This is a genomic window from Allobosea sp. LC85, assembly GCF_000735605.1.
Lineage (GTDB): Bacteria > Pseudomonadota > Alphaproteobacteria > Rhizobiales > Beijerinckiaceae > Allobosea.
The window spans coordinates 1-57,671 of the sequence record NZ_JPKG01000024.1 but is presented as its reverse complement, the minus strand read 5'-3'; the positions used below and the strand labels follow the sequence as shown (position 1 = coordinate 57,671).

General features: G+C 64.4%; 51 protein-coding genes and 1 pseudogene. 29 read left to right on the top strand and 23 right to left on the bottom strand.

The annotated features are described in order from the left end of the window. Positions 1-63: 63 nt before the first annotated feature. The gene (locus FG93_RS11760) at positions 64-813 is read right to left on the bottom strand and encodes a helix-turn-helix transcriptional regulator (RefSeq protein WP_052513657.1); all 750 of its coding nucleotides are present in this window, start codon (positions 811-813) and stop codon (positions 64-66) included. Between the two features lie 242 nt (positions 814-1,055). Further along, positions 1,056-2,312: a peptidase T gene (gene pepT, locus FG93_RS11755; RefSeq protein WP_043234644.1), complete on the bottom strand. Its 1,257-nt coding sequence runs from the start codon at positions 2,310-2,312 to the stop codon at positions 1,056-1,058. Positions 2,313-2,598: 286 nt separating this feature from the next. Between pepT and FG93_RS11750 the strand changes: the two genes are divergently transcribed. Together FG93_RS11750 and FG93_RS11745 are read left to right on the top strand one after the other, a co-directional pair. Then, complete coding sequence (locus FG93_RS11750) at positions 2,599-3,642, top strand: transporter substrate-binding domain-containing protein (RefSeq protein ID WP_043234641.1); 1,044 nt, start codon at positions 2,599-2,601, stop codon at positions 3,640-3,642. A gap of 357 nt (positions 3,643-3,999) precedes the next feature. Next, on the top strand, positions 4,000-4,464 hold the full coding sequence (locus FG93_RS11745) for a phosphatase (protein WP_152579405.1): 465 nt from the start codon (positions 4,000-4,002) through the stop codon (positions 4,462-4,464). On the opposite strand, the gene FG93_RS11740 is transcribed toward FG93_RS11745, so the two are convergent. Genes FG93_RS11740 through FG93_RS11730 form a run of 3 tightly spaced genes read right to left on the bottom strand, consistent with a single transcriptional unit; the run spans position 4,440 to position 7,409 of the window. Then, a complete protein-coding gene (locus FG93_RS11740; RefSeq protein WP_052513655.1) occupies positions 4,440-5,126 on the bottom strand; it encodes a GntR family transcriptional regulator in 687 nt (228 codons plus the stop codon). The genes FG93_RS11745 and FG93_RS11740 overlap by 25 nt on opposite strands. A 25-nt stretch (positions 5,127-5,151) precedes the next feature. Further along, entirely contained in the window at positions 5,152-6,249 is a 1,098-nt protein-coding gene (locus FG93_RS11735; protein ID WP_043234640.1) for an amino acid ABC transporter permease, read from the bottom strand. A 2-nt stretch (positions 6,250-6,251) separates the two neighbouring features. Next, positions 6,252-7,409, bottom strand: coding sequence for an amino acid ABC transporter permease (locus FG93_RS11730; RefSeq protein WP_161783811.1), 1,158 nt, complete (start codon positions 7,407-7,409; stop codon positions 6,252-6,254). 244 nt (positions 7,410-7,653) lie between these two features. On the opposite strand from FG93_RS11730, the gene FG93_RS31185 reads away from it, so the two are divergent. Beyond that, positions 7,654-8,106 (top strand): protein-tyrosine phosphatase family protein, encoded by a 453-nt coding sequence (locus FG93_RS31185; RefSeq protein WP_152579404.1) that lies wholly within the window; start codon positions 7,654-7,656, stop codon positions 8,104-8,106. Positions 8,107-8,127: 21 nt separating this feature from the next. On the opposite strand, the gene FG93_RS11720 is transcribed toward FG93_RS31185, so the two are convergent. Next, positions 8,128-8,562, bottom strand: coding sequence for an Lrp/AsnC family transcriptional regulator (locus FG93_RS11720; RefSeq protein ID WP_043234747.1), 435 nt, complete (start codon positions 8,560-8,562; stop codon positions 8,128-8,130). Between the two features lie 140 nt (positions 8,563-8,702). On the opposite strand from FG93_RS11720, the gene FG93_RS11715 reads away from it, so the two are divergent. The 4 genes from FG93_RS11715 (at position 8,703) to FG93_RS11700 (ending at position 14,745) form a co-directional block, all read left to right on the top strand. Further along, positions 8,703-11,750, top strand: a complete 3,048-nt coding sequence (locus tag FG93_RS11715; RefSeq protein ID WP_043234745.1) for an aminotransferase class III-fold pyridoxal phosphate-dependent enzyme — start codon at positions 8,703-8,705, stop codon at positions 11,748-11,750. A 251-nt stretch (positions 11,751-12,001) separates the two neighbouring features. Continuing rightward, entirely contained in the window at positions 12,002-13,117 is a 1,116-nt protein-coding gene (locus FG93_RS11710; RefSeq protein ID WP_043234639.1) for an aminotransferase class I/II-fold pyridoxal phosphate-dependent enzyme, read from the top strand. 25 nt (positions 13,118-13,142) lie between these two features. Continuing rightward, positions 13,143-13,760: a transcriptional regulator gene (locus tag FG93_RS11705; RefSeq protein WP_052513652.1), complete on the top strand. Its 618-nt coding sequence runs from the start codon at positions 13,143-13,145 to the stop codon at positions 13,758-13,760. Further along, positions 13,753-14,745: a hypothetical protein gene (locus FG93_RS11700; RefSeq protein ID WP_052513651.1), complete on the top strand. Its 993-nt coding sequence runs from the start codon at positions 13,753-13,755 to the stop codon at positions 14,743-14,745. Before FG93_RS11705 ends, FG93_RS11700 begins: the two co-directional genes overlap by 8 nt. Positions 14,746-14,773: 28 nt before the next feature. On the opposite strand, the gene FG93_RS11695 is transcribed toward FG93_RS11700, so the two are convergent. The 3 genes from FG93_RS11695 to argH all read right to left on the bottom strand — a co-directional run bounded on the left by FG93_RS11695 (position 14,774) and on the right by argH (position 18,722). Continuing rightward, positions 14,774-16,126 carry a M20/M25/M40 family metallo-hydrolase gene (locus FG93_RS11695; protein WP_043234637.1) on the bottom strand — a complete coding sequence of 451 codons (1,353 nt, stop codon included), beginning with the start codon at positions 16,124-16,126 and terminating at the stop codon, positions 14,774-14,776. Positions 16,127-16,131: 5 nt separating this feature from the next. Further along, complete coding sequence (locus FG93_RS11690; protein WP_043234635.1) at positions 16,132-17,241, bottom strand: aminotransferase class I/II-fold pyridoxal phosphate-dependent enzyme; 1,110 nt, start codon at positions 17,239-17,241, stop codon at positions 16,132-16,134. An 83-nt stretch (positions 17,242-17,324) separates the two neighbouring features. Continuing rightward, positions 17,325-18,722: an argininosuccinate lyase gene (gene argH, locus FG93_RS11685; RefSeq protein WP_043234633.1), complete on the bottom strand. Its 1,398-nt coding sequence runs from the start codon at positions 18,720-18,722 to the stop codon at positions 17,325-17,327. A gap of 586 nt (positions 18,723-19,308) precedes the next feature. On the opposite strand from argH, the gene FG93_RS11680 reads away from it, so the two are divergent. The 8 genes from FG93_RS11680 (at position 19,309) to FG93_RS11645 (ending at position 28,422) form a co-directional block, all read left to right on the top strand. Further along, positions 19,309-20,898, top strand: a complete 1,590-nt coding sequence (locus FG93_RS11680; protein WP_043234632.1) for an ABC transporter substrate-binding protein — start codon at positions 19,309-19,311, stop codon at positions 20,896-20,898. 74 nt (positions 20,899-20,972) lie between these two features. Then, positions 20,973-22,583, top strand: a complete 1,611-nt coding sequence (locus tag FG93_RS11675; RefSeq protein WP_043234630.1) for an ABC transporter substrate-binding protein — start codon at positions 20,973-20,975, stop codon at positions 22,581-22,583. Positions 22,584-22,649: 66 nt separating this feature from the next. After that, positions 22,650-23,474, top strand: a complete 825-nt coding sequence (locus FG93_RS11670; RefSeq protein WP_052513649.1) for a M55 family metallopeptidase — start codon at positions 22,650-22,652, stop codon at positions 23,472-23,474. A gap of 68 nt (positions 23,475-23,542) precedes the next feature. Beyond that, positions 23,543-24,553: an ABC transporter permease subunit gene (locus FG93_RS11665; protein ID WP_043234628.1), complete on the top strand. Its 1,011-nt coding sequence runs from the start codon at positions 23,543-23,545 to the stop codon at positions 24,551-24,553. 48 nt (positions 24,554-24,601) lie between these two features. Beyond that, positions 24,602-25,513: an ABC transporter permease subunit gene (locus FG93_RS11660; RefSeq protein ID WP_043234627.1), complete on the top strand. Its 912-nt coding sequence runs from the start codon at positions 24,602-24,604 to the stop codon at positions 25,511-25,513. A gap of 2 nt (positions 25,514-25,515) precedes the next feature. Beyond that, positions 25,516-26,541: an ABC transporter ATP-binding protein gene (locus tag FG93_RS11655; protein ID WP_043234625.1), complete on the top strand. Its 1,026-nt coding sequence runs from the start codon at positions 25,516-25,518 to the stop codon at positions 26,539-26,541. Then, positions 26,538-27,518 (top strand): peptide ABC transporter ATP-binding protein, encoded by a 981-nt coding sequence (locus FG93_RS11650; RefSeq protein ID WP_043234622.1) that lies wholly within the window; start codon positions 26,538-26,540, stop codon positions 27,516-27,518. Before FG93_RS11655 ends, FG93_RS11650 begins: the two co-directional genes overlap by 4 nt. Before the next feature lie 241 nt (positions 27,519-27,759). After that, on the top strand, positions 27,760-28,422 hold the full coding sequence (locus FG93_RS11645; RefSeq protein ID WP_043234621.1) for a peroxiredoxin: 663 nt from the start codon (positions 27,760-27,762) through the stop codon (positions 28,420-28,422). 292 nt (positions 28,423-28,714) lie between these two features. Here FG93_RS11645 and FG93_RS11640 read toward each other — a convergent pair whose 3' ends face one another. The 9 genes from FG93_RS11640 to FG93_RS11600 all read right to left on the bottom strand — a co-directional run bounded on the left by FG93_RS11640 (position 28,715) and on the right by FG93_RS11600 (position 37,127). Next, complete coding sequence (locus FG93_RS11640; RefSeq protein ID WP_043234742.1) at positions 28,715-29,752, bottom strand: amino acid ABC transporter substrate-binding protein; 1,038 nt, start codon at positions 29,750-29,752, stop codon at positions 28,715-28,717. A 109-nt stretch (positions 29,753-29,861) separates the two neighbouring features. Further along, positions 29,862-30,503 (bottom strand): L,D-transpeptidase, encoded by a 642-nt coding sequence (locus FG93_RS11635; protein WP_081881474.1) that lies wholly within the window; start codon positions 30,501-30,503, stop codon positions 29,862-29,864. A gap of 29 nt (positions 30,504-30,532) precedes the next feature. After that, on the bottom strand, positions 30,533-30,994 hold the full coding sequence (locus tag FG93_RS11630) for a hypothetical protein (RefSeq protein ID WP_052513648.1): 462 nt from the start codon (positions 30,992-30,994) through the stop codon (positions 30,533-30,535). Between the two features lie 251 nt (positions 30,995-31,245). Continuing rightward, the gene (locus FG93_RS11625; RefSeq protein ID WP_043234620.1) at positions 31,246-32,880 is read right to left on the bottom strand and encodes an MFS transporter; all 1,635 of its coding nucleotides are present in this window, start codon (positions 32,878-32,880) and stop codon (positions 31,246-31,248) included. Further along, complete coding sequence (locus FG93_RS11620; RefSeq protein WP_043234619.1) at positions 32,880-33,326, bottom strand: DoxX family protein; 447 nt, start codon at positions 33,324-33,326, stop codon at positions 32,880-32,882. The genes FG93_RS11625 and FG93_RS11620 overlap by 1 nt, the downstream gene beginning before the upstream one ends. A 32-nt stretch (positions 33,327-33,358) precedes the next feature. Then, positions 33,359-35,218, bottom strand: coding sequence for an amidohydrolase (locus FG93_RS11615; protein WP_244448587.1), 1,860 nt, complete (start codon positions 35,216-35,218; stop codon positions 33,359-33,361). 104 nt (positions 35,219-35,322) lie between these two features. After that, positions 35,323-35,607: a XapX domain-containing protein gene (locus tag FG93_RS11610; protein ID WP_043234617.1), complete on the bottom strand. Its 285-nt coding sequence runs from the start codon at positions 35,605-35,607 to the stop codon at positions 35,323-35,325. Between the two features lie 33 nt (positions 35,608-35,640). Continuing rightward, complete coding sequence (locus FG93_RS11605; protein ID WP_043234616.1) at positions 35,641-36,471, bottom strand: alpha/beta fold hydrolase; 831 nt, start codon at positions 36,469-36,471, stop codon at positions 35,641-35,643. Positions 36,472-36,473: 2 nt separating this feature from the next. After that, entirely contained in the window at positions 36,474-37,127 is a 654-nt protein-coding gene (locus tag FG93_RS11600) for a hydrolase (protein WP_043234614.1), read from the bottom strand. Between the two features lie 95 nt (positions 37,128-37,222). Between FG93_RS11600 and FG93_RS11595 the strand changes: the two genes are divergently transcribed. Further along, a complete protein-coding gene (locus FG93_RS11595) occupies positions 37,223-37,585 on the top strand; it encodes a helix-turn-helix domain-containing protein (RefSeq protein ID WP_052513647.1) in 363 nt (120 codons plus the stop codon). An 87-nt stretch (positions 37,586-37,672) separates the two neighbouring features. Here the strand turns inward: FG93_RS11595 and FG93_RS11590 are convergent, their stop codons facing one another. The 3 genes from FG93_RS11590 to FG93_RS31770 form a co-directional block, all read right to left on the bottom strand. Beyond that, positions 37,673-38,791: a helix-turn-helix transcriptional regulator gene (locus FG93_RS11590; RefSeq protein WP_052513646.1), complete on the bottom strand. Its 1,119-nt coding sequence runs from the start codon at positions 38,789-38,791 to the stop codon at positions 37,673-37,675. 257 nt (positions 38,792-39,048) lie between these two features. After that, on the bottom strand, positions 39,049-39,498 hold the full coding sequence (locus FG93_RS11585; RefSeq protein ID WP_052513645.1) for a beta-propeller fold lactonase family protein: 450 nt from the start codon (positions 39,496-39,498) through the stop codon (positions 39,049-39,051). Positions 39,499-39,539: 41 nt separating this feature from the next. Next, positions 39,540-40,088, bottom strand: coding sequence for a cupin domain-containing protein (locus FG93_RS31770; protein WP_081881472.1), 549 nt, complete (start codon positions 40,086-40,088; stop codon positions 39,540-39,542). Between the two features lie 359 nt (positions 40,089-40,447). Here FG93_RS31770 and FG93_RS11580 point away from each other — a divergent pair, with 359 nt between their 5' ends. Then, positions 40,448-41,797: an aspartate aminotransferase family protein gene (locus FG93_RS11580; RefSeq protein WP_043234612.1), complete on the top strand. Its 1,350-nt coding sequence runs from the start codon at positions 40,448-40,450 to the stop codon at positions 41,795-41,797. Positions 41,798-41,861: 64 nt separating this feature from the next. Here FG93_RS11580 and FG93_RS31765 read toward each other — a convergent pair whose 3' ends face one another. After that, entirely contained in the window at positions 41,862-42,611 is a 750-nt protein-coding gene (locus FG93_RS31765) for an AI-2E family transporter (RefSeq protein ID WP_081881471.1), read from the bottom strand. A gap of 175 nt (positions 42,612-42,786) precedes the next feature. On the opposite strand from FG93_RS31765, the pseudogene FG93_RS33300 reads away from it, so the two are divergent. From FG93_RS33300 to FG93_RS11560, 4 genes and pseudogenes are all read left to right on the top strand, one after another. Next, positions 42,787-43,074 (top strand): annotated as a pseudogene (locus tag FG93_RS33300) (potassium channel family protein); the annotation flags it as partial. Positions 43,075-43,206: 132 nt separating this feature from the next. Then, on the top strand, positions 43,207-44,301 hold the full coding sequence (cax, locus tag FG93_RS11570; protein ID WP_043234734.1) for a calcium/proton exchanger: 1,095 nt from the start codon (positions 43,207-43,209) through the stop codon (positions 44,299-44,301). Positions 44,302-44,587: 286 nt separating this feature from the next. Next, the gene (locus FG93_RS11565; protein WP_043234608.1) at positions 44,588-46,081 is read left to right on the top strand and encodes an amidase; all 1,494 of its coding nucleotides are present in this window, start codon (positions 44,588-44,590) and stop codon (positions 46,079-46,081) included. A gap of 41 nt (positions 46,082-46,122) precedes the next feature. Beyond that, a complete protein-coding gene (locus FG93_RS11560; RefSeq protein WP_043234606.1) occupies positions 46,123-47,709 on the top strand; it encodes an ABC transporter substrate-binding protein in 1,587 nt (528 codons plus the stop codon). 20 nt (positions 47,710-47,729) lie between these two features. On the opposite strand, the gene FG93_RS11555 is transcribed toward FG93_RS11560, so the two are convergent. Beyond that, entirely contained in the window at positions 47,730-49,343 is a 1,614-nt protein-coding gene (locus tag FG93_RS11555) for a gamma-glutamyltransferase (protein WP_052513643.1), read from the bottom strand. A 250-nt stretch (positions 49,344-49,593) separates the two neighbouring features. On the opposite strand from FG93_RS11555, the gene FG93_RS11550 reads away from it, so the two are divergent. The 8 genes from FG93_RS11550 to FG93_RS31760 all read left to right on the top strand — a co-directional run bounded on the left by FG93_RS11550 (position 49,594) and on the right by FG93_RS31760 (position 57,654). Further along, on the top strand, positions 49,594-50,154 hold the full coding sequence (locus FG93_RS11550; RefSeq protein WP_043234604.1) for a sigma-70 family RNA polymerase sigma factor: 561 nt from the start codon (positions 49,594-49,596) through the stop codon (positions 50,152-50,154). A gap of 45 nt (positions 50,155-50,199) precedes the next feature. Further along, positions 50,200-50,883, top strand: coding sequence for a hypothetical protein (locus FG93_RS11545; RefSeq protein WP_052513642.1), 684 nt, complete (start codon positions 50,200-50,202; stop codon positions 50,881-50,883). A gap of 58 nt (positions 50,884-50,941) precedes the next feature. After that, positions 50,942-52,684, top strand: a complete 1,743-nt coding sequence (locus tag FG93_RS11540) for a S8 family serine peptidase (protein WP_161783810.1) — start codon at positions 50,942-50,944, stop codon at positions 52,682-52,684. Positions 52,685-52,785: 101 nt separating this feature from the next. Further along, on the top strand, positions 52,786-53,085 hold the full coding sequence (locus tag FG93_RS11535) for a hypothetical protein (protein WP_152579401.1): 300 nt from the start codon (positions 52,786-52,788) through the stop codon (positions 53,083-53,085). A 204-nt stretch (positions 53,086-53,289) separates the two neighbouring features. After that, positions 53,290-54,504, top strand: coding sequence for an MFS transporter (locus FG93_RS11530; protein ID WP_043234600.1), 1,215 nt, complete (start codon positions 53,290-53,292; stop codon positions 54,502-54,504). A gap of 112 nt (positions 54,505-54,616) precedes the next feature. After that, complete coding sequence (locus FG93_RS11525; RefSeq protein WP_043234598.1) at positions 54,617-55,771, top strand: glycosyltransferase; 1,155 nt, start codon at positions 54,617-54,619, stop codon at positions 55,769-55,771. After that, positions 55,768-56,433: a methyltransferase gene (locus FG93_RS11520; protein ID WP_043234597.1), complete on the top strand. Its 666-nt coding sequence runs from the start codon at positions 55,768-55,770 to the stop codon at positions 56,431-56,433. Before FG93_RS11525 ends, FG93_RS11520 begins: the two co-directional genes overlap by 4 nt. A gap of 163 nt (positions 56,434-56,596) precedes the next feature. Continuing rightward, positions 56,597-57,654 (top strand): IS630 family transposase gene (locus FG93_RS31760; protein ID WP_244448579.1). Its coding sequence is split into 2 segments (ribosomal slippage): positions 56,597-57,127 and positions 57,130-57,654, totalling 1,056 coding nucleotides; the frame shifts between segments, so codons are not numbered across the junction. Positions 57,655-57,671: the final 17 nt, after the last annotated feature.

Genomic DNA, 57,671 nt, shown 5'->3' with positions numbered 1-57,671 from the left:
GTATTTCTTTCGAATGAGTTTTGAAGACTTCCAATCGGTTGCCAGCAATTCGGCGGGGTAGCGTCAGCGCAATGAACTGGGCAGAACCCCGAAGCGCTTCCGAAAAATTCCCGAGAAATGCGCGGGGTTGTAGCCGACATGATAGGCGGCTTCGGCGACGCTCTTCTCACCGCTGCGGATCAGCTCGTAAGCCTGCTGCAGGCGGTACGCCTGGAGATAGTCGAAGACGCTCGCCCCATAGAGCTGGCGAAATCCGGCTGTCAGCTTGGTGACATTGAGGCCCGTGTTCCTGGCGAGTTCTCCCAGCGTCGGGGGATTGCACGCCGCCTGGAGTAGCAGAGCATGCGCCGCGCGAATTTGCTCGACCGTTCGCGGTGACAGGCGCGCAGCCCGCAGCGGGCGCTCGTTGACGATCCGATCCACAACCGTGGCCGCGAGTTCGAGCGCTTTCCCGGCCATGTAGAGACTGCGCATCGAGCCCTCGATCCGGCATTCGGCCATCTGCAGCGCAATCCCGCGCAGATCGGCGCCGGCGGCGCGGGCCCACAGTCCCGGCCCGACTCCGTCGCCCTGCATCTGTCCCAGCAGACCGGAGAAGCTGGCGCCGAGTTCGTTCTGCGCGAAGTCGGCATCAAGCTGTACGATCGCACAGCGCACGCCCTCGCCCGACAGGCAGGTCCGCTTCTGGACATGATCGCCGTCATTGGCGGCGACCAGCAGCATCGGGCCGTTGATGGTCAGGGGCGGCCTGTCGTCGAGCTCGTAGGACTGGTGTCCCTGCAGCATGACGGCGACCTTGAGCCCTCGCTTCATCGGCCCAATTACCTGCTCGCCCCGCCCATGCTGAAACGTCCCGGCGGAAACCCTTAGCCGCTTCGAGAATAGCTGCATCGAAGCCGGCGACCGATCCTGATCCAGCCTATCGTCCATTCCTGCCCCATGGCGTCGGTACCCTGGGGTTGTCATAGACGAAAAAGATAAATCTCTGCAATATCAATATTTTATAAGAATTCTAATGATCTTTTTGCGCCCGACGGTGCTCAGGGCGGTCCCCTTCAATCCGGGCGGATCATCTTGAGTGGGCCGTTTGGCTGAGTTGCCAAGGTGCAGATCATGCGCGCGACCTCCCATGATTTCTCGAAGGCAGGCACAGGCAGGAACTCGAAGCGCGAGTGGAAATTATATGCGCCGGTGAAGAAGTTCGGGGTCGGCAACCCCTTGGCCGAAAGCGCCGCGCCGTCCGTTCCGCCCCGCATCGGGATCAGCTTCGGCTCGATCCGCAGCGCCTCCAGGGCGGCGAAGAGCAGGTCAACCGAGCGGCGGTCATCGCCCAGGCTGTCATGGATGTTGCGATAGGTATCGGTCACCTGGCAGTCGACGCGGCCCTTGGGATATTGCGCGGCGATCAGGTCGGCAACCTCGCCGATACGTCGTTTGCGCTGCTCGAATTGCTCCCTGTCGAAGTCGCGGATCAAGACACGAAGGCGCGCCTCGCTGGCATTGGCGACGATATCGTTGAACCAGAAATAGCCGTCGCGGCCATCCGTTCGCTCGGGCGTTTCCGCGCGGCCGAACTGGCTGACGAAGTCGAACGCCATCAGGAGCGGGTTCACCATGACGTCCTTCGCCGACATCGGGTGGGCGGTGACGCCCGTGAAGACGATGTCGCCTGAAGCGGCGTTGAAGTTCTCGATCACGACCTCGCCAAGTTCGCAGCAATCGATCGTATAGGCGAAATCGCAGTCGAAACGGGCGAGGTCGAGCGCCTTCGCACCGCGCAAGCCAATCTCCTCGTCAGGGACGAAGGCGATCAGGATGTCGCCGTGCCGGCTCTCGGCGCCGAGCTCTTCGAGCAGCGTCATGATAACCGCAATCGCCGCCTTGTTGTCGGCTCCGAGCACACTCGTACCGTCGCCGACGATGATGTCCTGGCCGATCCAGGGGCGGATCTCGGGATGCTCCGCCACGCGAAGCCAGATGTCCTTTTCCGGGTTCAGGCAGAGATCCTCGCCCTCGAAGCGCAGGATGCGCGGGCGGATCGTCGGCGAGAGGCCGGTGTCGATCGTGTCGAGATGCGCGATGAAACCGATCCTCGGTGCGCCCGGGCTGGTGCCCGGCTTCATCGCGGTGACGGTGGCGTGATCGTCCAGCACAACCTTTTCAAGTCCGAGTGCGCGCAGTTCGTCTGCAAGCAATGCGGCGAGCCGCTGCTGGCCCGGTGTGGTCGGAAGCGTCGTCGCTGTGGCGTCACTTTGGCTCTCGACCGCCAGATAGCGGAAGAGCCGCTCGACCAGTTGCTCGCGAATGCTCATTCCTGCTCCATTTCCCCATCGAGGCTCCCACGCCGTGTCAGGCGACCTATCGGCGTTTCCGTTCCCCGAACGGCCGCAACGGGCCAGTTCGCGGCTCATGCTGTCGAACCTAACGCAATGGCGGCTGCAGGACAGTGCCGGCGCGGCTGGCCTCACCCTCACGGGCCGCAATCCGGACCGTGCCAGGGCGGCGGGTGGTGAGCGACTCCGCAGGTTTGACGGGTTGCTGCGTTGCTGTATACAGGTAGATAGCTACAAGCTTCCAAAGGGGAAGAGGGGGATTGATATGGCGTTTCACGTGCTCCGCATGGCCTTGTCCGCGGCTGTTCTGCTTGCCGCTGCGCCGGGCGCGCAGGCCGGTCCCGTCCTCGACAAGATCAAGCAGGACGGAAAGATAGTCTGCCTGGTCAACCCGAATTCACCCGGCTTCTCCGTCCCGGACAGCCAAGGTGCATTCCGCGGCTTCAATGTCGACTTCTGCCGCATGGCGGCGGCTGCGGTCTTCGGCGATGGCGCCAAGGCCGAGCTGCGCGGCATCGGGTTCTCCGACAGCTTGAAAGCCATCATCAGCGGCAGCGCGCACATTGCCTCGCGCGGCATCACCGCGACCGGTACCCGCGATGCCGATCCCGGCGTGTCCTTCGTGACGACGACCTTCTATGACGGGCAGGGCTTCATGGTGCCGAAATCCCTTGGCATGACGAAGCTCGCCGACCTGTCCGGCGCGACCGTCTGTGCCGAAGAGGGCTCGACGACGCTGCTCTATCTCGCCGATTGGTTCGGCACGGCGAAGCTGCCCTACAAGGTTGAGAACATCGCGGACAAGACTGCACGTCTGCAGGCCTTCTTCTCCGGAAAATGCGATGCGGTGGCGAGCTCGGTATCGGCCCTGGCCGCCGATCGCCTGCTGGCCCCTAAGCCCGACGACTACGTGATCGTTCCCCAACGTTCGGCCACCGAGCCGCTCGCCCTCGTGTCGCGTCCGGATACGGAGCTGGAGAAGACCCTCTTCTGGGGTGTCCAGGTCATGATTGCTGCGGAGGAATTCGGTATCACCTCGCAGAATATCGAGGCCAAACTCGCCTCGCTCAAGGATCTGCCCGTCGATGAGCAGCGGCTGATCTCCCCGACCGGGCCGACTGCGGACATGGCGAAGAAGCTTGGCCTGCGTCCCGATTGGAGCGCGCAGATCATCAAGCAGGTCGGCAATTACGGCGAGGTCTTCGAAAAGCATATCGGCAAGGGCTCGCCCCTCGCCATGGACCGTTCCGCGTCGCCGAACCGCCTCGCTAGGGATGGCGGCTTGATCTTCGCGTTTCCGGTTCGCTAACGGCTGCTGTTCAGCCGCAACCCTGCTGCGCATCTCTCCACCGGCTCGCTGATCGCTCGGCGAACCGGAACATGTTTTCGCCCTGCCTTCGCATGTCCGTGTGGGTCATCGGACCGGATGTCATGTCCGATCCGATGAACCAACCTTCTGCGCTTGCATCGGCTTTCCCAGTCGCAACCCCACTTTCCCGGCCGGTGCGCCAGGACTGCCGATGCCATTGTTCTGGACAGTGCCGCCTGATCCGCCTCTAGTCGGCCGCGATCGGAACACTGGATCCGGCAAGGTTTTGCAGGGGGGGCGGGCATGGAGGAGGAGCCGGCATGGGTTACGGTCCGCGGGCATGCCGGAGCCGTGGGCATGCTGCCGCTGCCGGGGCTCGTCATCCTCCGGCGTGGCGAACGGACCATCGACGCGGATCAGCAGGAGCAGGTTCTCGACATTCTGAAGGCGAGCGGAACGACGCTCCTGATCAGTCTCCTGGACCAGGCCGAATGCGATGCCGATGACTGCGAACATCTGGAGCGCGCTGCGGAGCTGCGCGGGATCCGCTTGCTTTGCGCGCCTGTCGCGGACTTCTTCGCGCCGGACGAGACATTGGACTGGCCGCGTTTGGCCCAGGCGATCCTTGGCGAGCTGCGCCTCGGCCGGGGTGTCGCCTTCTGTTGTCTCGCCGGATATGGCCGCAGCGGCATGATGGCCGCGCGCGTGCTGATCGAGACCGGAATGCCGCCGGAGGACGCCATTGCTGCGGTGCGTGCTGCTCGGCCGGGCGCAATCGAAAGCGAGGCCCAGGTCTCCTACCTGCTGTTGTCCTCGCCATAGCGAGCGAGCAGCAATTCGAGATGCGCCGCATGCAGGCGAAACAGCTCCGATGCCGGCAGGCTTTCGGTCTTCTCGGCGGTCGCCGCGATTTCCTGAACCAGCAAGGCACGAACGAGCCCCGGATCGCGCTTCAGCCAGCTGACCCAGCTTCGCGCGATGCGGAAGAAGATCATGTCGTCCATCTGGCGCAGCGCCTCGTCGCCGATCAAGGCGTTGCGTGCCTCGTGGTGGGCGCGCCAGACGCCCCAGACATCCTTGACCGGGGATGTGTCACGCAGTCCTTCGGCCAATGAACGCAAGCGAGCATAGTCGGATCTGAGCGAAGCGGGGACCTGCAGCGGCACGAGATCGGCGATCAGGCCCGTCAGACCGATGCGGAAGCGCAGCATGTCGACGGCGTGGTGATCGACATAAGAAACGATGGTGCCGACGCCGTTTCGCGTCTCCGCGAGCTGTTCGTAGACAAGTCGCTGCAGGACCTGTCGGATCGGTGTCCGGCTGACGTGGAACTCCGCGGCGAGTGCCGCTTCGTGAATGACATGCCCTTCGTCATATTCACGCAGGCAGATGCGGTCGCGCACGATCTCGAAGATCACGTCGTTGCGCGAGCGGACCATCTGGCGAAGCTGCTGCGCCTCGGGGCTGGTGAGTTCGATCGTCATGGCTCTCCCTGTCGCAAGGCCGGGCTCAGCCGAGCTTGCCGGCGCCGTGCCCGAGTCGCCGTGCCCGTTCGGAGATCATCCAGCAGCAGAGGAAATAGAACAGCCCGATCGCAATGTTCGCCTCCAAAGCATAGGCCTGCCAGAGAGGATCGGCATATGCCATGCGGGCTGTCGAAAGCAAATCATGCATGCCGACGATGGCGACGAGCGAAGTATCCTTGAAGCTGCCGATGATCGTGTTCGTCATGCCGGGGACGGCCGTACGCAAGGCCTGGGGCAGCACGATCAGGCGGATGCGTTGCGCGGCGGTGAGGCCGAGGCTGGCCCCCGCCTCGACCTGTCCTTTTGGCAGCGCCTGCAAGCCGCCGCGAATGTCCTCCGCGAAATAGGCCGCATAGAAGAGGGTCAGCACGATCAGGATCGCGGCGACGGGTTCTATGGTCGCGCCTCGCGTCAGCAGCAGCGGCAAGACGAAAATGCCGGCGAACAAGACTGCGACCATCGGAATGGCGCGCACCGTCTCGATATAGGCGACGGCAGCAAGGTTCAGCGCGCGATGCTGCGACCAGCGAGCCAGCGCCAGCAGGATGCCGAGCGGAAACGCCGCGGCCATCGTGAAGGCAGACAGGAACAGCATCAGGGGCAAGCCGTTCCAGCGGTGGGATTCGACGAAGGGCAGGCCTGCGAAGCCGCCGCGCAGAAGCAGGTAGGAGAGCACTGCGGTGCCCGCCACCATCGCTGCCCGGATCGCAAGCCTCATCGGAACCAGCGCGAAGACGAGGATTGTTATGGTGATCAGGCCGGAGGCGAGATGCGCGCGCCAGCGCTCGGTGGCCGGGTAGGTCCCGGTCAGGACGAGATTGGCCTTCTCGCTGAGAAATGCCCAGCAGGCTCCCGAGGCATTCAGGCAGTCGCCCCGGTTGCCGGAGAACGGGACCGCTTCGAGCACTATCCAAGTCAGCGCGCCCCAGGCGAGCAGGACCAGAAGGGCGAGCGTGACGACGGTCAGGGCTGCGTTCCACCAGCCCGAGAACAGATTCTGGCGCAGCCAGCCCAGAATGGGCGCTAACCCTTGCCGGGAAGGGGCATGCGAGCGGGCGGCCATCTCGACTGTCAGCGTCATTCTCAGCGCGCCTTCAGCCGGAAGGCATGGTTGCACCAGTTCACCAAGGCCGAGATCAGCAAGTTCGCGATCAGGAAGAAGGCGGCCACGAGCGCCATGAGTTCGATCGGGCGGAATGTCTGATTCACCGATGTGCTCACCACGCTCAGCAAATCGGAGTATCCGATCGCCAGCGCGATCGAGGTGTTCTTCAGCAGGTTGGAGTATTGATTGCCGAGCGGCGGCGTGATGACGCGCAGTGCCTGGGGCAGCACGATGAGCCGCATCGTCTTCAACCAGTCGAGACCCAGGGCTTGCGCGGCCTCGCGCTGTCCACGCGAGGTGGCGATGATCCCGCCACGCACGATCGCGCCGATCTGCCCCCCGTGATAGACCGACAGGGCCACCACAAGGGCGGTGAACTGCAAGGACAGGCTCACGCCCCCGGAGACGTTGAAGCCTGTCAGCTTCGGCACCGACCAGGTGATATGCAGTGTATCTGTCAGGTCGAGCGCGGCGTAGAGGCTTGCCGCCGCAGCGACCACGGGCAGGAAGACCGGGCGGAGCTCACCTGTGCGGTCCTGATGTAGCCGGGCGGCGCGGATCCACAGGAGCGCTCCGACGAGCCAGAGGCAGGCTGCGATCGCAAGCGCCTGGCCGCCCTGGTCGATGATCGGCCAGGGCAGCACGAGACCGCGATTGCTCAGCATCGCGCCGAAGGGGCTGGTCCAGGCCGAGCGAATATGGGGCAGACTGCGCACCATCGCGACATAGAGCGCGATCACGATCAGCAGCTTCGGCAGGTTGCGCAACAACTCGACATAGGTGCGCGCCAAGGTGCGCACGAGCCAGTTGGAGCTGGTCATGGCGATGCCGACGAACAGCCCGATACCGCTTGCCAGAACGAGGATGAGGGCTGCAGCCGCGAGGGTGTTCAAGATGCCGACGAGCAGCACGCGGGCATAGGTGTCGCGGGGCGAATAGCCGATCAGGCTTTCGCTGACATCGAAACCCGCTTCCTGCCAGAGGAACGAGAAGTCGATCTCCAGTCCCGCAGCCGCGAGGTTCGCGGAGACATTGCGAGCAGCGAGGAGACCGAGAAGTACGATGCCGAGCACTGTCGCCGCCGGCCAGAGCACCGCCGCGAGTTGCTCTCGCAATATCCGTGGCGGAGGCGACATGGAACTGACTGCTTTGGGCCGAGGGGCTGACATGGACTCCATAGTGATATAGCTGTACACAGCTATATCACCGAGTCAATCAATGGGCATTGCGGGCCTTGCGCTCAGCCTCGGAGAGTGCCGTTTGGACAAGTCAGCCGCGAGGCCAGCATCGATCATCGCGCTGCCCGGAATCGCCGGAACGCTGGTGCTGGCCCCCTGTCCGGGACTGTGGCGAGGGCGCCTCTTGCCAGGCGCCGATTCCATGCTGTCACTCGCCCAGGATCTGGATCATCTCGCCAGGCTCGGAGCCGGCGGGCTTCTCAGCCTCGTCGAGGCGCATGAACTGCCCTGCGAGAAAGAGCTGTTCTCAATGGCTGTCCGGGATGCCGGATTGGAGTGGGCCCATGCGGCCATTCCGGACTACAGCGCGCCGACTGCGGCCTTCGCCGAGGACTGGCAGAGGCTTGCGCTGTTGCGTCGTCTCGTGGCGGGGGAGAACTGGGCCATCCATTGCAAGGCGGGGCTTGGGCGCACCGGAACGGTCGCGGCACTGCTTCTCATTGAAAGTGGCCTCGAAGCGGATGCCGCGATCGCAAAAATCCGGCATGAGCACGCAGCCGGCGCGATCGAGACCCCGGCGCAGGTCGAATACCTGATCGCTCATGCTCGGTCCTGTGATGCGGGCTGTCGAGGCTCGGGCGTGACGAAGGCCTGAGCGCCGGCTTCTGTCGACCGCTCAGGCTGGCTTCTCGTCTGCGAGCACGATCGCGGTCGTCAGGTCGGCGACATGCGGCATCGATGCGATCTCGTCACGCACCGAATTCAACGCACGGGTCGTCTCCGCTTCGATCTCGGCGATGACGTCGATCTCGCCGCCGATAGAGTAGCACCGTCTGACCGCTGGGAGCACGGCTATGCGATCCACTGTGTCGCGTGCCGGCGTCTTGGCGAGGCGGATGATCAGGAAGGCGCGGAACGCGTCGGCACCTGAACTGCCTTCCATGACGGTTGCCTTGTACCCGCGGATGGTGCCGTCCGTCTCCATCCTGGCGATGCGCTCGCGCACGGAGCTGCGAGCAAGCCCGACGCTTCCGGCAATCGTCTTGATCGGCAGCCGCGCATTGTCCTGGAGCAGCCGCAGAATCTTCGCGTTCTTTTCGTCCATCGCCATCAAGGGCTCGCAGATATCGGTGTGGCGGCGATAGCAGGTTGCTACCGCCACAATGGCGGCAAAACCGCCAATTGGAGCAGCGCGGCCGCCACAGCATCAATGTCAGATTGATGGTGGAGCGACAATTCGGAAAGCCTGCGATGACCTTCGTCAATCACCCACGCCCGACATTCTCCCTCGAGGAAGCTGCGGAGGTCTTGCGGAAGCGCTTCGGCGTCGTCGGCCGCCTCGATGGCCTGCCCAGCGAACGCGACCAGAATTTTGACGTTCGCGGGGACGATGGGCAGCGGTTCATCCTCAAGATCGTCAATGCGGCAGAGCCTCCGACCGCGATCGAGTTCCAGACCGCGCTGCTGCGGCATGTCGAAATCAACGATCCGACCTTGCCGACGCCGCGAGTGGTGCCGACGTGCGATGGGCTGGAATTCGGGCTTTTGACCGGCCGCGGCGGCGAGCGTCATTGCGTCCGTCTCGTCACCTATCTCCCTGGCACGCCGCTGGCCGAGGTTGCCAAGACGCCGGAAACGCTGCGCGATATCGGCCGTGTCCTCGGGCAGCTCGATCGGGTGCTCGGCAGCTTCGGCCATCCCGGCGCGCATGTCGCCTTTGATTGGGAGATCCGCGAGACGCCGCGTGCGCGCCAGCGCCTGTCTCATGTGGCCGATGCGGCGCAGCGGCGCTGCCTGGAGAGCGTGCTCGACGCCTATGATTCCCGGGTCGCGCCGACGCTCAGGCGACTGCGCCATGGTGTCATCCACAATGACGCCAATGACTGGAACCTGTTGGTCGCTGATCCGGCTGAGGGCGCGATCGCAGGCCTTATCGATTTTGGTGACGCGGCCCATTCGCCGCTTATCGCCGAGCTCGCCGTTGCCTGCACTTACGCGATGCTCGGCGAGAAGAGCCCGATCGAAACCGCCGCCACGGTCGCCGCAGGCTACCACGCGGAACTGCCGCTGCAGGACGCGGAATTCGACATCCTGATCGATCTGATCGCCGCACGGCTGGCGGTGAGCGTGTCGATTTCGGCGACGCGCCACGCCGAAGCGGTTGAGAATCCCTATCTCCTCGTCAGCGAAAGGCCGGCCTGGATTCTCCTGGAGCGGCTCGGCAAGGTCGATCGCCGTATCGCCACGGCGATCCTGCGCAATGCCTGTGGCCTCGAAGCGACGCCCGGCGCGGGGCGCCTGCGGGGCTGGCTGGCCGCAAACCGCAGGAAGCTGGCGCCGCTCATGCAGCCGCATCCGGCGCGCCAGCAGAAGCATGTGGTCGATCTCGGCAATCCCGAGGCGCCACTGGCACGGGCGAGCGCGGCGCAGGATCATGCGACCGCCGATCGGGCCTATGCCGATCTGCAGAGAGAACACGGCTTTACGCTCGGCCTCGGGCCGCATGGCGAACTGCGCACCGTCTATACGGCGCCCTTCTTCGACTCGACCCTGATCGATGGCGTGCGCCGCAACATCCATCTTGGCCTCGATATCTTTGCGCCTGCGGGTACGCCGCTCTTCACCCCGCTGCCGGCAAGGGTCGTGGCCGCAACGATCAATCCTGCGCCGCAAGATTATGGCGGGCTCTTGCTGCTCGAGCATGAGCCGGAACCCGGACTGCGCTTCCGGAGCCTCTGGGGGCACCTGGACCATGCTTCGGTTCGCGACCGGCATGTGGGCGAAGAACTGCCGGCCGGCGCCAGTGTCGCGCGGCTTGGTGACTACGCAGAGAATGGCGGCTGGATACCGCATCTCCATCTGCAACTCGTCGCCTCGGATTATGACGACGTCAGCGTCATTCCGGGCGTTGGCGAGGCGGCATTCCGCGGCGTCTGGGACGACCTCTTTCCTTCGCCCTATGATTTCGCGGGCCTGCCGCCGGAGACCTTCGACAGGTCTGGGCAGGAAAAGGATGCGCTGCAGGCGGCGCGCAAGAAGCGACTCGGCCCCAATCTTTCGCTCTCCTACCGCAGGCCGCTCAAGATGGTTCGCGGCGAAGATGTCTGGCTGATCGACGAGACCGGCCGCGCCCATCTCGATTGCTATAACAACGTCGCCCATATCGGGCATTGCCACCCGCGTGTGGTGGACGCGATCACGCGGCAGGCCCAGCGCCTGAACACCAACACGCGCTATCTCCACGACAACATCATCGACTACACGGAACGCTTGGCGAAGACGCTGCCGCGCGAGCTTGATACGTTCTTCGTGGTGTGCACGGGGAGCGAGGCGAACGAACTCGCCCTGCGCGCGGCGCGAGCCCATACGCGCCGAAGCGACATGATCGTCCTGGACTGGGCCTATCACGGCCACACGCAGGGTCTGATCGACATCAGCCCCTACAAGTTCAAGCGCAAGGGAGGCAGCGGGCGGCCGGAGCATACGCATGTGCTGCCCGTCGCTGATCCCTATCGCGCACCGGCGGATTGGCCGGAAGGCGAGATCGGCAAGCGCTATGGCGAGTATGCTTGCGGGATCATCGACCGGCTTGTGAAGGACGGGCATGCGCCCGCCGCCTTCATCGCCGAAACGATCCCAAGCGTCGCCGGGCAGGTCTTCCTGCCGCCGGGATATCTTGGTGCGATCTATGACGCCGTCCGTCGCGCCGGTGGCCTGTGCATCGCGGATGAGGTTCAGGTGGGCTTTGGCCGCGTCGGTCAAACGATGTGGGCCTTCGAGGAACACGGTGTCGTGCCGGACATCGTCTCCATGGGCAAGCCGATCGGCAACGGCCATCCCCTTGCCGTTGTCGCGATGCGCCGCGAGATCGCGGAGCGCTTCGCCAACGGCATGGAGTATTTCAATACGTTCGGCGGCAATCCGGTGTCCTGCGCGGCGGGGCTCGCCGTCCTCGACGTGCTCGAAGAAGAGCGTCTCCTGCCGAACGCCGTGGAGCAGGGTGACTATCTCCTCGCCGGCATGCGCAAGCTGATGGATCGTCATTCGATCATTGGCGACGTGCGCGGGCGGGGCCTGTTCCTTGGTCTTGAGCTCGTGCGGGACCGCTCAACCAAGGAGCATGCCGGTGAACCCGCTTCGGCCATCGTCAATCGGGCCGGGGAGCTCGGCGTGCTGATGGGGACGGACGGCCCCTTCGACAACGTCATCAAGCTCCGCCCCCCCATGACCTTCCGGCGCGAGCATGCCGACATCCTGCTCGAGACCCTGGATGAGGCCATGCGCGACACGTTGGGCTGAAGCCGCTGATCGACGCACCGATCAGGACGAGGCGTGTAGCTCGCTGATACAGGCCCGGCGGTGGGCAACCTCCGCCGGGGCACCGCAATCTTGGGTGCGCCTGCGCAATCCTGCTGCGATGGTGATCCGCGTACTCCCCTGCCCTGACGCCGAAGACAGCTTATCACGCGAATTAGACGATACTTCTAATTTAGACTTTTTTGTCTTCTTTGCTTGTGCTAGAAGCTCGTACCCGCGTTTGGACGAGCGTCATGAAGATCGAAGAATTCAGCCTGGAGCGGATCCAGTCGCTTTACGAGAACACTGTCGAGTTCAATCTCTCGGATAGCGGCGTTCATCCCTACAGCTTGAACGGACTGCTCGACGACGGCCAGCGCAATGCGTTGCTCGATGTCGAACTGGGCTATGGCTGGACGAACGGGGCCGTCGAGTTGCGCGAAGCGGTGGCACGGCTCTATCGCGGTCGGACCTCCGACGAGGTCATCGTCACCAATGGCTCGGCCGAGGCCAATTTCCTGATGGTGATGTCGCTGCTCGAGCCTGGCGACGAGATCGTCGTCTTCGTGCCCAACTATCTGCAGATCTGGGGCTGGGCCCGGGCGATCGGGGTCACGGTGAAGGAAGTCGCGCTGCGCGAGGAGCTGGGCTGGACCCCGGATCTCGACGACGTCCGCAAGGCCGTTTCGCCTCGCACCAAATTGATGACGATCTGCCACCCGAACAACCCGACCGGCAGCCTGCTTTCGCGCGAGACGATGGACGGGCTCGTCGCGATTGCCCGCCAGCACGGCACCTATCTGCATGCCGACGAGGTCTACAAGGGCGCCGAGCTCGAGGGCGACGAACCGCCCAGCTTCGCCGACCTCTACGAAAAGGCGATCATCACCAGCGGCCTGTCGAAGGCGATGGCATTGCCCGGCCTGCGGATCGGCTGGCTGGTCGGCCCAGCCGCCGATATCTACGCCGCCTGGCAACGCAAGGACTATACCTCGATCACCACGAGCGCGATCAGCGAGTATGTCGCCCGCATCGTCGTCGAACCGGCCAAGCGCGCCGAGATCCTGCAGCGCAGCAAGACCATCCTGCGGCAGAACCTGGCGCTCCTGACCAACTGGGTCGAGCGCAACAGCGAGTTCTTCTCCTTCGTTCCACCCAAGGCCGGCGGCATGGCCTTCGTGAAATATGCGCATTCGATGAACTCGACGGAGCTCGTGCATCGGTTGCGCGAGGAACGCGGCATCATGCTCCTGCCCGGAGATGTCTATGGTCTCGACGGCTATATCCGTATCGGAATCGGGGCTCCGGGCGATCACCTGGAGGCTGGTCTCGAACGCCTGAGCGACTATCTGAAGTCGCAGCCGCGCTAGACCGGGGCTGCCAAGGACCTGGATCATGCCGACTGAACTCATGGCCTATGCGCCGATTTGCGACGCCGTCGCCCTGCTGTTCCGTCCCTATGCCGAGGTCGTGCTGCACGATCTCGGCTTGCAGACCGTGGTCCATATCGCCGGCAACTTCTCGCAGCGCGTGCTGGGCGAGCCGTCGCTCCTGAACGAGATCGGTTTTGACGCGGCCGAGACGACGATCGGTCCCTATGAAAAGATCAACTGGGACGGCCGCCGGATCAAATCGATCAGCGTCATCCTCACCGCCAATGGCGCGGCGATCGGCGTGCTGTGCATCAATGTCGACGTCTCGCACTTCCATGCGGTGATGCAGACGCTCAGCGCACTCGTGGCCGTGCCTGCCGGAGCCGACAAGCCGCCCGTCCTGTTCAAGGAGGATTGGCATGAGCGCATCAACGAATATATCCAGCAATGGACGCAGGAGCGCGGCCTGATCGTCACCGCGCTGAGCCGCGAACAGAAGCGGCAACTGGTGGCCGACCTTGCCGCGAGCGGCGCCTTTGGCGGACGTAAGGCTGCAGCCTATATCTCACGTGTCCTCGGGCTCGCGCGCGCCACCGTCTACAACTACCTGAATCAGGCGAACGGACCGACCGATGCTTGATCTGGCACGGGCCCAGATCGAAGCCGCCATTGATCTCGACCGGGCCATCCTGGCACTGGAGGAGGGGTTCAAGGCTGCCTCGGCAGGGCGGGTGCAGATGCCGCCCGTCGGCTATCTCGGCTTTCCCGCGCATCACGGCGACTGCCATATCAAATTCGGTCACATCACCGGGGACCCGATCTTCGTGGTGAAGATCGCGACCGGTTTTTACGACAATCCGCGGCGTGGCCTGCCGACCAGCAGTGGCATGATGATCGCGCTCTCGGCCGAGACCGGCGCAGTCGTGGCGATCCTGCGTGATGAGGGCTGGCTGACCGATCTGCGCACCGGGCTCGCCGGTGCCATTGCGACCAGGGCCGGAGCCCGCAGCGACGCGCGCCGCATCGGCATTGTCGGTGCCGGCACGCAGGCCCGCTTTCAGATCCGTGCTGCCGCCCATCTCATGCGCGAACGAGCGCTGCAATTCGCGATCTGGGCCCGTTCTGCGGAGCGCGCTGAAGCGGTGCGGGCGGAACTGCTGCGCGAAGGCATCGCTGTTGCCCTCGCGACTTCACCTGAGGCTCTCTGCGCCGAGGCGGACGCCATCATCACGACGACGCCGGCCACGAGCCCTCTGCTCAAGGCGGTATGGATCCGCCCGGGCACGCATATCACGGCGATGGGCGCAGATGCGCCAGGCAAGCAGGAGCTCGAGAGCGGCCTCATTGCGGCTGCCGATATCAGAATCGCCGATTCCCTCGATCAATGCCTCGACCATGGCGAATTCGCCGCCGCGGCGCGCGAGGGACTGATCGAGGGCAGAGCTTGCGTCGAACTTGGTGCGGTCCTTGCCGGAAACGCGATCGGGCGTAACGACGCCCGCGACATCACGATTGCTGATCTGACCGGGCTTGCCGTTCAGGACATCGCGATCGCACGCGTCGTCCTTGAAGGCTGCGGCGCCTCACCGAGGCCGGCCCGAGATCCGGTGCGCAGATCGAAATAAGCCGGCTAATTAATTGCTGCAGGTCGCGCTAGAAGGAGGCCTGGTCCGATTTCGCGCGGCGCGCCAGCATCTGAAAGATGGCGGCTGACGCCGCGACCATCCGTTCGAAATGATCGATCTCGATGTTCTCGTTCGGCGCATGCAGTTGCGCCCCGTGATGGGTGAGGCCGATCCCGAACACGTCGGTGCCGAGATGATCGATGAAGGGGTGGGCGGTGCCCGACGCCGGGGAACTCGGCTGGACGATCGCGGGGCGGCCGAATTCAGTTTCGAGAATCTCCGCGCAGGCGGCGACGAACCAGTGACCGGCGTCGCTGCGCACCGGCCTGACAATGGCGTCGTGAACGATGACCTCGATATCCGCCATGCTGATGCGTTCGAGATGGCTCCGCACGAGCTCGACGACGCGTGTCGGAGTTTGATCGGGCACAAGCCGGAAATCGAGCTTGGCGAAGGCTTCCGCGGGCAGCACCGTCTTGGCTCCCTCTCCATGATATCCGCCGCCAATGCCGTTGACGTTGAGGCAAGGTGCGAAATTCATCGCGGAGAAGAAATTCTGGCCGTCGACGCCGCTCAGCGTACGCTCTCCGCCCGTTGCGGCACTGACGCTGGCAAGCGAGAAGGGCGGTGACAGTGCGGCAGTGCGCTCGGCAGCAGACGGCGCCCGCACATCCTCATAGAAGCCATCGATCGTGATCCGCCCTGCGGCATCGCGCATGGACGCGACGGCAGCGCAGATGCGCCAGAGCGCGTTGTCGTAGACCGCCCCGTAGCTCGAATGCAGGTCGCCTCTCGCGGTGCGGCAGCGCAGCTCGATCGCGGTGATGCCCTTGAAGCCGCACAGGATGACGGGCCGGCCAGAGGCATCGATCTCGCCGAACTCCCACCAGCACAGATCGGCACGTTCACCGGCGAAGCGCTTCGCCAGGAAGCCATCGAGCGACGGGCTTCCGATCTCCTCCTCGCCATCAACGATCCAGATCAGCCGGAACGGAAGCGACCCGCCCTGCTGCGCCCGGAAGCGGCGCCAGCCGGCGAGACGGCTGGCGAACTCGCCCTTGTCGTCGGCAGCGCCGCGGCCAAAAAGGCGACCGTCGCGCTCGGTCAGGGCGAAGGGCGGGCTCAGCCAGAGCGCCTCGTCGCCCTCCGGTTGCACGTCGGAGTGATTGTAGATCACGACGGTCAGTGGTCCCTCGCCAGCCGTACCGACGACGAAGGGACCGACCGAGCCGGGGTGGATCTCGGTGACGAAGCCAGCTTCGTCGAGAAGATCCCGGACCAGCGTCGCCGCCTCGTTCAGGCAGCGCCCCTCGGCACTGACCGAGGGAATGGCGACGAGACGGGCAAGATCGTCCCGCCCACGGCTGACCGCGTCATCCACTGCATTCACCCCGCGTGGTGGACCAGAAACCGGTCGAGGCGCTTCAGCCCCTCGGCGAGCGTTTCGGTTGGCACACCGATGCCGATCCGGATGTGCTGTTCGATCCCGAACCAGCTGCCGGCGACGACGAAGACGCTTTCCTCCTCGCGAAGCAGGCGGGAGAATTCCTCGGACGGCAGGTTGAGCGGATAGCGCAGGAAGGCCATGCCGCCAGCCTCGGGCCGCTTCCACGACCAGCTGGGATGACGCGACATCCAGTCGCCGACGAGATCGGCATTGGTCCGCAGCAGATCGCGCCCGCGCGACAGGAGGCGGCCGCGCGTGTCGGGCTTCATGACGGCTGCCGCAAGGATCTGGCTCAGGATGCCGCTGCCGATCGTCGTATAGTCCTGACGCTCCGCGGCGCCGGCAACCACGTCGACGGGTGCGACGATCCAGCCGAGGCGCAGACCCGGACAGGCGAAGGATTTCGACAGGCTGCTCGTCACCACCAGTCGCGGATAGGTGCCCCAGAGGGTCTGGGTCTCCGGCCCGTCGATCTCGCCACCGCGATAGATCTCGTCCACCAACAGCCAGGCGCCACTCTGCCTTGCCGCAGCGACAAGAGCGTCGCGGCTCTGCTGCGTCAGCACGCTGCCGGTCGGGTTGGCCGGATTGGTGACGGCGATCACCTTGGCCCCCGATGCGGCTGCATCGAGGCAGGCCGGGTCGATCTGCCAGCCATTGTCGCCACTCAGCTCAAGACGCTGGACATCGAAACCGAGTGCGCGGCCAAGGCCGTCCACCTGCATGAAATTGGGTACGGCAAAGACAATGCGCTCGCCCGGCTCGACGAGCGTCATCAGCGCGATCATGGTCGCCTCGGAGGAGCCATTGGTGACCAGAACATTGGATGGCCCGGCTCCCGGATACCAGGAAGCGATATTCGCCCTCAGATCAGGCCGGCCATCGGTCCAGCCATAGCCCAGCGGCAGCTTGAGCAGATCCTGCATCTCGCTTGGCGCGAGGATGTCCTCGATCGCCCAGGGGTGAACGCCGCTTTCGGTGAGATTGATCTCCACCTCGTTCTCGAAGAGCGTCTGGTTCCGCTCCATCTGGAAGATGTCGAATTTCAAGGTTCATTCCTTCCATCGAACGGGAAGGCTGCGGCCCCTTGGAACGGCCGCGCTTCCCTGCAGTTTCGCACAGATGCCGGGCCTCAGAGCCAGCGCGCGTTTGCCCGCACGATCGCCTCGCGCACGACCTCGGGCGAGGTTCCGCCATAGCTGCGGCGGCTGTTCACCGAATGCTCCGGCGCAAGCACCGAATAGACCGTCTCCGTGATCCGCGGATCGACGTCCCGCATGGTCTCGATATCGAGCGCGCTCAAGGTGCAGCCCTTGGCCTCGGCCCTGGCAACGACCTTGGCGGTGATATGGTGGGCGTCGCGGAAGGGGATGCCGCCCTCGCGCACGAGCCAGTCGGCGAGGTCCGTGGCGGTCGGAAAGCCGCGCTCGAGGAAGCTGCGCATCTGGTCCGGGCGGACTGTCAGGTCGCGTATCATGCCGGTCGTCGCCTCGACGCAGAGCTGGACCGTCTCCAATGCGTCGAACATCGGCTCCTTGTCTTCCTGCATGTCCTTCATGAAGGTCATGGGCAGGCCCTTGATGGTCATGAGCAGGGCATTCAGCGAGCCGACCACGCGCCCGGTCTTGCCGCGCACGAGTTCGGCCGCATCGGGATTGCGCTTCTGCGGCATGATCGAGGAGCCGGTGGTGAAGGCGTCCGACAGGGCGATGAAACGGAAGCCGTCGCTGCACCACAAGGTTATCTCCTCGGCGATGCGCGAGAGATGCACGGCCAGCATCGAGCAGCAGAACAGCAGCTCGGCGATATGATCGCGCGAGGCGACCGAATCCATCGAGTTCTCGGTCGGGGCGGAGAAGCCGAGCTGTTCGGCCGTGAAATGCCGGTCGATGGGGAAGGCGGTCCCGGCCAGGGCCGCGGCTCCCAGCGGGCAGATATTGGTGCGCTCGCGAGAACCCGCCAGCCGCTGCCGGTCGCGGCCGAACATCTCGACATAGGCCATGAGGTGGTGGCCGAACGTGACGGGCTGCGCGACCTGCATATGGGTGAAGCCCGGCATCAGCGTCTCGACATGCTCGGCGGCGCGTTCGATCAGGGCGTGCTGCAATTCCTGCACGGCGGCATCGAGCCCGTCGATGGCATCGCGCATCCACAGGCGAACATCGGTAACGGCCTGGTCGTTACGGCTACGGGCGGTATGAAGCCGGCCGGCCGGCTCGCCCACGATCTCCTTCAGCCGCGCCTCGACATTCATGTGAATGTCCTCGAGATCAACGCTGAAGGTAAAGCGGCTCTCCTCGATCTCCTGGAGGATCTGGTCGAGCCCTGCCTGGATTGTCTGGTTGTCCGGCTCGCCGATGATGCCCTGCCGTGCCAGCATCCGGGCATGGACCTTCGAGGCGGCGATGTCCTGCCGGTAGAGGCGGTAGTCGAAGCCGATCGACGGATTGATCTTCCTCATGATCTCCGCCGGCGCCGTCGTGAAGCGTCCGCCCCACATCTTGTTGGCGCCACTCTTCTGCTCCGACATTTCTTCAGCTTCCTGTTATTCCGAACCTGGCGGGCCTGAACCCTGCGTGGATGGTGCAAGCCTCAGGCGCGGGATGGCCGACAGGAGCGGCAGGCGGCCGCCCTTTGCGTGTCGCTTGTTGGGTGTCACTTGGCGCTGCTCGTCCAGGATCTTGGCATAGGTGCGGCCCTCAATCCCCCGATCTTCCCGATCGTTGCGGGAGCCATAACAGGAGGTCAATAGACTGTAAATTCCAAATCAAATATTTTTGTCTAACATGAGATGTGACTGGCGCGGGGTGGTTTCGCCGTTGGCACGCCCGCAGCTCCTATCGGCCGATGCGCTCTCGTTGCGTGGCGCGCATCCGGTGCCGGAGCGGCGCTGAGACTGCCCGGATAATCCCATGACATGGCTGTCCTGGGGGCGGCCAATCGGCGTTCGGAACCTCTCAAAATCAGCTACCCACGCTCTTCGCATTCCAATAGGTTCAGCCTCAATCGGGACCATATTCCGGTCGGGCCGACGATCCTGCCGCGGGCAGGGCGGGTTCAGCGGAACTGGGCGCGGAACAACCCGGCCCGAGGGTCATGAGGTGGGAGAGCTGACCATGAAAAGAATCCTGTTCGCCACGCTGTCGGCGGCTGCCCTGATGACGGCGGCGCCGTTGTCAGCCAAGACGCTGGTCTATTGTTCGGAGGGCAGCCCGGAGAACTTCGCTCCGAGCATCAACACGACGGGTACGTCGTTCGACGCCAACACCCAGATCTATGACACACTCGTCCAGTTCGAGCGCGGCGGTACCAAGGTCCTCCCCGCTCTGGCCGAAAAGTGGACGGTTTCGGATGACGGGCTGGTCTACACGTTCAACCTGCGCAAGGGCGTGAAGTGGCACAATACCCGCGCCTTCAAGCCGACGCGTGACTTCAACGCCGACGACTTCATCTTCATGATCGATCGGCAGTGGAAAGAAGATAATCCCTATTACAAGGTCACCAGCTCGAACCATTCCTACTTCAACGACATGGGCATGCCCAAGCTGTTGAAGTCTGTCGAGAAGGTTGACGATTACACCGTCAAGATCACGCTGAACAATCCCGAGGCGCCGTTCCTGTCAGACCTTGCGATGCAATATGCGAGCATCCAGTCGAAGGAATATGCCGATGCGATGCTGAAGGCCGGCACCCCTGAGAAAATCGATCAGGACCCGATTGGAACCGGGCCGTTCTCCCTGGTGCAGTACCAGAAGGACGCGATCATCCGGTACAAGGCGTTCCCGGACTACTGGGCCGGCAGGGCCAAGATCGACGACCTGATCTTTGCCATCACGCCGGATGCCTCGGTCCGCTGGGCCAAGCTTCAGAAGGGCGAATGCCATGTCATGCCCTATCCGAATCCGGCTGATCTCGACGCGATGAAGAAGGACGCCAATGTCCAGATCCTGGAGCAGCCGGGCCTGAACATCGGCTATCTCGCCTATAACACCACCAAGAAGCCGTTCGACGACGTCAAGGTGCGCCATGCCGTCAACATGGCGATCAACAAGAAGGCGATCATCGATGCCGTCTATCTGAGCAGCGGCGTCGCGGCGACCAATCCGATCCCGCCGTCGATGTGGTCTTACAACGAGACCGTCAAGGACGATCCCTTCGATCCCGAGGCCGCCAAGAAGGCGCTTGCCGAGGCGGGCTATCCGAACGGCTTCGAGATGGATCTCTGGGCCATGCCGGTACAGCGGCCGTACAACCCCAACGCCAAGCGCATCGCCGAACTGATGCAGGCGGATCTCGCAAAGGTCGGCATCAAGGCCGAGATCAAGACCTTCGAGTGGGGCGAATACCGCAAGCGCTTGCAGGCGGGCGAGCATCAGGCCGGCATGTTCGGCTGGACCGGCGACAATGGCGATCCGGACAACTTCCTGCACACGCTGCTCGGTTGCGATGCTTCGAAGAACAATGGCGGCAACGTCGCGAAGTTCTGCCATCAGCCCTTCGAGGAGCTCGTTCAGAAGGCCAAGAAGATCACGGATACGGAGCAGCGCGCCGAGCTTTATCGCCAGGCCCAGGTGATCTTCAAGGAGCAGTCGCCCTGGTTCACGATCGCGCATGCGGTGCAGCTGAAGCCGGTCCGCAAGGAAGTGAAGGACTTCAAGCTGTCCCCGTTCAGCCGGCATACCTTCTATGGCGTTGACATCAATTGAGGCCCTGGCCTGACTGATGCATTGATTGGGGCGCGGCCGAGAGGCTGCGCCCCTTTTTACATCGGGAGAGCGTGATGAATATCCGACATTTCGCAGCGGCCGCTGCCGTTGCCCTGGCTTTGCAGGCTGGCGCGGCCGCGGCTCAAACGCTCGTCGTCTGCTCCGAGGCAAGCCCGGACTTCCTCAATCCGCAGTTCTCCTCGCAGAACACGGCTTATGACGTGGCGGCCCAGATCTATGATCGCCTGGTCGCCACCGAGCGCGGCGGCTCCCAGATCATCCCGAGCCTTGCCGAATCCTGGACCATTTCCGAGGACGGGCTGACCTATACGTTCAAGCTGCGCAGTGGCGTGAAATGGCACGCGAACAAGGCGTTCATGCCGACACGCGGCTTTACCGCCGATGACGTGGTCTTTTCGTTCCAGCGCATGTTCGACGAGAACCACCCCTACCATAAGGTCGGCAGCACCAATTATCAGTTCTTCAACGAGATTGTCCGGCCCAGCCTGAAGGCCGTCGAGAAGGTCGATGACCAGACCGTCCGGCTCATCTTGTCACGGCCTTACGCACCCTTGCTCAGCGCGCTCTCGGTCGAGCCCATGTCGATCCTGTCGGCGGAGTATGGCGATGCGATGCTGAAGGCGAGTACGCCTGAGCTGGCCAATCAGGCGCCGATCGGCACCGGCCCGTTCTCGTTGCTGGCCTACCAGAAGGATGCCACGATCCGCTTCCGCGCGGTGCCTGACCACTGGACCAAGGCGGCAGGCAACCGGGACCGCATGGCACTGGTCAACGACCTGATCTTCGTGATCACGCCGGATGCCTCGGTGCGGTTCGCCAAGGTGAAATCGGGCGAATGTCAGATCGCACGCTATCCGAATCCCGGCGACCTGCCGGCGATGCGGACGGATCCGAATCTGACGATGCTCTCCGGCAGCATCGCCGATCAGAGCTTCCTCGCCTTCAACCAGCAGAAGAAACCCTTCGACGACAAGCGGGTACGCGAGGCGCTGGTCTATGCGACCAACATCCCTGCGATCATCGATGCGGTCTATCAGGGCACCGGCAAGCAGACGGCCGCGATCGTTCCGCCATCGCTCTGGTCGCATCACGAAGGCTTGAAGCCGCGCCCCTATGATCCGGAGAAGGCCAAGGCCCTACTCACGGAGGCGGGCCTGCCGAACGGCTTCAAGACCACGCTCTGGGCCATTCCCGTCGTCCGCGCCTATATGCCGAACGGACGCCGCGCGGCCGAATTGATCCAGGCAGACTGGGCGAAGATCGGCGTCCAGGCTGAGATCCAGAGTTTCGAATGGGGCGAGTATCTCAAGCGCGGCCGCGCCGGCGACCATGAGGTCGGCATGTTCGGCTACACCTGGGACTATCCGGATCCGAGCCAGATCCTGCTGTCGGGCTGGCATTGCGATGGCGTGAAATCCGGGGCCAACCGAGCTCGCTGGTGCAACAAGGAATTCTCCGACCTCCTGACCAAGGCCAATACGATCACGGATCAGGGCGAGCGCACCAAGATGTTCCGACGCATGCAGGAGATTTTCCAGGACGATGTCGGAGGTCTGCTCTTTGCCAACGCGCAGGCCTTCACGCCGGTGCGCAAGGACGTGAAAGACTACAAGATCCACTTCTTCGGCGGTCAGCCCTTTACCGGTGTGTCGCTGGCGAACTGACGTTGACATCCGGGCGTGGAGAGGCGAACCGCGCCCGAATACGACTGGTGGCGGGGGCGCAGTGTCATGCGGATCTATATTTCGGCGGATATCGAGGGCATCGCTGGTGTCGTGACGCGCGAGCACACGCGGCCCGAAGGGTTTGAGTATCAGTCGGCCCGTGTCTGGATGACCGACAGCGTTGCTGCCGCCGCCAACGCCGCCTTCGCGGCCGGGGCGAGCGATGTCGTGATCAGCGACAGCCATGGCAACGCGCAGAACCTGCTGCTGGACCGCCTGCCCAAGGCGGTCCAGGTCGTCCGCTCCTGGCCGCGCCCGCTCTCGATGATGCAGGGCATGGAGGAAGGCACGTATGCCGGCGCGCTTTTCATCGGCTACCACGCGGGCGCCACCAATCCGGACGGCATTCTGGCGCACACCTTTCGCAGCGCCTCGCTGCGCGAGGTTCGCGTCAATGGCGTCTCGGCCCCGGAATCGATGATCAATGCCGCGATCGCCGGACATTTCGGCACGCCCGTGCTGCTGGTCAGCGGCGATGATGTCTGCATCGAGGAGACCAGGGCGCTCCTGCCCGATATCGAGGCCGTCACGGTCAAATGGGCGCATAGCCGCCTCTCGGCGCGCACGCTGATGCCGGAGGCCTCGTACGAGTTGATCGCCGAGGGCGTGCAGCGCGCCATCGCCCGGCGGGCGAGGATCGCGCCCTATCGGTTGCCGGGGCCGATCACGCTGGAACTCAGCTTCCTCTATCGGCAGCCGGTCGAGTTCCTCGTCATGCTCAAGGGCATCGAGCGCCTCGACGCGTTCACGGTGCGCTACATCGCCGACGACATCCTCGATTTGCAGCGTTTCCTGGTATTCGCATTAGGATATAGTTCTAATTTGCAATAGCAGGACGAAACATCCCGTTCGCGGTCCATGCTTCAGGCCGCCGGTACCCCGACAAGACTGGCTCATCCATGCTGCGTTTCATCCTGACCCGGGTCAGCCTGGTGATTCCGACTTTCATCGGGATCACGCTGCTCGCCTTCTTCCTGATCCGGCTGGTCCCGGGTGATCCGATCGAAACCATGGCCGGCGAGCGTGGCATCGATCCGGCCCGCCACGAGTTGCTGCGCAAGGAGTTCGGCTTCGACAAGCCGATTCTGACGCAATACGGCATCTATATCAGCCGCGTCCTGCAGGGCGACCTCGGGAAGTCGATCGTGACGCGCGAAAGCGTCATCTCGGAATTCTCCGCGCTGTTCCCGGCGACGATCGAGCTCGCGCTGTGCGCCATCTTCCTGGCGCTGGCGATCGGCCTGCCGGCCGGCATCCTGGCCGCGGTCAAACGCAATTCGATCTTCGATCACGGTGTCATGGGCCTGTCCCTGACCGGTTATTCCATGCCGATCTTCTGGTGGGGGCTGCTGCTGATCCTGCTGTTCTCCGTTCAACTGGGCATCACCCCGGTCTCCGGCCGCATCGCCGTGCAGTACTATATCGAGCCCGTGACCGGCTTCCTGACGATCGACAGCCTGCTGGCAGGCGATTTCGACGCTTTCAAGTCGGCGCTGTCGCATCTCGTGCTGCCGGCGATCGTTCTGGGCACGGTTCCGCTTGCGGTCATCGCCCGGATGACGCGTTCCGCCATGCTCGAAGTGCTCGGCGAGGACTATATCCGCACGGCGCGCGCCAAGGGCATGGCGCCTCTCAGGGTCATTGGGCTGCACGCGCTACGCAACGCGCTGATACCGGTGGTGACGGTCATCGGCCTGCAGGTCGGCGTGCTGTTTACCGGCGCGATCCTCACCGAGACGATCTTCTCCTGGCCCGGGGTCGGTAAATGGCTCATCGAGGCGATCAGCCGGCGCGACTATCCGGTCCTGCAGGGGGGCACCCTGCTGATCGGCGTCGTCGTCATGAGTGTCAACCTGCTGGTCGATCTGCTTTACGGCCTGATCAATCCACGCATCAGACATGCGCGCTGAAGGACCTGTGATCGTGACATGGCTGATTTCTTCGCGGGATGCTGACAGATGACCGCCGAAACGCTTGAAGCCCCCTCCGCCGTTGTGCCGGCTGGCACGCCGCCTCATCCGTTGCGCGAATTCTGGAGCTATTTCAGCGCCAATCGCGGCGCGGTTGCCGGGCTGGTCGTCATCGTCGCGGTGCTGCTGATGGCGGTGTTCGCCGATATCCTTGCGCCGCACTCGCCCTATCTCACCAACAATGCCGTCTTCCTCAAGCCGCCCTTCTGGCAGGAGGGAGGATCGCTGGCCTATCCGCTCGGCACCGATGCAATCGGCCGTGACATCCTGTCCCGTCTGCTCCACGGCGCCCGTCTCTCGCTGGTGATCGGCATCGTGGTCGTCGCCATCGCCATGGCGGCAGGCATCGTGCTTGGCCTGGTCGCCGGCTTCTTCAAGGGCATCACCGAAATCGTCATCATGCGGCTGATGGACATCGTCCTGACGATGCCGAGCCTGCTGCTCGCCATCGTCATCGTCGCGATCCTCGGGCCGGGCCTGATGAACGCGATGCTGGCGGTCGCCATCGTGGTGCTGCCGCATTATGTCCGCATCACGCGCGCGGCGGTGATCGCCGAGACCTCCAAGGACTATGTCATCGCGGCGCGCGTCAGCGGTGCCGGCACGCTGCGCCTGATGTTCAAGGAAGTGCTGCCGAATTGCGCTGCCCCCTTGATCGTCCAGGCGACGCTCGGCATCTCAACCGCGATCCTCGACGCGGCGGCGCTCGGCTTCCTCGGCCTCGGCGCGCAGCCGCCGACGCCGGAATGGGGCACGATGCTGGCCGATGCGCGCGAATTCGTGCTGCGCGCCTGGTGGGTCGTCACCCTGCCGGGCCTGATGATCCTGATCACCGTGCTGGCGTTCAACCTGCTCGGTGATGGCCTTCGCGATGCCCTCGATCCCAAACTGAAGCGCTGACCATGCCGCTGCTCGAAGTTGAGAATCTGAGTGTCGAGTTCCCGACCTCTTCGGGGGTGATGCGGGCGGTCGACGGTGTCAGCCTGTCGCTCGAGGAAGGAGAGATCCTCGGGGTCGTCGGCGAGTCCGGTTCAGGCAAGAGCGTCACCATGCTGGCGCTGATGGGGCTCGTTGCATATCCCGGCCGAATCAAGGCAGACCGCCTCGCCTTTGCCGGTCGCGACCTGCTCTCGATCTCCGATCGGGAGCGCCGGAAGCTCACCGGCAAGGATGTCGCGATGATCTTCCAGGAGCCGAGCACCAGCCTCAATCCCTGCTTCACCATCGGCTTCCAATTGGCCGAGACGCTGAAGGCGCATGAGGGGATGGACAGCAAGGCGGCGCGCCGACGCAGCATCGAGCTGCTCGAACAGGTCGGGATCCCTGCGCCGGAAAGTCGCCTCAAGGCCTTTCCGCATCAATTGTCCGGCGGCATGAACCAGCGCGTCATGATCGCCATGGCGATCGCCTGCAATCCCCGGCTGCTGATCGCCGACGAGCCGACGACGGCGCTCGACGTCACCATCCAGGCGCAAATTCTCGATCTGCTGATGTCGCTGCAGAAGGAGCGCCGCATGGCGCTCGTCCTGATCACCCACAATATGGGCGTGGTCGCGGAGACTGCGCAGCGCATCATGGTGATGTATGCCGGGCAGGTGATGGAGGAGCGCAATGTGGCGTCTCTCTTCGCCGCACCCCAGCATCCCTATTCCGCCGCGCTTCTTGCCGCTTTGCCGGAGCGCAGCGAAGGCGAACACCGGCTTGCGACGATTCCAGGCATGGTTCCCGGCCCGCATGACCGCCCGCAGGGGTGCCTGTTCAGTCCGCGCTGCGCCTATGCCACCGATCATTCGCGCCTTGTGCGCCCCGATCTCCGGCCCTGGCAGGGTGGGCAGATCCGCTGCCACTATCCGCTCGGCGATCCGGATCGGGAAAAGGCCAGGGCGGCGGGCGGCGTTCACCCCGTGACGGTGGAGACCACATCGTGAGCACTCCCATCGTCGCGGCGCGCGAGCTGACACAGGTCTATTCGGTCAACCGTGGATTCCTCCGCGCCCCGGCCAAGCTGCAGGCGGTCACCGGCGTGTCCTTCTCCGTGGAAGCCGGCAAGACGCTCGCCGTCGTTGGCGAGTCCGGTTGCGGGAAGTCGACGCTCGCCCGCATGGCGACCCTGATCGAGAAGCCGGCTTCGGGCGCGCTGATGCTCGACGGGCTTGACGCCGTCACGCCGCCTCCGGGCGAGGCCAAGCGCCTGCGGCGAACCGTGCAGCTCGTCTTCCAGAATCCCTATGGTTCGCTGAATCCGCGCAAGAAGATCGGCGCGATCCTGGAAGAGCCGCTTCTGATCAATACCTCGCTGACGAAGGCGGAGCGGACCGAGCGGGCGCGCGCGATGATGGCCAAGGTCGGCCTGCGTCCGGAGCACTACAACCGCTATCCGCACCAGTTCTCCGGCGGCCAGCGCCAGCGCATCGCGATCGCGCGCGCGCTCATCCTCTCGCCGAAGCTGCTGGTGGCCGATGAGCCGGTCTCGGCGCTCGACGTCTCGATCCAGGCCCAGGTGCTCAACCTGCTGGCCGACCTTCAGGACGAGCTGAAGCTCGCCTATCTGTTCATTTCGCATGATCTCGGCGTCGTGCGTCACATCGCTCATGACGTGATGGTCATGTATCTCGGCCATGCCATCGAGCATGGCCCGAAGCATGCGATCTTCGCCCGGCCGTTGCATCCCTATACGCAGGCGCTGCTGGCCTCGACGCCAAGCGTGGCGGCAGGCAAGCGCGAACGCATCGTGCTGCGCGGCGAGCTGCCATCGCCACTCGATCCGCCGAAAGGCTGCGTGTTCTCGACACGTTGCCCTTATGTCACCGATCGCTGCCGCTCCGAGCGCCCGGTGGCACGCCAACTGGATGAGCGACTCGTCGCTTGCCACTACGCGGAACGCTTTCTGGCCGAGGCGGCCTGAGCAGCGCGCATGCCGTTTCGGCCGACCATTGATCGACCAGGGCAGTGCTGGGACGTGGCCGTTGCTGAAGATCGCGACAGGCTGCGTCAAGGCTGATTGCCCGCACTCGTCGCGATAGCCGGCGCGATGGCTATATGGATCTGTCTCAGGAGCCGGCGGCCGACAGCGAATGTTCGTCGGCCGAGCGTTCCATGATAGCGTCAGTCTGGTGCGACAAAGGCGTTGCAACAGGAGGCTTGTGATGACTCTCCAGATCGGCAGTACAGCACCGGATTTCGAGGCCGAAACGACGGAAGGGCGCATGCGCTTCCACGACTGGATCGGCGATTCCTGGTGTGTGCTCTTCTCCCACCCAAAGGATTTCACCCCGGTCTGCACGACCGAACTCGGCTATATGGCCAAGATCAAACCCGAGTTCGATCGGCGCAACGTCAAGATCATCGGCTTCAGCGTCGACCCTGTCGGGAACCATGCGCGCTGGGCAGAGGATATCGGGGAAACGCAAGGCCACAAGCCGAACTACCCGATGATCGGCGATCCGGAACTGGAGATCTCAAAGCTTTATGGCATGCTTCCGGCCAGCACGTCCGGTACCTCGGATGGCAGGACGCCGGCCGACAACCAGACCGTGCGCAATGTCTTCGTCATCGGGCCGGACAAGAAGATCAAGCTGATCCTGGTCTATCCGATGACCACCGGGCGCAACTTCGACGAGGTTCTGCGTGTCATCGATTCACTCCAGTTGACGGCGAAGCACCGGGTCGCCACCCCCGTCAACTGGAAGCAGGGCGAAGACGTGATCATCGCCGGTTCGGTGTCCAACGACGAAGCGAAGCAGCTCTATCCGGAAGGCTGGCGGGAGCCCAAGCCCTATATCCGCATCGTGCCGCAGCCTGGGAGCTGAAAGCGGCTTTGCTTCAACCGATGCTCGTTGCCGTGGCGATATGACGACGAGCCGTGCGAGAAGAAGCAGCCCGTCCGTGGCCAGCTCTGCGCTGGAGGGGCGGGCTGTTCTTTGCATCCGCGCCCCGTTTTCTGGCTTCGGTGCTGCTGCTTACCAACTCGCCTTGATACCGACCCCGCCGTCATGGGCGTGCGACATGCCCGATAGGCCGCGACGGCTACGTTGCGCGCAGAAGCCAGGAGGTCGCGGCTGGGCAGCGGAGCTGTCGGGGGCTCCGTTGCGTCCAGCGGGTTCAGCGCAGCGGCGGTGCGTACAGGATTCCGCCCATGCTCCAGAGCTGGTTCAAACCGCGCGGGATGCCGAGGCGGGATTTTACACCAAGGTTGCGCTCATAGAGTTCCGAGTAATTACCGACGGACTTCACCGCTCGAATGGCCCAGGCGTTGTCGAGCCCGAGCAGCTTGCCGAAACCGCCCTCCGCGCCGACGAAGCGACGAACGTCAGGCTTGGCGGAGGCCAGGGCCTCGGCAGTGTTGGCTGAGGTGATGCCGAGCTCCTCGGCGTTCACGAGGGCAAAGTTCACCCATTTGACGAAGGTGAACCAGGCGAAATCGTCGCTGCGAGTGACCGGGCCGAGCGGCTCCTTCGAGATCACGTCGGGCAGGATGACGGCATCGGCCGGGCGAGGAAGTTTAAGGCGTTCGGCATAGAGCGCTGACTGGTCACGCGTCAGCACATTGCATTCGCCAGCCTGGAAGGCAGCCAGGGCGGCGGCAGCGGACGGGAAGGCACGCTCTTCATAGGTGATCGAGTTCGAGCGCAGGAAGTCGGAGAGGTTGAGCTGCGTCGTCGTGCCGGCTTCGACGCAAATCTTGGCGCGGTCGAGTTCGAGTGCCGAGGTGGCCGTCAGCGACTTCATGATCATGAAGCCCTGGCCGTCATGATAAGTTACGCCGGCGAAGGACAGGCCGAGCTCGGCCTCGCGCGCCAGGGTCCAGCTGGAGTTGCGCGAGAGCAGGTCGACCTGCCCGGCACGCAGCGCCTCGAAGCGCTGGCTCGCCGAAAGCGGTACGAAGCTGACCTTGGCTGGATCATCGAAGATCGCTGCCGCGACGGCCCGGCAGAAATCGACGTCGAAACCGGACCAGGCGCCTTGCGCATCCCTTTCTGAGAAGCCGATCAGGCCTTCGCTGACGCCGCATTGCAGGCTGCCGCGCTGCTTGATGGTGTCGAGCGTTCCCGCTGCGGCCGGCTGTGCCGCTCCCCAGAGGGTGATGGCCGCGAAACAGGCAAGCGTGCTGCGAAGGTAGGCTTTGGCCGCGTTCAGCATGACCATCGGTCTCCGGTGGGGACAGATTGCAAAATTGGCAGGGGGCTGGCGCAGGTCCGAGACTTGCTCTGTGTCAGAGACTTGCACCGTGTCAGAGATTTGCACCGTGTCAAAGACTTGCGCCGTGCCGGACGACGACCTTGGTGTTGAGCGGGACGCGCTCATACAGATCGATGATGTCGCCATTGGCGAGGCGGAAGCAGCCGGACGAAATGGATTGGCCGATGGTCTCAGGCTGGTTGGTACCGTGGACCCGGAAAACCGTCGAACCGAGATAGAGCGCTCGTGCGCCCATCGGGTTCCCCGGACCGCCAGCCATGAAGCGCGGCAGATAAGGCTGGCGCGCGATCATCTCCGGCGGCGGTCGCCAGTCCGGCCATTCCGCCTTGCGGCTGACCTTGACGAGGCCCGACCACTGGAAGCCTTCGCGGCCGACACCGATGCCGTAGCGCAGAGCGCGGTTATTGCCCTGGACGACATAGAGGAAGCGTTCCGAGGTATGGATCACCACGGTCCCCGGCGGCTCGCTGGAGCGGAACAGCACCGCCTGACGCGCGTAGGGGCCGTCGGCGACAACGGCTTCCTCGCCTGAGACGCGGCCGGGCTCGTCACCGACGTCGAGCGTCTCCGCCTCGCCGGCTCTGGGAGCCGCGAATGCGCTGCCGGGCAGTGTCGCGACAGCGCCCAGAGCCAGGACTGCGAGGCCGAGGCAGGTTCCAGCGATTGTCCGCTTCCGTCCGCTTACGCGCATACTGCTCACTCCCGGATTGAAATATGCGCTCAGGCTCCGCAGCGCACGAAAATGAAGGTTCCGTAACGGCGATGCGCGTCGGGATCGACGAAGCGCACGACCAGCTCCCTGTCGGTCGCGGACAGGATCTCGCGATCCTGCGGGTCGCCGGCGGCGGCCTCGAAGCCGAGAAAGTTCCGGCCACCCGGTCCGCCCTTGAGCTTGAGCTCATAGAGCTTGGGATCGTCGGCGACATGCATCATGACGCCGTCGGTCGGTCCCTTGGTAATCGAGTACGGCATGTTGCACTGGGCCCTGGCTTGGGCCTCGGTGCGTTTGCGGTCCTTCTCGGCGTGGAAGGAGGCGATGCCCCATTTGCCGATCAGGCGCTCGCGGGGGATGCTGCTCGGTCCGGCAGCAGGGCCGGCGGAGGGACTGCCTGCATCCTCACTGGTTCCGGCGCAGCCCGCTGCGGCCAGCGCGATCGCCGCCGCGGTCAGACGGGTCAGCAATCCAGATCGAAGAGAAATTGTTCTGGGAGGGCTCGCACCATGGGAATGGTGCAGAATTGTCGGGAAAGTCGCTTCGCCTCTGTCGTGTTGCGGTACCACATCACACCCCAGCGTCTTCGGACATAGGTCATCATGGACGAAGCCGCTGACAGAATTCAAGCCATCACTTGTACAAGCGTCGATGTATCTTCAGCTGCGAGATCTATGACCTTCCCGGCACGGCGTTGAACGTGCCTGAACAGGTGCGCTCGTTAGTGGTTATTGGCCCGAAACGGAGCTGGGCGCGGTTGCAATCCCAGGAAATGCCGGATGACCGGCTTGTCCGGGCCTGCATGGAATTTCGTGACCTCCGCCTGGATATCGGCATCGGCCTGCGAGACGCGCTTGTGCTGACGCAGGTGCTCCGCCCAGGATTCGACCATGAACCATTCGAGGATGCAGTCGGGGTCTGCGGCGTCCTCGCTGATGCCCCAGACGAAGGCGCCGTCCCGGCGCCGCTCCGGCGCGAGCCGAGCCACCGCCTCGAGGAAGGCCGCCCGGTTTTCGCGAGCGACGCGGTACTCGATCGTGATGGTGACGGGGCCGCGGTCATGTTCGACCGGATCGGCGATTGCCGGTTCCGGCCAGTGGGCGGAAGGGGTGAGATCGGCCTCGCCCGCCGGTAGCCGCAGGCGCAGGACCGCCATGGCGACCAGCGCGAGCGCGAGGGCTGCGACGAGCAAGGTCGCGTGCAGTCCGATTGCTTCGGCAACAAGCCCCCAGAGCAGGCTTCCGGCCGCCGAGGCGCCGTTGAAGATCGTGAGGTAGATCGCCAGACCGCGCCCGCGCACCCAGTTTGGCAGGATGGCTTGCACCGTGCCGTTCAACGTCGTCGGCGCCGCGATCCAGGCGCCGCCCAGAACGAGCAGCATGAGGATGGCAAGCCATTGCGGTGGCACCGCCGCCAGTGCCGCCGTGACAGCGGCGGTGACGAGCGCGGCGCCGAGCATGATGCCGTCGGTATCGAGATGGGCCCGGATCCGCGGCAGCACGATGGCACCCGCGATTGCACCAGCTCCCACAGCTCCGAGAAGGAGGCCGTAGAAACCGGCGCCGCCGCCGAGCATCTGCCGGGCGACGAGAGGCAGCAGCGCCCAAATGGCGCTGGCGCCTGCGAAGAACAGGACGGCACGCAGAAGAACCCGGTGAAGCTCGCGGCTGGCGCGGGCGTAACGCAGCCCCGCCCTGAAGGCGCCGCCGAAATGCTCGCGCAGTTCGTCGTCGGCGCCGGCAGGGCGTTGCCACCAGAGCAGTGCCGCGACGACGAAGACATAGCTCAGGACGTCGGCGCCATAGGTCACGGCCGCGCCAAAGGCCGCCAGGAGTGTGCCGCCGGCGGCAGGGCCGATCGCACGGGCAATGTTGATGCCGAGCGAGTTCAGCGCGACGGCATTGCGCAGCTCGGCCTTCGGCACGAGCTCGGGCACGATCGATTGCCAGGTCGGCCCCATCAGCGCCGCACCGACACCGCCAACGAAGGTCAGCCCGACCAGGAGTTCGATCGTCAGCCGGTTGGTCAGTGCCAGCATCATCAGGACAGCGCTGGTGAAGCCCAGCAGCAACTGGACGCCGATCAGCAATTTCCAGCGATCGACGATATCGGAGAGCACGCCGGCCGGGATCGCGAGCAGGAAGATCGGCAAGGTCCCGGCGACCTGGATCATGGCGACAGCCGAAGGCGACCCGGAGAGATCGGTGACCAGCCAGCCGCTTGCGACATCGCGCATGAAGGAGCCGATATTGCCAAGGACCGTCGCTGCCCAGAGTACGGCGAAGACGGAGTGCCGCAGCGGCGAGAAGGCCGAAGACGTTGGTCGAGGCGCAGTATCGTGTGGCCCCTGTGCCATCAGGCTTGTGCTCCCCGGCCCAAACGGGCGGAGAGCACCGCCAGGAGCACCAGCCCGCCGACAATCGAGACATGCTCGAAGAAGATGTTCTGATGTAGGAAGCGCTCGCCCGCGGGCTTCAGCCAGAAGGCATGGGCATAGAGCGTCGCGACAGCCGTAAAGCCGGCCAGTGCCGCCGCCCCGATCCAGGCGTAGCGGCCGCCGGCGATCAGCAATGCGGAGCCGCCGAGTTGCGTCAGGATGACGAGCACGGCGAAGTGTGCGGCGGGTTCGAGACCGGTCAGTCCACGCACCTCTCCGACGGCGCCGCCAAAATCGGCGAGCTTGGCGACACCGCTGATCAGGAACGGCGCGGCTACCGCGATCCGGGCGAGCAGCGCCAGCCAGGACTGGCTCAGCAGTCCTTCGACAGCTTGCTGCAAGGTGGTGAAAGACGAGGCCGGCATGTGCACGGGTTCCCTGTGATGAAGCCGCCGCCTCAGAAAGCCCAGCAGGAGCACCCAAGCGCCCCCCAGAATGAGCCCTCATCGCGCACCGGTACGGTTGCGGCCAAGGCCGAAGCGTGAGCGTGGCCATGGACGCCGCAGGCGCTGGCGCAGCCACACGCGGCAGCGAAGGCATACTTGCGGTCATCCATGCCCGCGCGCTTCTGGTAGCCGCCGAAGGTCCTGACCGGCGACCAGTCCGGCATGGCCGGCGGCAGCGGCGGGGCAAGCCCGGCATAGTCACCTGTGCCGTGAACCGGTTTGCCGCCGAGCAGGGTCAATACGCTCTCGATGTCCTGGATCTCGTCCTCCGGCACGTTCATGAAATCGCGATCGAGCACGACGAGATCGGCAAGCTGGCCGGCCTTGATCTGCCCCTTCTTGCCTTCCTCGGTCGAGAACCAGGTATTGGCCTGCGTCCAGAGTCGAAGCGCGCTTTCGCGGTCGAGCAGGTTGCGCTGCGGGTAGAGCCTGAGGCCGCCCAGCGTCTTGCCGGTGACGAGCCAGGCGAGCGAGACCCAAGGGTTATAGCTCGCGACACGCGTGGCGTCTGTGCCGGCACCGACGGGAATGCCAGCCTCGAGCATCCGCGCGATCGGAGGTGTGCGTTCGGCCGCCTTGGCGCCATAGCGTTCGACGAAATCCTCGCCCTGGAACATCATCCGGTGCTGCACGGCGATGCCGCCGCCGAGCGCCGCGATGCGGTCGATGTTGCGGTCGCTGATCGTCTCGCAATGGTCGAAGAACCAGTGCAGCCCCTGCAAGGGCGTGTCGCGGTTGACCTTCTCGAAGACGTCGAGCGCGCGCGTGATGGTTTCGTCATAGGTCGCGTGCAGGCGCCAGGGCCAGCGGTTCTCCGCGAGCAGCCGCACCACGGGTTCGAGATCGCCTTCCATGGTGGAGGGCATGTCCGGCCGCTCGACCCTGAAATCCTCGAAATCGGCGGCCGAATAGACCAGCATCTCTCCGGCGCCGTTATGGCGATAGAGATCATCGCCCTGGCCGGGCTTTACCTGGCTGGCCCAGCCCGCGAAATCCGCGAGTTCTTCCTTCGGCTTCTGCGTGAAGAGATTATAGGCGAGCCGCAGGGTCAGTTCGCCTGCGGCATGCAGCTTTTCGATGATCGCGTAGTCATCAGGATAGTTCTGGAAGCCGCCGCCGGCATCGATGATGCTGGTCACGCCGAGCCGGTTCATCTCGTGCATGAAATGGCGCGTCGAGTTGAGCTGGTACTCGGGCGGGAGCTTGGGCCCCTTCGCCAAGGTGGCATAGAGGATATTGGCGTTGGGCTTGGCAATCAGCAGCCCGGTCGGGTTGCCGTTTGCGTCGCGCTGGATTTCGCCACCTGGCGGATTGGGCGTATCCTTGCCGTAACCGACGGCACGGAGGGCGGCGCCATTGAGCAGGGCGCGGTCATAGAGATGCAGGATGAAGACCGGCGTCTCGGGGGCGATCGCGTTGATCTCGTCGAGCGTCGGCAGGCGCTTCTCGGCAAACTGGTGCTCGGTGAAGCCGCCGACGACGCGCACCCATTGTGGTGGCGGCGTCACCTCGACCTGGCGATTCAGCATCTCCATCGCCTGAGCAAGCGAACGTACACCGTCCCAGCGCAGCTCCATATTGTAGTTCAGCCCGCCGCGGATGATGTGCATGTGGCTGTCGATCAGCCCCGGAATGGCACGCCGGCCACCGAGGTCGACGATCCTGGTCGTCGGGCCCGCCAGGGCGCGCATGTCCTGTTCCGCTCCGACGCCGATGAAACGGCCACCGGCGATGGCGACCGCCTGCGGATCGGGGTTGCTGCGGTCAAGAGTGCTGAAACGTCCGTTCACGAGGAGGAGCTCGGCGGTCATGGTGGCTTGTCCTGTGGGGGAAGTCTGGGCGGCGGGCTGGCCGCCAAGCAGCGCCGAAAGCGCGCCGGCCGCGCCGCCGAGCGTGGTCTGTCTGCGGGTCGGGTTCATGAAGCCTTGCTTCCGACATCGTCGCGTTCGGTCTGCTTCTCGACGGAGCGCGCGGGCAGGGCGCCGAAGAGATGCTCGCCGCATTCGCTCCTGATCCAGCCGAGGCTGAGCCCTTCGCCCGTCAGGACGCGCTTGGCGATCGGTACGATCTGTTCCCCGGCCAGGATGCCGAGGAGTCCGACCAGCGCCACCACCGGCGGCGCCGGCGAGCGAACATTGAGCAGGCTATAGATGACGCCGACCAGCAATCCGGCCGCCAAGGCCAGCAGATAGGGCTTCATATCGACCTCCCTTGGGCTCTGGCGACGCGACAATCAGCCTTTCACGAAGGCGAGCAGATCGGCGTTGACCAACTCTGGATGGGTCGTGCACAGCCCGTGCGGGAGCTTCTCGTAGACCTTGAGCGTGCCGTGCTTCAGCAGCTTGATCGAGATCAGCGCCGCATCGGCGATCGGCACGATCTGGTCGTCATCGCCATGCATCACCAGCGTCGGCACCTCGACCGCCTTCAGGTCCTCGGTGAAATCGGTCTCCGAGAAGGCCTTGATGCCGTCGTAATGCGCCTTGGCGCCCCCCATCATGCCCTGGCGCCACCAATTCTCGATGATGCCCTGCGACGGTTTCGCACCCGGGCGATTGTACCCGTAGAAGGGCCCGCTCGGCACATCGAGGAAGAATTGCGCGCGATTGGCGGCGAGCGCCTGCCGGAAGCCGTCGAAGACCTCGATCGGCAGGCCGCCCGGATTGGCCGCGGTCTTCAGCATCAGTGGCGGCACCGCGCCGATCAGCACCAGCTTGGCGACGCGGCCCTTGCCGTGGCGGACGGTGTAGTGCAGCGCCTCGCCGCCGCCGGTCGAATGGCCGACATGGACGGTGTTTCGCAGGTCGAGATGCTCGACCACTGCCGCGGCGTCGGCGGCGTAATGGTCCATGTCATGGCCGTCTCCGGTCTGGGTCGAACGGCCATGGCCGCGCCGGTCATGGGCAACGACGCGGTAGCCTTTCGCAAGGAAGAACAGCATCTGCGCGTCCCAGTCGTCTGAACTGAGTGGCCAGCCATGGTGGAAGACAATGGGCTGCGCGTCCTTCGGACCCCAGTCCTTGAAGAAGATCTCGAGACCGTCCTTTGTGGTGACCTTGGGCATGATCAATGTCCCTCTTGTGCGCCGAACATGGTCTTGGCGTAGATGATGCCGAGCCCGTAGGCCCCGCCGAACTTCTTCGCGATGCCGGTGGTGAGCTCGTAGGTGTCAGTCCGCGCCCAGTCGCGCTGCAGCTCGAGCAGATATTGCAACGCGGTCATCGGGCGGGCGCCGGCCTGCACCATCCGCTCCACGGCCCGCTCATGCGCCTCTTCGGAGACGTCTCCGCAAGCATCGGTGATGACGTAAACTTCAAAACCCTGGTCGATGGCCGAGAGCGCGGGGCCGACGATGCAAACCGAAGTCCAGAGGCCGGCAAGCACGATGCGACCCTTGCCGATCTCGTTGACGCGCGCGATCACTGCGGCATCCTCCCAGGTGTTCATGGAAGTGCGGTCGAGCAGCTTCTGGCCGTTGAATGCTGTCGTGATCTCGTCGAACATCGGCCCGGAAAAACTTTTCTCGGCGACGGTGGTCAGGATGGTCGAAACGCCGAAACCGGCGGCGGCATGGGAAACCAGAGCGGCGTTGTTGCGCAGCGCGACGGCATCGATCGACTTCGTTGCGAAGGACATTTGCGATTGAAAGTCGATCAGGATCAAGGTGTGATCCTGGGGGGAAAGTAGCAGTTTACCTGGAACCGGAGTTGCGCGAGCCATGAACCAACCTCCATCGCGGCAGTGAACACGGCTGCACGCTAGCGCTGTAATACAGCCTCGACCAGTAGTAACCTTACGGATACCACGAGCTTGTCATGAACAAGATTGAAAGAATTGAAGTCGGCGATGGCAAATGCCGCGTGGAACCTTTGCTTAAATTCCTTGCCCAGGAATGGATGAGCCATATCGTCTGGGTTCTCGGGCAGAATAACGCGCTGCGGTTTGCGGAGCTTCGTCGCGCCCTTCCCGGATCGATCTCTGCACGCGTCCTTTCCGCACGGCTGAAGTCACTTGAGAGCAAGGGCTTCGTCATCCGCTGCGACTTGAGCGAGAATGTCCGCCATGTCGAATATAGCCTGACTGAGGAAGGGCAAGCTCTCGACGCCGAGCTGAGGCGGAGCGAGGCCTTTTCCTCTGCCCGTCATCGTCAGGTCATGGGGAGTTCGGCGGGCGAGTAAACACCCGCCGGAAGGGGCCCGCGCCAAGGTCGGCACCTTGAGCCGCCTGCCGTTCAAATCGAGAGCATCGTTGGGGGAATTCAGACCTTACGGCTGGGTGCGAAGACCTCGTCCACCGAGGCTGGCGCCCTGCAGCAGCCCGACCAGATCGGCTTGGCGTTCGAGGCCCGTTTTCGCGAAGACCCGTTTCAGAGTTGTCCGAACGGTTTCCTCTCCGATGCCGAGGGCGAGTGCGGCATCGCGGGGGCGGCTTCCGGCGGCGATCAAGGCGGCCAGCTTCGCCTCCGCCGGCGTCAGGTCGAACAGACCCTGGATGACCGAAGCGGTCGGAACCTCTCCGGGGACGACCGGCGTCACGACCAGAATGGCATGGGCTTGCGAGAGCACGTCGTGGCCAGCCCCGGTCACCGGCACGAGATGCGCGATGAAGGGCGGATTATCGCGCTCGGCCGCAATCGGAATCGAGCGGACGGCGGCATCGTGCGGCTCTTTGCCCAGGGCCGCGAAAGCCTGGAGGAACAAGCGGTCCGCAGAAGGATTGGCGAGCGCCAGTCGGGATGGGCGGTCCTGCGCGACATCCGGCATCAAGTTGACCAGGAGCGAATTCGCCGCAAGGGCCCTCCCGCGCCATCCGAGCACGGCCGCAGGCAGGCCGATCATCTCAAGCGCGTGCGCAATGGTTCGGGCACGCTCCATGTCGAGCCGCGCAGCCAGAATGCCGGCGCGGGCAAAATGGGAACGCGTGCGGTCGACCTGCGCGACGAGATCGCGTCCGACCGGGCCCGATGCATAGTCGCGTTCGGCATGGACGATGATGGTGTCGCCGCTCGGAACCTCGATCGCGGTCGCGACGCCGAAGCCATAGCCACGCGGGATGAAGAAATCGCGATAGATCGGGTCCTGCGCCATCTCCTGCATGGTGAAGACGTCGGCATCGGTTGCGAAACCGGGGTGTTGCAGCGCCATCAGGCGTTTGGTCCGCTCGTTGGAGGCTCCGGGATAGAGGCTGAGAAAATCGAGCCAGAGCTGTTCAAAGGCGGGCGAGGAGTTGATGAAGCGCATCTCGTCGCCCCGGACGGTGCAAAGCACCGCGTCCTTTGCGCTGCAGATATCGGCGAATTTGGCGAGCACGGAAGGCCAGAGGCTTGGCACAACGGCTGCCTCGTATACGGCATCGATGAGCTGATGCTCTCGTGGATCGCTCATTCCACCCTCCGGTCCTGACCGATCATCGGCTGATACCGCGCTGATTCAGCAATACAACAATAGTCTAGGACGCTTCGACCATCGGCCGGCTCCCCCCATCGATGCCCCCTTCCAATCCACGATCCCCAGGGGTACGTGCCGCCTTCTTGTCGATGACCGGGTCAGCGGAGCCGATCGGAATCGTTCGGCGCAAGAATTTGGAAATCGTTGGCCGCCGGGTTTGACCGGATGGACCCCGCCCTTTCTCCTGGCTGATCTCAAGCCAACTCGACCATCTCTACCCAATCCGGGCTGTTCCCCACCTCGACCCGGTCGGTCACACTGAGCCCGCCGCTTCCGCCATCGATCGCATAAACCGTAGCGTGGTCTGTCAACTGTCCCAATACCACCAGGTAGCGCCCGGTCGGGTCGATGCCGAAGCCGCGAGGCTGGGTCTCGGTCGGGATATGCTGCAGCGGTCGCAATTTGCCGTCTCGCTCGACCGCGAAGCTCGCCAATGACGAGCTGTTCCGCTCGGAGCCATAAAGAAAGCGGCCGTCCGGCGTAATCTGGATATCGGCGCCCCAAGGCTTTCCACCGAAGCCGGCGGGCAGCATGGTGACGACCTGCGTGGCGTTGAGCGCGCCCTGTTCCGGATCGTAGTCGAAGACCGTGACCGAAGCGTCGAGCTCACCCAGCAGGTACAATCTCTTGTCGGCAGGAATCACGAGTGCTGAAGCATCCGGGATTGAGAGCGAACGTCGCTTGGTTAAAACGATGGCGGCGTGCAGGCGCTTACGACTTCACAAGCAACCGGTCCCACGCATCTGAAACGATGCGGCCTTCGGCTATCGAAATAATAGGCATCACCGGGTCCTAGTATTCGGCGCTGATCCTCTACCGTGACCTCCAGGCGGCCAGTCAGAATGATGCCGCCCTCTTCGCCATCATGAGCGAGCAACACCCGACCTGTGTCGGTCCCTGGTTCGTAGCGTTCTTTCAGGATTTGAAGCGCTCGACCGAACAGGCTCTCGCCCACTTGTCGGTACGAAATCCCGCCCTTACCAATCTCAACCAATTCACTGGCTTGGTAGAAGGTCTGTTGCGGCCTGTCAGGCTCAAATGAGAAGAATTCGCTGAGTCCAATTGGAATTCCGTCGAGAATTCGCTTTAAGACTCCAACAGATGGGCTAATGGAATTCGACTCGATCAGTGATATTGAAGAATTGGCTATGCCAACGCGTCTTGCGAGGGTGCGTTGCGATAAATTGTATTTCTGTCGAATAAATCTGAGGCGAGCCCCTACGTCCACGGTCACTGCACTCTCCTCCCAAATGCTGCCAACCCGTACTTCGTCAGAGGCGATCCTCGATACATCTTCATCCCGTGCGTTCGCCTTGAGAAATATGCCCCCCCTGTGTTTGGCGCGAAGGGGACAGCTGATCCGTCAAAGGGGGGCGCCAACTGGCCCGAATGAACCAAATTTCATGTCAGAGAGCACGGACATGGCGCAGCCGCACTCCTGCATCGATGCCGGTCGCTGGCTGTTTCTTCTGTTCAATATCCGCATCAAAGCATCATTGCCTCCTTATAAATCAGTCTTTTATGTTGCGACTGAAACAGACTTGTTGGCAATGACGGAACGTGGCTTGTGGCAGGCAGACAAGGGAGCACGCCATGACCGCCAATACGCCGCCTGCCTCATTGCAGAACGCCCGCTCGCTCGACAGCTACTGGATGCCCTTTACCGCCAACCGGCAGTTCAAAGCTGCGCCGCGGCTGCTCGCCTCGGCGCAGGGCATGCACTACACCACCGATGACGGTCGCAAGGTGATCGACGGCACAGCCGGGCTCTGGTGTGTCAACGCCGGACATGGGCGTCGCCAGATCACGGAAGCGGTCGAGCGCCAGCTTTCGACGCTCGATTACGCGCCGTCCTTCCAGATGGGGCACGCGATCGCCTTCGACTTCGCCGAGCGCCTCGCTGCCCTGGCGCCAGGGCTTGGAGACGCGAAGCTCGACCGCGTCTTCTTCACCGGTTCGGGCTCGGAATCGGTCGACACGGCTCTGAAGATCGCCATCGCCTATCAGCGCGCGATCGGGCAGGGGACGCGCACCCGTCTGATCGGCCGCGAACGCGGCTATCACGGCGTCGGCTTCGGCGGCATTTCGGTTGGTGGTCTGGTCAATAACCGACGCGTTTTCCCGCAGCTTCCGGGCAGCGATCATTTGCGCCATACGCATGATCTTGCCCGCAACGCCTATACGAAGGGGCTCCCCGAGCACGGCGCCGAACTCGCCGACGACTTGGAGCGCCTGGTCGCGCTGCATGGCGCGGAAACGATCGCGGCCGTGATCGTCGAGCCGGTCGCAGGCTCGACCGGCGTTCTGTTGCCGCCGAAGGGCTATCTGCAGCGCCTGCGCGAGATCGCGACACGCCACGGCATCCTGCTGATCTTCGACGAGGTCATCACGGGCTTCGGCCGTCTCGGTACGGCCTTTGCCGCGGACTACTTCGGCGTGGTGCCGGACATCATGACGACGGCCAAGGGCCTGACCAATGGTGCGGTGCCGATGGGGGCCGTCTTCGCCAGCCGCAAGGTGCATGATGCTCTGATGACCGGTCCGGAGGCCGCGATCGAGCTGTTCCATGGCTACACTTATTCCGGCCACCCGATCGCCTGCGCCGCTGGCCTCGCGACGCTCGACATCTATGCCGAGGAGGGCCTCCTGACGCGCGCCGCGGAACTCGCCACAAAATGGCAGGAGGCGATGCACAGCCTCAAGGGCGCTCCCCATGTCATCGATATCCGCACCATCGGCCTCGTCGTCGGCATCGAGCTCGAGTCGCGCGCTGGCGCGGCCGGGGCGCGGGCGTACGATATCTTCGTCGACTGCTTCGAGAAGGGGCTGCTCATCCGCGTCACCGGCGACATCATCGCTCTGTCACCCCCGCTGATCGTCGAGCCCGGACAGATCGACGACATGGTGTCGCTGCTCGGCGAAGCCCTGAAGCGCGCTGCCTAGAGGAAGCGTCGGTGCCTTCCCGGCCGTTGCGCTCGCCGCATGCGAAGATCCGGAAGGGGGCGCTTCATACCGGATGCTGCTGCAGCCATTCCAGCAGCATCACGTAGCTGACGGCCAGAAGCACGGGCCCGACAAACAGGCCGAGGGGCCCGTCGACAATCATGCCGCCGATAACACCCGTCAGAATGACCGGCATCGGGACATTCAGTCCCCTGCGGAGCATCAATGGTCTGTTATTGTCGCCGAGACCGACGACGATATTCCAGATCAGAAAGATGACCGCTGGTTGCGTTGCTTCGTAAAGGAAGACATAGCCGACCACAGGCAGCATCAGCAAAATCTGCGGCACCTGCATGATGCCCAAGATGAGCGCAACAAGCGTCAAGGGACCGGCTGCCTGAATTCCGATGGCGAAGAAGCCCAGGTCCAAAAGCGATGACTGGACCAGAGCCACGCCAACAACGCCGAGCCCCATGCCGCGGATCGTGGCTGCGGTCAGCGTGACCAGTTGCTCCGCGCGCTCGTTGCTTCCTGTGACGCGTGTCAACAGGCATCGAGCGAATATTGCAGCGTCCCTGCCGTAGAGAATAAGTATCGCGGCGATCGCGAAGGACAGTACGAATGAGAGCTCGCCAACGGCAAGGCCGCCAGCGAATGTAGCCAGCCATGCCAAGGGACCGCTGAGCAGGTGGCTCCACTGGCGACGGACAGAAGCCAAGCGCTCTCCAACACGCTCGTCAGCGTGCCGATGGCGACTTCGCGAGATCAGATTAAGCCATCCGGAGCAGCGTGCTTGACCGGCGAATACAATCACTAGACAGTTCCGGCCGTCGCGTCTCGCTCATGGAAGCCTTCGATCTGCTACGTGGCCGGCGCCTTGCTCAAGCGATCAAGATACAGATAGAGGCGCTTTGCCTCGCTATAATGGAAGGCCGCGGCGGTCTGCTTGGTACCGGATATGGTTTCCTAACCTTACGGGGTCTAAGCTGATGGAACCCAAAAAGAAAAGGCGCGCCTTTTTCTTCGCTCTCGCACAACAATTCCGCGTGATTGGGCCCATTCTGTCCGGGGTGCTGGTCGTCATGATCGGGCTTGGATTGGTGATCGGACGCATAGAGGATTGGCGAATAAACGAAGCTCTCTACTTCACGTTCGTCACCGGCCTTACTATCGGTTACGGAGATTTTACGCCGAAACATATCAGTTCGCGCGTGCTCGCCATGTTCATCGGGTTCGCCGGCATCGTCCTGACCGGCCTTGTTGCAGCGGTCAGCGTCCAGGCGCTCCGCGCAACGGAATCGATTCTACCGACGAGAAATAGGGCTCACCTGAGAACGCCTGGAATCACGGCCGGAGCCCAAACGAAGGGCGTCAGTTCCAAGACAAGGAAGGCCTCCCTGATGGCAATGATTGCCCCGCTGCTCCGGGAAATCCGCCACAATGCCATTCTCTGGCTGTTGGTGATGGTACCCGCGGTCTTCATCGCCCAGCGGCTCAAGCCCGAAGCACACACACTCCTGTTCGTGCTTGCCGTACTGGCACTCGTACCCCTGGCGACGTTGCTGAGTCACGCGACGGAGTCCGTCGCCGTCAAGACAGGCGATGCCGTGGGCGGCCTCCTCAACGCCACGCTGGGCAACCTGACCGAGCTGATCATTGCGCTGGCCGCGCTGCGTGCCGGTGAATTCACAATGGTGAAGGCGTCGATCGCCGGAGCGATCGTGACCAATACTCTGTTCATGCTGGGGGCGTCATTTCTGATCGGTGGTCTCAAGTACCATGTGCAGGACTACAATCGGGTCAGTGCCCGCCTCCAAACGAGCCTTCTCTTTCTTGCCGTTGTCGCGATGCTGGCTCCGTCGATCGTCCCCGATGCCGGCTCCGCAACGTCATCGACCTTCGCCCATCAATTGAGCGTGGGCCTGTCGGTGCTGTTGCTCGGGACCTATGCGTTGGGCCTGGTATTCTCGCTTAAGACACATCGGGAGTTCTTCCGCAGCATCGACTCAGCGGAGGCCGGCGAAGAGGCATTGCCGTTGGGCTTGGCTCTCGCGACCCTGGCGGGCGTTACAGTCCTCGTGGCACTGGTCAGCGAAGTCTTCATCGAAACCGTGCAGCAGGCCGCCGTCGCGCTGGGCATGACGCCCGCGTTTGTGGGATTCATCGTCGTGGCGCTGGTCGGCGGCGCTGCCGAAATGGCCTCGGCGTTTTCCGGCGCGAGCAAGAACCGGCTTGACCTGAGCGTGGGCATCGCCCTGGGAAGCGCATCCCAGATCGCGCTCTTCGTCGCTCCGGTGCTCGTCCTGCTCAGCTACGTCATTGGTCCAGCGCCAATGAGCTTGCTGTTCTGGCCGGGCGCGGTCGTCATGGTGCTCATTTCCACGCTGACCGCGTTCCTGACGACCAGCGGTGGTCGCTCGACCTGGTTCGTCGGGGTGCTCCTGCTGATGGTCTATCTGATTTTCGCCATGACGCTTTATCTTCTGCCGCCAAATGCGCTGTAGATGAAGAGGCCACGATCTTGGCCCGTTAAAGCATCGGCCCGAAAAGTGGATTGCGGTTTTCGGGAAAGCCGATGCAAACACAGAAGGTTGGATCATCGGACCGGATACGATATCCGCTCCGATGATCTAGTCGGTCATCGGCCTGCACCGCCCGCCGGCGCATCGGGCCGATGCAATCCTGGGCATTGCGAGGCCCGTCCCCGCGGTGCCAGCTTGGCCTCCTGTCGATCTGGCTGACGAGACGCGGCACTTGCCTGCCGCGTCATGCCAATGGAGGGGCCCTGCCTTGAGCGAACCTTGCGATCTCAGCGCCGTCGAGGCGCGCGCCCTGATCGGGGTGAAGTCCCTCTCCGCCAGCGAATTGCTGGAGAGCTGCATTCGCCGCATCGATGCCGTCGACCCGGCCGTCAATGCCATGGTTGCGCGTGATGACGAACGGGCGCGAGCGACGGCGCGGAAGGCCGATGAGGCGACGATGCGCGGCGATGCGCTCGGCGCCCTGCATGGCCTGCCGGTCGGCATCAAGGATCTCGAGAATGTCGCCGGCCTGCGGACCACCTATGGCAGCCCGTTGTTTCGCGACTTCGTACCGCCCGAGGATCAGCTGATCGTCGCCTCGGTCCGCAAGGCTGGCGCCATCATCGCCGGAAAGACCAACACGCCGGAATGGGGCGCCGGCGCGAACACGCGCAATGCCGTCTATGGCGTTACCGGCAATCCCTTCGATCCCTCGAAATCGGCTGCCGGCTCCTCCGGCGGGTCCGGCGTCGTGCTGGCAACCAACATGGTGCCGATCGCGACCGGCTCGGATACGGGCGGCTCGCTGCGCAATCCGGCGGCCTTCAACGGCGTCGTCGGCTTCCGGCCGACGCCGGGGCTGGTGCCGAGCGACAAGCGGCCCTTCGGCTGGAACCCGCTGAGTGTGCTGGGTCCGATGGCCAGGACCGTGCCCGACCTCTGCCTGCTGCTCTCGACCATGGTCTCGGACGATGCCTGCGATCCGCTGGCAACGACGATCTTCGGCCAGACCGTGCGCAAGCCAGGGGATTTCGCACGGCCGGCCGAGATCGACCTCGCCTCGCTGAAAGTCGCCCTCACGCCCGATTTCGGATTCGCGCCGACCGAGCGGCATATCCGCGAGGTCTTTGCCGAGAAGACCGGGCTGTTCAGTCACCTCTTTGCCGTGGCGGATGAAGCGACGCCCGATTGCCGCGGCACTGACGAAAGCTTCGAGGTGTTGCGCTCGCTCTCCTTCCTGGCCTCGATGCATGAGCGGGTGCGGGATACGCCCGAGCTGGTCGGCCCCAATGTCCGCGCCAATGTCGAGGAAGGGCTGCGCTACAACGCGCTCGACGTCACCCAGGCGCTGAAGCAGCAGACCGTACTCTACAGGAACTGGCAGAGCTTCTTCTCGCGCTTCGACGTCATCCTGTCGCCGGCGGTGACGTTGAGCCCGCGGCCCTGGAGCGAACTCTATCCGGCCGAAATCGACGGCAAGGCGACGCGCACCTATTTCCACTGGCTGGCCCTGGCCTATGCCGCCACCGTGGTCGGCCACCCCGCGATCTCGCTGCCGGTGGGACTGGATCGCAACGGCATGCCGTTCGGTCTGCAGATCGTCGGTCCGCGCGGCGGAGACGCCAAAGTGCTTGCCGTCGCGGCGGCTCTGGAGCGCGTGCTGGCCGGCGATCCGCGTACCGCGCGACCGGTGCCGGACATTGCCGCGCTGGCGAAGGCCCCGCGCCTGAGCGACAGTCCAGGGTTCCTGGGATTCGACTGACGCGCCATCACCGGCAACACGACAACAAGAGGGGATTTCCGTTGAAGCGCCGTACGTTCTTGAAAGGGGCCGTCGCAGCCGGCCTCGCCAGTACCTCGTTGACATCTCTCGCCCGGGCCCAGGCCGGGCGCTCCACCCTGATGAAATTCGTGCCGCAGGCCAATCTGAGCGCGCTCGACCCGATCTGGACCACGGCGACCGTGACCAATAATCACGGCTATTATGTCTTCGACACGCTCTTCGGCGCCGATATGGACTTCAAGCCCCAGCCGCAAATGGCCGAAGGGCACGAGGTGCTGAACGATGGCAAGACCTGGCGCATCAAGCTTCGTGACGGTCTGGTCTTCCATGACGGCGCGCCGGTCAAGGCTGCCGATTGCGTCGCCAGCCTGAAGCGCTGGTGCCAGCGCGACCCCTACGGCCAGTTGCTGGCCAAGGTGGTTGAAAACTGGCAGGTCGTCGATGATCGGGTCTTTGAGATCAAGCTGACGCGCGCCTTCCCGACCATGCTCGAGGCGCTGGCCAAGGTCGATACGCCGCCCTTCATCATGCCCGAGCGGCTGGCCGGGACCGATGCCAGCAAGCAGGTGACGGAAATCATCGGCTCCGGCCCCTACCGTTTCATCCCCGGCGAGTATGTCTCCGGCAGCCGGGTGGTCTACGAGAAATTCGCCGGCTACAAGCCGCGCTCCGAGCCGGCGAGCCGCAATGCCGGCGGCAAGACAGGCCATTTCGAGCGCGTCGAATGGCAGGTCCTACCCGATCCCGCGACTGCGGCTTCGGCCATGATGAAGGGCGAGGTCGACTGGTGGGAGCGCCCGCTGACAGACCTTCAGCCGCTGCTCGCGAGCAATCCCGAGATCAGGCGGGAGGCAACGGACACCTCCGGCCGCATGGCGATCATGCGGCTGAACCACCTGCATCCGCCCTTCAACAATCCCAAGGTGCGCCAGGCCGTTCGCATGGCGGTGAACCAGGAGGATTACATGCAGGCGACGCAGGGCGACGACACCACGCTCTGGCAGACCTGCCGCAGCCTCTGGCCGCGCGGCACGCCCTATTATACCGGCGAGCAGGAAGACCTGATGCCGCAAAGCCTGGACAAGGCCAAGGCAGCACTGGCGGCGTCCGGTTATGCCGGCGAGAAGGTCGTCATCATCAGCCCCACCGACTTCCCGGATATCGGCCCGCTCGGGCAGGTCACCGGTGAGTTGCTGCAACGCCTGGGCATGAATGTGCAGATGGCGGACAGCGACTGGGGCACGGTCGTGCAGCGCCGTGGCAATCGCGAGAGTGTCGAGAAGGGCGGCTGGAGCATCTTTCATACCACCGGCCCGGCGGTGGGCTGGAGCAACCCGGCCCTGTCGCTGCTCGTCCGAGGTCAGGGGGCCAAGGGCTGGTTCGGCTGGTGGGAGAACGAGACCGCCGAGAAGCTGGCCGAGGAATGGCTCTACGCCGCCGATGCGGCTGGCCAGAAGAAGGCTGCCGTCGCCTTGGCGCGGCTGGCACTGGAAGAGGTCGCGACCATTCCGCTCGGCCAGTTCGTCATCCGCACGGCCTATCGCAAGAGCCTGACCGGCATGTTGCAGGGCTCTGCACCCTATCCCTGGGGCCTGCGCCGGGCCTGACCGGCGCAGGCGGCGTCGCGTCAGGCCGCAGGGCCTGCCGCGACCGCAGCCGACCAGGGCGATACGAGATCGCTGCAACCCTCCGCGCCGTCCTTGTCGGCGCGGATCAGGTTCGGGCAGGCGAAGTTGATCGGCAGCACGCCGTGTTCGACGACCGAGACCGGTCCGGCCGCTTCCAGCGCTACGAGAACATCGTGCGGCAGGCGGCAATCGGCGCTGGTCGAATCCGGTCCGGACACGTCGATGCGCGGCGCATGGGCGGCCTCGTCGACATCCATGTCGAAATCGAGCGTCCAGGCCAGGCTCTGGTAGACGCTGGCGAGAATGCGCCGGCCGCCCGAGGCGCCCATGGCAAACCGGGGCCAGGTGCCGTCCTTCGGCGTCACCACGACCGGGCACATGTTGCAGAGCGGCCGTGCGCCGGGGGTAATCGCATTCGCGCTGCCGGGGCGCGGATCGAACCACATCATGCCGTTGTTCATCAGCACGCCGGTCTCGGGCAGGACGACGCGGCTGCCCATCGAGGAGAGCAGCGTGGTGGTGATGGCGACAAGATTGCCTTCGCCATCGACAACGGTCAGATGCGTGGTGCAGGTGTCGGCCGGCTCCGGTGCAGCTTGCGCGGCGCCGAGACCGGCGAGGCGCTCGGCATAGGCCTCGCGCATCACCGTCGAGAGTTTTGCGAACCAGGCGGCGTCCGGGCCACCCGTCGGCGGAGCGACTGTGGCCATGCCCTCGACCACTGCGGCGAGCGTCGGGGCGGCCGTCAACCCGCCGGCAGTGTGCAGCACATGGGTGCCGCGCCAGTCGATCACGGGAGCCTGTCGGACGGCCGCCTGGCAGCCTGCAAGGTCGGTCGCATCGACGACACCGCCTACGGCCGCGATGTCTGCTGCGAGGCGCCTTGCAATTTCGCCTTCGTAGAAGTCGCGCAGGCCGGCCTGGGCCAGGCGCTCCAGCGTCGCTGCAAGATTGCCGAGCTTCATGAAGCCTGGGACACCCTGATAGGGTGGCACGGGCGGCAGGCCATCAGGCAGATAGATGCGGGCGCTTTCCTCATAGAGCCGCAAGACGGAAGCCGAGGAAGCGATCTTCAGCGTCGTGTACCAGTCCTGCGCCAGTCCGCGCCTGGCAAGGGCGATGGCAGGCGCGAGGAGTTCGGAGACCGGCAGCCCGGTGCCGAAATGCTGTTTCAGCGCCGCATAGCCCGCAACCGATGAGGGGATGCAGAAAGAGAGCGGTCCGTGGATGTTGCGGTCATCGACCACCGCCGGCCAGGTGAAGAGGTCCTTCTTCATCGCGCCAGTCAGCGGGTAGTCTGCCGGGTCGGCGCGGCGCGGTGCAACGGGGCCGAAATCGACGACCTGCGCCCGGGTCTCGCCGGCCTTCAGCACAACGGCGAAGCCGATGCCGCCGAGACCGCTGTTCCAGGGTTCGACCGCGGCGAGTGCGAAGCAGGCAGCGACGGCGGCGTCAGCGGCGTTGCCGCCCGCTTCCAGGATCGCCGCGCCGGCCGCGGCGGCCTCGCGGTTCTGCGAGACGACGATGCCGTTCTTTCCGCGCGCCGAGGGCTTGGTCAGATTCCAGTTCTGCGTCCGGTAGACATTCTCACGCGCGCTCTTGGCAACGGCCATGGACCCAACTCCCCCTTGTTCAGTTGCGCCATGCTTCCACGATTCCCGGATGTGGCGGAAGGCTGGCAAAGCAGGCCCGCCCTGCGGCCGGCTCGGGGGCGGTCGCAGCGCCGGGCGCTGGACCTCACGTTCAGGTTGTCGCAGCAAATGGCTGGCGCAATGCGTGCAAGGCATTAATCTCGGGAATGGATTGAACCTCCGCCGCACTTGCAGCGACAAACCTGCGAGCCGGCATGCAGGGCCTCGAGCGATGCATACCGAACCCGACGAAGACCTCGTCAAGCGGATCGCCTCGGGCGACCGGCTCGCCATGAAGGTGCTGTTCTCGCGGCACCAGGTGCATGTCTATCGTTTCGCGCTGCGGCTCGTGCGCGACGAGACGGTTGCGGAGGATGTGATCAGTGACGTCTTCATGGATCTCTGGCGGCAGGCGGACCGGTTCGAGGCGCGCGCCAGCGTCACGACCTGGCTCCTCGCCATCACTCGCAACAAGGCCTATTCGCTGCTGCGCAAGCGGCGCGAGGCTGGCCTCGACGACGAATTTGCGGAAACCATCGAGGACGAGGCCGACGATCCTGAAATCGTGCTGCAGAAGCAGGACAAGGGTCTCGCCATCAGGGCCTGCCTCGGGAAACTCAGCCTCGAACACCGCGAGGTCATCGATCTCGTCTATTATCACGAGACCTCCGTGGAGGAGGTGGCGCGGATCGTTGGCATCCCCGAGAACACCGTCAAGACGCGGCTCTTCCATGCGCGCAAGAAGCTGGGCGAACTGCTCAAGGCGGCCGGCATCGATCGGGGCTGGCCATGAGAGTTTTCGTAGGCCGGTTCGATCCGCCCAATCGGGAGGCGCGCCATGACTGACAGCATCGCGACCGATCCGAGGCGCAGCGAGCTCGAAGAGCTGCTGCCCTTCTACGCCAATGACCGCATCTCGGCTGCCGACAAGGCGCGCGTCGAGGGGGCGCTGGCGACCGATCCCGAACTTGCGGCGCGGCTCGATATCATCCGCGAGGACATGGCGGAGACGATCCTGCTCAACGAGAGCCTGGGCGCCCCTTCGCCACGCGCGCTCGACCGCCTGATGGCTGGCATCGAAGCCGAGCCGCAGCAGGCGCCGCTGCTGGCGCGGGCCCGCGGCGGCTTCCTGAGCTGGCTCGGCCAATGGCTGGCGGCACAGCCGCCGCGTAGGCTTGCCTATGCCAGCGCAGCGGCACTGGCATTGATTGCGATTCAGGGCGTTACGCTGACTGGCCTCGCCTTGCGCGGTGGCGGGGCTGGCTTCCAGACCGCCTCGGCGCCGGGGACGTCGTCCTCGGAGCGCTATGTCCTGCTCAGCTTCGCGCCGGACGCAAAGGCCACCGACATCGCCGCATTCTTCAAGCGCTACGAGGCGTCGGTGGTCGACGGTCCGCGCGCCAATGGCTTCTTCAAGGTGCGCGTCGGCGACGCAAAGCTGACGTCGGCGCAGGTCGACGCCATCGCCGCGCGGATGAAGGCGGAAGCGGCGATCATCAGCTTCGTCGCGCCGGCGCCGTGACGAACGCGTGGAGGGCGCGATCATGGTAGTCTTTCAGCCGGAAAAACGGGGGAGTGTCGTGCCCCGCCACAGCAACGAGCCGCGGCGACATCTCGCTCTATTCGTTGGTGGTGTCGGGCTTGCAATGCTGTTCAGCTTGCCGGTTTCGGCCCAGGAGTTTGGCGGTCGCGGACAGAGCGTCACTCCCGGCTTTCAAAGACAGGCGCCGAGCGTCCAGAGGATACCCGCGACGCGCCCGCCCGTCGGGCGTCCTGATGGCGTTCCGACCCGCCCGCCGCGCTATCCCGGACGCTATCCGGGCGGGGGTGGCTGGGGGCCTGCGGCGGTCGGCGTAGGCGCCGGCATCATTGGTGGCCTGATCCTGGATCAGGCGAGCCGCCGGCCGGTCATCATCGAGGACTTTGAGGACGAGGAGCCGGTGTTGCGCCGGCCGCGGCGCCCGCCGCCGGTCCGAGAGGTTGCGCCGCCCCGGACGCGCCGTGCCGCTCCTCCCGTCGCTCCGCCGCCGATCCGGGCTGCTCGGCCGGCCCCGCGCCAGCCCAATGTGATCGTGCCGCCAGCCACCGAGCGACGGTTGGTCAATGAGGAGATCCTGTTCGAGCTTGCGCCGAGTGCGCAGGCCGACGCGGTGCTTCGCCGCTATCGCGCGACACAGATTGCCAGCCGACGCTTCGAGCTTGCCGGCATCATCATCATCCGTGCGCGTCTCGAGGGCGGCCGCAGCGCCAGAAGCGTGCTGGCCCAGATGGCGGGCGATCCGCGCGTCGCCAGTGCCCAGCCGAACTATCTCTATGCTTTGCAGCAGGATGAGCCGAAGGGCGCCGCCCAACCAGCGAGCGCGGATGTCGCGCCGGCACCGCCAGCAAGCAAGCCTGACGCCGTCGAAATACCGATCATCATCCCCGACCTTCCCCCGATCCCGCCACTTGTCTCGATTGCGCCGAAGCGCGAGCTGCAGCCGCAATATGTGGTCGAGAAGCTGCATCTCGACGATCTGCACAAGATCGCGCGCGGCGCGGCGATCCGCGTGGCCGTGATCGATTCCGGCGCCGATACGACCCATCCGGAGCTGCAGGGTGTCCTTGCCGGCTCATTCGATGCGCTCGGCGGCGACGTTCAACCTGATGCGCACGGCACCGCGATGGCGGCGGCGATCCTGGCACAGGCGCAGTTGCAGGGGGTTGCTCCAGGTGCGCGGCTTCTGGCGGCGCGCGCCTTCTCGGGGTCGGCGACGGCCGGGCCCGCCAATGGCACGACCTTCCATATCCTGGCGGCGCTCGACTGGGCGGCGGGCGAGGGCGCCCGCGTTCTCAATCTGAGTTTTGCCGGCCCGCAGGACCGGCTGCTGTCACGTTCGCTAGCAGGGGCCAAGGCCAAGGGCATGGTCGCGGTCGCGGCTGCGGGGAATGGCGGAGCAAAGGCAGCGCCGCTCTATCCCGGCGCCGATCCGAATGTCATTGCGGTCACCGCGACCGATGCGGACGACAAGCCGTTCTCCGGCGCCAATCGTGGTGATTACATCGCAATCGCCGCACCGGGAGTCGATGTGCTCGCAGCCGAGCCACAGGGGCGCTACGCCTTCTCGTCAGGCACCTCGATCGCAGCGGCACATGTCTCCGGCCTCGTGGCGCTGCTGCTCGAAAAGCGACCGGAGCTCGGCCTCGATGATGTGCGCAGGCTCCTGAGCGAAAGCGCCGTCGATCTCGGGAGCAGGGGCAAGGACCCTGTCTTCGGAGCGGGCCGGGTCGATGGATCGGCGGCCCTGTCGCGCGCCCTGCCGGTGTCGACGGCTCGCCCCTGAAAGAAATTCAGTGCTGCTTTGAACCTTCTGCGCGCCCGCCGCGACTAATGGTCATGGAGGGCGAATGGTTCGCTCCCGTTCGAACGGCAGGAGACAGGACGATGACCAAGTTCACGAAGAGCATGACCGCCACCCTCGCCGCCCTGACGCTTGGCACCGCGATCCTCGCCAGCGCCGGTGGAGCCGAAGCCCGCCCGCGCTATCGCGGCCCGCACTGGGGTGTCGGTGCCGGCATCGTCGGAGCGCTGGCCGTCGGTGGATTGCTCGCCGCGTCAGCTGGTCGTTCCTATGCCGAACCTGTCTACGAGGAGGATGCTCCCGTGCGCCGCTGCGAGCTGGTCGAACGCATCAACCGCTTCGGCGAAGTCGTCGGCCATCGCCGGGTCTGCAGCCTCTACTGAGCCAGCGCGTGGGTTCCTGCAATCCGGCTCTCCGGTGCCTCCGGAGGGCCGGACCCGTTTGTGCGTACAGCAGCAACTGGTCCAGAAGTATCCGCGCTGGGCGACGCGCAGCATCGCTTGCAGAGCATGGCAATGAAATTGTCCGGCCTCTCGGCTTGCTTTAGTGAGCGACTGACTGGTTAGCCGAGACATAAGTCATAGCTCATGAACGTGACTACGCCGGTCGGGGTCGCCCGTCGCGCAACAATGCCGGTGCTGATCGCGCTCAGCGTCACGCACCTGCTCAACGACCTGATTCAGTCGCTGATTCCGGCGATCTATCCGATCATCAAAACCGCCTATGCGCTCGACTTTGGACAGATCGGGCTGATCACCCTGACATTTCAGGTCTCGGCCTCGCTGCTGCAGCCGCTGGTCGGTTTCTACACCGACAAGAAACCGATGCCGTATTCGATGGTCGTCGGCATGGGGTTTTCCCTGTTCGGCCTCGTCGGGCTGGCCTTTGCCAGCAGCTACCCGCTGCTGTTGCTGGGGGCAGCCTGCGTCGGCATCGGTTCTTCGATCTTCCATCCCGAAGCAACGCGGATGGCGCGCAATGCGTCCGGCGGGCAGCATGGGTTGGCACAAGGGATCTTCCAGGTCGGCGGTCAGACCGGCGGGGCGCTTGGGCCCTTGCTGGCAGCCTTCATCATCGTGCCTAACGGCCAGGGCAGCCTGGCATGGTTCTCGGCGGCGGCGCTGATTGCCATGGTGCTGATGATCTGGACCGCAGGGCAGTCCGCACTCGTCGGAATGCGGCAGGTGCACGGCAAAGTCGCGGGTGCCGCCGTCCCGACCGCGATTCCGGCACCGCCTCTGGCGAGCGTTGCTCCGGCCGTCGCAATCCTGATTATCCTGCTGTTCTCGAAGAATGCATACAGCGCGAGCTTCAGCTCGTTCTACACGTTCTACCTGATCGGGAAATTCGGCGTTTCCGTCCAGACCTCCCAGGTCATGCTGTTCCTGTTCCTGGGATCCTCGGCGGCCGGCGCCCTGTTCGGCGGCATGCTCGGCGACAGGATCGGGCGCAACAAGATCATCTGGTTCTCGATCCTGGGAGCGCTGCCCTTCACGCTCGCGCTGCCCTATACCGACCTCTTCTGGACGGGCGTCCTGACCGTCATCATCAACCTGATCATGTCGAGCGCCTTTGCCGCCATCCTGATCTATGCGATGGAGCTGTTGCCAGGCCGCATCGGCCTGGTCGGGGGCTTCTTCTACGGGCTGTCCTTCGGACTCGGTGGCATTGCGGCGGCCCTGCTCGGCGAATTCGCCGACCAACTCGGAATCGAGACGATTTATCGGATCTGCTCGTTCCTGCCGGCAATAGGCCTGCTCGCCTGGTTCCTGCCAACCCTGAGGGAACCGGGACATAGCTGAGCTATGGAGGGTTCGGCCTTGCATGGCTCGTGGCCGGACAAGTCTGCGGCACGGCCCCTGACAGGCTGACGGCTTGACCTTCTCGCTCGCTTCAGCCTCATGTCCGGCCACCATGCACCGCCCCAAACTCCTCTTCGTCGTCACGGAAGACTGGTTCTTCGCCTCCCATTTCCTGCCGATGGCGCGGGCTGCGCGCGAGCTTGATCTGGATGTCGTCGTGATTGCGCGCGAGCGCCAGCATCGCCGCGTCATCGAGGCGACGGGCGCCCGGCTGATTGCGCTCGAAGCGGAACGGGGCAGCCTCTCGCCGCTGGCGCTGTTGCGCCAGGTCCAGACGCTTAAGCGTCTGATCACGGCCGAACGGCCCGATATCCTGCACTGCATCGCGCTGAAGCCGATCGCGCTGGCAGGCCTCGCCGGCAGGCTCGCCGGGATCGAGCGACGCGTCTATGCGCTGACCGGGCTCGGTTTTCTCGGGGCAAGACAGGGACAGCTCGCTGCCCTGGCGCGGCTGGCGGCCCGGACCTGGCTGCGCGAGGCGATAGACGGACCCGGCGTCCGCTTCCTGTTCGAGAATCCTGACGACCCGGTGATGCTGGGGCTCGATCCGCAGAACAAGGGCAAGGTCGCGATCGTCGGCGGCGCGGGGGTCGATCCGCTCGTGCTGATGCCGGAGCCGATGCCGCCGGCGCCGCCGCTCAAGGTCGCGCTGGTCGCCCGCATGCTCTGGTCGAAGGGCGTCGACCTCGCCGTCGAGGCCGTGAAGCTCGCCAGGGCGCAGGGCGCGCGCGTCGAACTCACCATCCATGGTGCGCCCGACTCGTCCAATCCGAAGGCGATCCCCGAGACGACTCTCAAGGAATGGGCTGCGCGCCCTGGCATCCACTGGGCCGGCCCGACGCGCGATATCGAAGGGGTCTGGCGGGCGCATCATCTCTGCTGCCTGCCATCGCGCGGCGGCGAGGGGCTGCCGCGAACGATCCTCGAGGCGGCGGCCTGCGGGCGCGCCATCCTGACGACCGATGTGTCGGGCTGCCGCAGCTTTGTGCGCGATGGGCAGGACGGCATGGTGGTGCCGCCGGACGATGCGGCTGCGCTCGCCAGGGCGCTGATGGTGCTCGCAGGCGCACCAGGGCTGGTCGAGCGGATGGGTGCGAGCGCGCGCAACCGCCTGCTCGATGGCCACACCGAACGCGACGTCATGGATGCGGTGAAGGCGCTCTATCGCGGCTTGCTGGCCCGGCCCCAGACGGATGTCGCGGCGTGAGCGCGCCTCTCGCCACGCTTGACCGGCGCGGCTTCATCCTCGCGCAGACGCGGCTGCTGCCGGTGCCCCATGCGTCCGAGATCAGCCTGCATGTCGCGGAAGAGGCGACCGAGCTCTGGCAGAAGACCGAGGACGAGCTTGCGGTCATTGGGCTGCCGCCGCCGTTCTGGGCCTTCGCCTGGGCGGGAGGGCAGGCGCTGGCGCGGCATCTTCTCGATCATCCCGGGATCGTGCGAGGCAAGCGCGTGCTCGATTTTGCCAGCGGCTCCGGTCTCGTCGCGATCGCGGCGGCAAAAGCAGGAGCCGCACATGTCCAGGCTTGCGACATCGATGCCTTCGCTGCCGAGGCGATCGTGCTGAACGCGGAGGCGAACGGTGTCTCCGTTACTGCGACGCTGCAAGACCTGATCGGGCGCGACGACGGCTGGGAGCTGATCTGCGCCGGCGACGTCTGCTACGAACGAGCCATGGCCGAGAGCGTGGTCGGCTGGCTCTCCGGGCTGGTTGCCCGCGGCGCGGAGGTGCTGATCGGCGATCCGGGACGCAGCTATCTGCCGCGGGAGCGCCTGCAGGAACTGGCGACCTATAAGGTCCCCGTGACGCGCTCGCTGGAAGACGCCGAGATCAAGAAGAGCACGGTCTGGCGACTGGGGATCGCCTGACCCGATGATCTAGCTAACCTTCTGTGTTTGCATCGGCTTTCTCGAAAACCGCAATCCACTTTTCGGGCCGATGCCTTATACCGAGTCCCGGAGATCGTGACTCGGGCCGGCTTCTCAAATCAGCCCCGGCCTGATTCAACATGGCGAACGAGGGAGGTTCGCCATGGCTATTCCGCTTCGGGCTGATTTCGATGGGCAGATGACGAGGGCTGCGGCCAAGCGGTCCAAGGACGGGTCGCAGGCGCGCCGCCTTTTGGCTTTGGCGGCGATCTATGACGGGGCGACGCGGACGGAGGCGGCCAGGATTGGCGGCGTGACGCTGCAGATCGTGCGCGACTGGGTGATGAAGTTCAACGCGCTGGGGCCAGATGGTCTCATCGACCGCAAGGCGCCGGGACAGTCGCCCCGGCTCAACGGCGCATGCCGGGCGGCCCTGGCTGCGATGATCGAAAGCGGGCCAACGCCGGCGATCCACGGCGTCGTCCGTTGGCGGATCATCGATCTCTGCCAGTGGTTGTACGAGGAGTTCAAGGTCACCGTCGCCAAGCAGACCCTGAGCCGGGAACTTCGGGCCATGGGCTATCGCAAGCTCACCGCCCGTCCTCGCCACCATGCGCAGGCCGATGGCGCGATCGAGGATTTTAAAAAACATTTCCCGCCCGCGTGGCGCAGATCGCCGAAGACAAGGCCATCGCACAGAGCGACATAGAAATCTGGTTCGCCGACGAGGCGCGGATCGGCCAGAAGAACAAGATCACGCGGCGCTGGGCCCGACGCGGCACGCGCCCATCGGCGCCGCACGACCAACGCACCGCATCGACCTATATATTCGGCGCGATTTGTCCGATGGAAGGCAAAGGTGCGGCGCTCGTCCTGCCGACGTGCAACACCGAGGCGATGAACCTCCACCTCGCCGAAATTGCAACAGAGATCGCTCCGGGCAAGCACGCCATCCTGTTGCTCGATCAGGCCGGCTGGCATCTGTCGAGCCGCTTGGTCGTTCCACCCAACATCACGCTCGTGCCATTGCCGTCGAAATGCCCGGAGTTGAACCCGCAGGAGAACGTCTGGCAGTTCATGCGCGACAACTGGCTCTCAAACCGCGTGTTCAAATCTTACGAGGATATCGTCGATCACTGCTGCTACGCCTGGAACAAGCTCATCGACCAGCCATGGCGCATTATGTCCATCGGCATCCGTGACTGGGCCTATCGGTTCTGATCAACGAGACTTGGTAT

What these genes read in the sequence shown, in the direction of transcription:
- FG93_RS11760 (WP_052513657.1), bottom strand. Translation starts at nt 813, where the DNA reads ATGAAGCGAGGGCTCAAGGTCGCCGTCATGCTGCAGGGACACCAGTCC.
- pepT (WP_043234644.1), bottom strand. Translation starts at nt 2,312, where the DNA reads ATGAGCATTCGCGAGCAACTGGTCGAGCGGCTCTTCCGCTATCTGGCG.
- FG93_RS11750 (WP_043234641.1), top strand. Translation starts at nt 2,599, where the DNA reads ATGGCGTTTCACGTGCTCCGCATGGCCTTGTCCGCGGCTGTTCTGCTT.
- FG93_RS11745 (WP_152579405.1), top strand. Translation starts at nt 4,000, where the DNA reads ATGCTGCCGCTGCCGGGGCTCGTCATCCTCCGGCGTGGCGAACGGACC.
- FG93_RS11740 (WP_052513655.1), bottom strand. Translation starts at nt 5,126, where the DNA reads ATGACGATCGAACTCACCAGCCCCGAGGCGCAGCAGCTTCGCCAGATG.
- FG93_RS11735 (WP_043234640.1), bottom strand. Translation starts at nt 6,249, where the DNA reads ATGACGCTGACAGTCGAGATGGCCGCCCGCTCGCATGCCCCTTCCCGG.
- FG93_RS11730 (WP_161783811.1), bottom strand. Translation starts at nt 7,409, where the DNA reads ATGTCGCCTCCGCCACGGATATTGCGAGAGCAACTCGCGGCGGTGCTC.
- FG93_RS31185 (WP_152579404.1), top strand. Translation starts at nt 7,654, where the DNA reads ATGCTGTCACTCGCCCAGGATCTGGATCATCTCGCCAGGCTCGGAGCC.
- FG93_RS11720 (WP_043234747.1), bottom strand. Translation starts at nt 8,562, where the DNA reads ATGGCGATGGACGAAAAGAACGCGAAGATTCTGCGGCTGCTCCAGGAC.
- FG93_RS11715 (WP_043234745.1), top strand. Translation starts at nt 8,703, where the DNA reads ATGACCTTCGTCAATCACCCACGCCCGACATTCTCCCTCGAGGAAGCT.
- FG93_RS11710 (WP_043234639.1), top strand. Translation starts at nt 12,002, where the DNA reads ATGAAGATCGAAGAATTCAGCCTGGAGCGGATCCAGTCGCTTTACGAG.
- FG93_RS11705 (WP_052513652.1), top strand. Translation starts at nt 13,143, where the DNA reads ATGCCGACTGAACTCATGGCCTATGCGCCGATTTGCGACGCCGTCGCC.
- FG93_RS11700 (WP_052513651.1), top strand. Translation starts at nt 13,753, where the DNA reads ATGCTTGATCTGGCACGGGCCCAGATCGAAGCCGCCATTGATCTCGAC.
- argH (WP_043234633.1), bottom strand. Translation starts at nt 18,722, where the DNA reads ATGTCGGAGCAGAAGAGTGGCGCCAACAAGATGTGGGGCGGACGCTTC.
- FG93_RS11680 (WP_043234632.1), top strand. Translation starts at nt 19,309, where the DNA reads ATGAAAAGAATCCTGTTCGCCACGCTGTCGGCGGCTGCCCTGATGACG.
- FG93_RS11675 (WP_043234630.1), top strand. Translation starts at nt 20,973, where the DNA reads ATGAATATCCGACATTTCGCAGCGGCCGCTGCCGTTGCCCTGGCTTTG.
- FG93_RS11670 (WP_052513649.1), top strand. Translation starts at nt 22,650, where the DNA reads ATGCGGATCTATATTTCGGCGGATATCGAGGGCATCGCTGGTGTCGTG.
- FG93_RS11665 (WP_043234628.1), top strand. Translation starts at nt 23,543, where the DNA reads ATGCTGCGTTTCATCCTGACCCGGGTCAGCCTGGTGATTCCGACTTTC.
- FG93_RS11660 (WP_043234627.1), top strand. Translation starts at nt 24,602, where the DNA reads ATGACCGCCGAAACGCTTGAAGCCCCCTCCGCCGTTGTGCCGGCTGGC.
- FG93_RS11655 (WP_043234625.1), top strand. Translation starts at nt 25,516, where the DNA reads ATGCCGCTGCTCGAAGTTGAGAATCTGAGTGTCGAGTTCCCGACCTCT.
- FG93_RS11645 (WP_043234621.1), top strand. Translation starts at nt 27,760, where the DNA reads ATGACTCTCCAGATCGGCAGTACAGCACCGGATTTCGAGGCCGAAACG.
- FG93_RS11640 (WP_043234742.1), bottom strand. Translation starts at nt 29,752, where the DNA reads ATGCTGAACGCGGCCAAAGCCTACCTTCGCAGCACGCTTGCCTGTTTC.
- FG93_RS11635 (WP_081881474.1), bottom strand. Translation starts at nt 30,503, where the DNA reads ATGCGCGTAAGCGGACGGAAGCGGACAATCGCTGGAACCTGCCTCGGC.
- FG93_RS11625 (WP_043234620.1), bottom strand. Translation starts at nt 32,880, where the DNA reads ATGGCACAGGGGCCACACGATACTGCGCCTCGACCAACGTCTTCGGCC.
- FG93_RS11620 (WP_043234619.1), bottom strand. Translation starts at nt 33,326, where the DNA reads ATGCCGGCCTCGTCTTTCACCACCTTGCAGCAAGCTGTCGAAGGACTG.
- FG93_RS11615 (WP_244448587.1), bottom strand. Translation starts at nt 35,218, where the DNA reads ATGACCGCCGAGCTCCTCCTCGTGAACGGACGTTTCAGCACTCTTGAC.
- FG93_RS11610 (WP_043234617.1), bottom strand. Translation starts at nt 35,607, where the DNA reads ATGAAGCCCTATCTGCTGGCCTTGGCGGCCGGATTGCTGGTCGGCGTC.
- FG93_RS11605 (WP_043234616.1), bottom strand. Translation starts at nt 36,471, where the DNA reads ATGCCCAAGGTCACCACAAAGGACGGTCTCGAGATCTTCTTCAAGGAC.
- FG93_RS11600 (WP_043234614.1), bottom strand. Translation starts at nt 37,127, where the DNA reads ATGGCTCGCGCAACTCCGGTTCCAGGTAAACTGCTACTTTCCCCCCAG.
- FG93_RS11595 (WP_052513647.1), top strand. Translation starts at nt 37,223, where the DNA reads ATGAACAAGATTGAAAGAATTGAAGTCGGCGATGGCAAATGCCGCGTG.
- FG93_RS11590 (WP_052513646.1), bottom strand. Translation starts at nt 38,791, where the DNA reads ATGAGCGATCCACGAGAGCATCAGCTCATCGATGCCGTATACGAGGCA.
- FG93_RS11580 (WP_043234612.1), top strand. Translation starts at nt 40,448, where the DNA reads ATGACCGCCAATACGCCGCCTGCCTCATTGCAGAACGCCCGCTCGCTC.
- FG93_RS11555 (WP_052513643.1), bottom strand. Translation starts at nt 49,343, where the DNA reads ATGGCCGTTGCCAAGAGCGCGCGTGAGAATGTCTACCGGACGCAGAAC.
- FG93_RS11550 (WP_043234604.1), top strand. Translation starts at nt 49,594, where the DNA reads ATGCATACCGAACCCGACGAAGACCTCGTCAAGCGGATCGCCTCGGGC.
- FG93_RS11545 (WP_052513642.1), top strand. Translation starts at nt 50,200, where the DNA reads ATGACTGACAGCATCGCGACCGATCCGAGGCGCAGCGAGCTCGAAGAG.
- FG93_RS11535 (WP_152579401.1), top strand. Translation starts at nt 52,786, where the DNA reads ATGACCAAGTTCACGAAGAGCATGACCGCCACCCTCGCCGCCCTGACG.
- FG93_RS11530 (WP_043234600.1), top strand. Translation starts at nt 53,290, where the DNA reads ATGAACGTGACTACGCCGGTCGGGGTCGCCCGTCGCGCAACAATGCCG.
- FG93_RS11525 (WP_043234598.1), top strand. Translation starts at nt 54,617, where the DNA reads ATGCACCGCCCCAAACTCCTCTTCGTCGTCACGGAAGACTGGTTCTTC.